The following is a 57,671-nucleotide window of genomic DNA, read 5'->3' on the forward strand; positions in this document are numbered from 1 at the left end:
TCAGCTGCGAATTCGCTATGCTTTTTTAAACGGAGATCAGGCAAATTATGCCGGTATGGCTGGAAGCTACCGCTCCTATCTGGAGACTGCATACGGTATGAAAAAAATACAGGGTGAAGGGGATACGCCGTTTTATCTGGAGCTGATTGGCAGTGTTCCCAAAATGAAAAACATGCTCGGCTTTCCATATGAATCGCTAGTCCCGCTGACCAAGTTAGAGCAAGCGGAAGAGATTGTGGATGAGCTGTACCGAAATCAGATAAAGAACATCCGTGTCAATTACAAAGGCTGGTTTAACAATGGAATAAATCATGAATTTCCTTCCGGAATTGCTATGGACTCCGTCATTGGAAGCAAGGAAGACTGGAGACAGCTTGTAGAGAAATTGCAGAAGAACGGAGGAGGCTTTTATCCGGATACGGCATTCCAGCATGTATATCATCCGTCCGGCGGATTTAGCCCGGGTAAAGATTCGGCACAGTATATATCCCGCCGATACGCCAAAATCCACGAGTTTGACCGTGCTGCATATTTTCGCCATACGGAGCTTTTGCAGTATTACTTATTGTCTCCAAGGAAGCTCCAAGAGACCGTGGACCATTTCATGACCGATTATGCCAAATGGAATCCCGGCTCCTTGTCTCTCCGGGACCTTGGTTCCGAACTATATTCCGACTTCCGACGGAATGGGGAACTGACACGTGAACAATCTAAAGCCCTGATTACCTCTGAACTGGATAAGATATATGAACGTGTGCCGGATTTAATGATGAACGGCGGCAATGCCTATGCTCTTCCTTATGCCTCTCACGTACTGGGTGTACCGGAGAAGAGCAATGAGTATCAGCTAGCTGGCGAGTCAGTTCCGTTTAACCAGATGGTACTACATGGTTATGTGGAATATACGGGTAGCCCGTTCAATATGGCGGATGACCAAGACGTTCGTGTCAGTATCCTTCGCTCGGTTGAGACAGGGGCCAACGTTTATTTCAGCTGGTTCTATGGAGATCCTTCTGCTCTGAAAGATACCCGCTTTAGTTATTTGTACTCTAATCAGTATAAACAGTGGGTTCAGGAGGCTGTCTCAGCGTATGGTGAAGTGAATGCTGTCTTGAAGAAAGTCCGGGGCCAAGCCATTACCGGGCATGAAAAACTGTCTGAACGTGTATACCGGACGACGTATGAGAGCGGGCTGCAAGTGATTGTGAATTATCGGAAGGAAGCCGTCACCGTGGAAGGCAAGACCATTCAAGGTAATGGTTATATCGTTGAGGGGGGCTGAGCATGGCGAGTAAACGTAAGATGAGCTTGGAACGAAAAAAAGCGTGGTTTGGCGTGCTGTTCATCACCCCTTGGCTGCTCGGTTTTATTTTGTTGATGGCGGTTCCGTTTATTCAATCTCTGCAGTTCAGTTTCCATAAATTGAGTCTCACCTCGGAGGGATACGACCTTCAATATGTGGGTTTGGACAATTTTAAACATATTCTCTTTGTTGACGCTTGGTATGTACGCAACTTAACCGAAGCAGTTACAACGATGGCACTAAACGTTCCACTCATCATTTTTTTCAGTCTGTTTACGGCAACCCTGCTCTCCCAAAAATTCCGGGGTAGAATGCTCGCAAGAGCGATTATATTTCTTCCGGTTGTTCTTGCTTCCGGTGTCATTGCCAAGCTGGATAACGGAAATTTTCTTGCTCAAGTGATGGGTACTTCGTCGACCGATCTGGAGAGCAACTATTCCGGATTGAGAAGCTTAGAGCTGCGGCCACTGCTGCTGCAAGCGGGTCTAAGCTTCGATGTTGTCAATTATCTGACAGGAGCGGTCGACCGGATATATCAAATCATCAGTTCGTCGGGCGTGCAGATTCTCATTTTTTTGGCTGGACTTCAGTCCGTATCCTCTTCTCTGTACGAGGCTGCCAAAATGGAGGGAGCCACCGGGTATGAGGCATTTTGGAAAATTACGTTTCCGATGATTTCACCGCTAATTCTGACAAATGTTGTATATACCATCATCGATTCCTTCTACAACAACCGGATGACGGAAATGATTCAAAGTACCGCGTTCGGGGGGCTCAACTTCGGGGTAAGCGCGGCAATGTCGTGGATTTACTTCCTAGTCATATCGATCATCCTGGTGATTTCAACATATTTCATCTCGAAAAAAGTATTCTATCATGATTAGATCGGTCTATGCTCCACAAAACTAAGCTCACGCTTTCGAAGTGAGTTTTGTTGCGAAGTAATACAATGAGGTCTATGCTCCACAAAACTTTTAGGAGGCTCACCCCATGAACCTCAAATCAAACATGAAAAAAGTTAGCGATTCAGCTGCCGGCCCCATTCACGCAATCGGTGGCTGGTATGAACGTTATAATCCGGTTGAAAAAGCGAAACATTGGCTCTGGATCATTACCCGCACAGTGCTATTGTTTGGCATTTGTTTTATAATTCTGTACCCAATCCTTACCAAGGTTTCGATAGCTCTTCGCGACAAACAAGATCTGTTTGACTCCACTGTGGTGTGGATTCCGCGTAATTTGACCCTGGACAATATCAAGACGGTATTTGGGTATCTCAACTACACGGAAGCAGTGCGCAACACGTTTATTTTAAGTATGGTTACCTCGGTGCTTCAGCTCATTTCATGCGCTTTGGCCGGATATGGATTTGCCAGACTTAAATTCCGGGGAAGCGGTATTTTGTTCGGTGTTGTTATCTTTACGATTGTAGTACCGCCACAGACGATTATGGTTCCGACCTATTTGCACTACCGGTTTTTTGATGTGTTCGGTCTGTATCAGCTGTTTACTGGAAAGCATGGTATTAATCTGCTAGAGAGCTTTTGGCCATTTTTCATTTCCTCAGGGCTCGCCATGGGGCTTAAAAATGGTCTGTACATTTTTATATTCCGGCAGTTTTTCCGTTCTTTACCCAAGGATTTGGAGGAGGCGGCTTATGTGGATGGTGCAGGAATTTTGAAGACCTTTGCCCAGGTCATGCTCCCTAATGCTGTGCCTGCCATTGCTACGGTGATGCTGTTCTCCTTCATTTGGCAGTGGAATGACAGCTATTTCGTCAATCTGTTTGCACCGAACTATACACTCTTGTCACGTATGCTCGATTTGCTCCCGGGTACAGTACGCCCTGAATATGTCGGCGGGGTATCTCACATGTCCCTATACTTGAATACCGGTACGCTGCTGGGCATCTTGCCGATTTTTTTCCTCTATCTTTTCGCTCAGAAGTACTTTGTTGAAAGTGTGGAACGAACCGGATTGGTAGGGTAATACTTTATGGAGAAGAATATAAGCGTTGCTTATGATGGCATGATACTGTTTTTGTGAAATTAAGCCCGCCCTATACACAGCATATACAGCATGACAACAAAAACCGTCCTTTGATCTGGACGGTTTTTGTTGTCTTCATGATGATCAGGACGGAAGCTCCACCCATTGATAGGGTGTCTCAGCTGCTTTCAAGCCGTATTCGATGATGGTAATGATGGCAACCGTCTCCGCAGGCTCGACTATCGGCTCGCCACTTTCAAAAAACTGCAGCATTTGAGATATGAATGAGCCGAAATAATTAGACTCAGGTTTTACGATTTTGGCCTGCCCGGACTCATAATTCAAAGTTAGTGTAAAAGGGCATTCCCATCCAAAATGGTTAACTGTTGCCTTACGGCCGTTTCCAAATTCAATCAGCAGTGCAGGTGAATTTGCTGTCCCGATATACATCACACGTTTGACGTCACTGCCCATGAGAGACACAATCGGTTCAATCTGATGAATTGAGTAATTTTCATACCGTCCAGGTCCGACACTGCAAATGGTTTCGATTCCGATGCGTTCGGTCTCCATATATTCGGCTGCAAACCGGAGAGCTGAACTGGAATAGAGTGGGGTACCGTGCTCACGTGCAGTCTCGAACAGGGCGATCGCGGTCTGCCTGTCGGGGGCAAATGTTTTATCAACGTAAGTTGGTTTACCTGATCGGAGCGGAAGCTGCGACAGCTCTTCATGGAATTCGGGGTGATCGGGAGAGAGAACGATCAGATAATCGCTCTCCTCGATGACTTCTTCAATGGAAGAGCGGAGCTGAATGCCCTTGTCCGCACACCACTGAGCATTGCTTCGTCCGGTTGGAGAGTCTATTTTACCGTAGGCGCATGTCACTTTCATCGCGCCGCCCGAAGCGCTCTCAATCCATTCTGGGTATTTTTCTGCATGCCATTCATCAAGAAAATAATCGATGAATCCGATTTTTTTCGTCATTTCTTCACGCTCCTAGCTGGTTAGTCGAAAATAATTTCCTTTTGCTGCTCTGATGAATCATAAATGGCCTGAATCATTTTTGCGGTAACGATAACGGTGTCAATGTGTGATGGCAGCTTTTCGCCTGTATGGATGCATTCCAGAAAGGCGTCGATTTCATTTTGGAAATGGTCACCGGCGTTGAATTTCGGACTGGTTTCCAGCAGGGCGCCGTTTTTTGAGCTGTACATCTTAAAGTCACCGCCGTATTGCAGCCGGATTCCTGCTTTGTCCCCCAGAAAATCAATGTACATTTCTTCTTCGCCGATATTCTGTGCCCAGGCACCATTCATTGTGATGCTGGGGCCTTCTGTACGGATGACGGCTGTGACAAAATCATCGACATCGTAAGTGCCTTCGTATTTAGGAGGGCCAGCCCACATGTTCATATAGGTGTAATTCTTCATATCCCGGCCGAGCTTGGAATAGGTTTGAGCGGTTACCGTCTTTGGTGTTGGATCTCCTGAACAGTACATAACCACATCAAGAAAGTGTACCCCCCAATCGATCATTACACCGCCGCCTGCAATGGCTTTTGTTGTGAAAGCGCCTCCAAGACCAGGGATAGAACGGTGGGCACGGAAGCTGGCATAGACGTGGTAAAGCTCTCCAAGCTCGCCACTTTCGATCAGACTTTTTATAATATTAACACCTTTGTTGAAGCGATTGACCACTCCGATATTGAGCACTTTACCCATTTCATGCTGAACTCTTTGCATTTCCAGGGCTTCGGCATACGTTCGGGCAGCAGGTTTTTCACAGAGAACATTTTTGCCTGCACGTAAAAAATCGATTGAGACGATAGCATGTGCATTGTTCGGCGTACAGACGGAGACAGCCTCAATTTCCGGATCGTCCAAAATGTCACGGTAATCCTGTACTGCTATACCACACCCATACTCTTTCACGAAACGCTCTGCATTTTCCTTGTAATAATCACAGAAATATTTTATTTCCGCGTTTGGGTTATTCAGATATGCAGGAATATGTGCCGATTTGGCTATCGTTCCGCATCCGATGATGGCCACTTTCGTTTTTTCCATCTTAATCCCTCCTGTAAGGTTGGCAATGGTTCTAGTTTCTTTATATTTCTGCACAGGAAGGATCATGCCAAAAAATATGAATCGTTTCTGTTTTATAAATTGACTAGGCCGAACGGTATCGATATTTCCATTCTTGTTTGAGCTCCAGACTCTTTACGTCATTTCATCCTACGCATGAAACGCGAGGATGAAAATTTCAACAAATTAGGTTATATTGATGTACAGTATCTGGCGTGTCCATGGAATTTTTACTGAACATCTAAACAAGGAGGTTGAGCGGAGTGGAAGTCAAACAGGAAGCAGGTAAAACCTTACTGCACATACGAAGTCACTACAATGGTCTTACTAAAACAGAGCAAAAAGCAGCCCAATATATACTGGAGCATGCACCAGAGATCATTTATCAGTCGGTGACCGAATTAGCAAGTAAAGCGGATGTAGGCGAGACAACGGTTCTTCGATTGTGCCGGAAGCTGAAGTTCCAAGGATTTCAAGATTTTAAGCTATCCTTGGCTCAGGATTTAGTTCAGCCTATGGATTATCTACATACGGAAGTTACCGAGGAGGACGACCCTTCCGCACTAACGAACAAAATTATTACAGCACATATTCAGACGTTGGAACAGACACGAGAGCTCGTAAATCCCGAAGAGCTTGGCAAGGCTATAGATGTTCTTCATCATGCGAAGCAGATTCAGTTTTTTGGTGTAGGCTCCTCTGGACTTACAGCAAAGCAGGCAGCACAAAGCTTTCTGCGTATAGGCAAACGGGGAGGCGCCAGTACTGATACTCACTTTCAGGCTGTCGAGGCAGCTCTGCTCTCAGATGATTCGGTCGCTGTAGGCATTTCGATATCCGGCAGCACGAAAGATACGAATGAGAACCTGCTGCTGGCTAAAAAGGCTGGAGCGAAGGTTATCGCGATTACAAGCAATGCCCGTTCTCCAATTACGAAAATAGCCGATATTGTACTCATTATGGTTGCACGTGAAAACCCGCTTTCAAGCAGCTCCCTCGCAGCTAAAATTTCGCAGCTCTCCATTATTGATCTGCTGAATGTCGGCGTATCGCTTCGAATGAAGGATCAAGCGTTGAAGTTCAAGGAGCTTACCGCGAAGGCGACTTCTGACAAGCTGTATTAAATTGTTGTAATGGGCATTAAAAAATGAAGCCCATTTCGGCTTCGACAAGTAAACGTTCAATTTCCCCTCGGTCTGGCTGAAGTATCGGCCAGACCATTCTTTTTGTTCAGCAATCTACGCTACACGTATACGAGAGCACACGACGAATCATGACCGAGTTATGATGTAGGTGTGATGGCTTGCGTCGAACGCCCCTCTATAAGCTTCGGCTGAAAAATAGCTTTTTGCTTAGACATATCGGGTGTACCTGCATGACGCAGTAACAGTTGGATCGTGTGATGTGCCATATCTGTAATGGGCTGCGAAATAGTCGTAAGCCGTGGCTGTACGATCTGCGACAGCAACGTATCATCAAAGCCGATGATAGAGAGGTCACTTGGAACTTGCAGTCCCAGCTCCTGCGCGGCTTGCAGTACACCGACAGCGAGCATGTCGTTGCAGGCAAAGATAGCACTTGGCCGTTCAGATTGCTCTAGCATTTGACGCGCTCCGGTGTAGCCATCTCGAATGGAGGAATGAACGTTTGTGATCCATTCCGAACGGTATGTAATGCCGGCTTCTTTCATCGCTTGCTGTCCACCCTGAATCCGGTGATCGCCACTCGGACCTGTTTCGGCTACGATACCGATATGCTGATGCCCATTGTGAATAAGATGCTCGATCGCCTGATAGCCACCTTTATAATCATCTACCGTTACGGTATGTACGTCTAAGGAAGGAATATCTTTTGAGAAGAGTACGACAGGCATATCGGTTGCCAAATATGGTTGAAGCAGTGACCAGTCCGAGAAGTGACACGCAATGATCATGCCATCGACCTGCTTGCGCTGCAAGAGAGAAAGATAATTCACGCTCCGCTCGTCCTCATTATCGGTACTGCACATTACGATGCTATAGCCCGCCGCTCGTGCTTCATCTTCAAGGGAGCGTGCTGCTTCTGCGAAGAATGGGTTTGCAATATTTGACAGGAGAAGTCCAAAGGTAGATGTTTTCTTCCCTGTCAGTGCGGAAGCGACGACGCTAGGCTGATATTGCAGCTCATCCATAATGCTGAGTACATGTTCGCGTGTCTTTTGACTTATGTTACCAGTTTTGTTCACAACTTTGGATACCGTTGCGATAGAGACACCTGCCGCTTTGGCCACATCGTAAATTGTTGATTTCATAGCTTTCTCCTTCATACGTCATCCTTTAAATCTATTATAAGCAACAAAGGGAGAATGGACTACACCCATTCTCCCTTGTTTAATATTATAACCCTATTGCAGACAGTTCAAATGTATTTATCGAGGAAATAACCACTCATGATCAGGATCGTTATGGAACTTCCACGTCCGAGTCGGGCCTGCCATTACATTCAAATAATACGAATCATACCCTGGAGGCGCAGATACAGGGTGATATCCTTCCGGCACCAGCACGACATTACGGTTAGGCACGACAAGCGTCTCGTTGAGCGAGCGATCATCATTGTATACCCGCTGCATAATGAACCCTTGGCCTGGATTTACTTCATGGTAATACGTTTCCTCCAAGTAGGATTCATGCGGTAAATTATCTTGGTCATGTTTATGCGGTGGGTAACTGGACCAATGTCCACCCGGTGTATATACTTCCACGACGAGCAGGCTATCAGCAGCATTTTGCTCAGGTAAAATGTTTTGAATGTGACGTTCCATGCTCCCCGAACCACGTGTCTCGACACCGACATCTTCTGGTCGGATAAGACGGGCTGGGTATGTGCCGCGCCCTGGTGCCGCGCATACTGCAAGTTCAAGATCAGTATCTGCTATGACTGTGTACTGATCGTCGTTAGGGACGTAGACAGAATACGGAGGAATGCGTTCGAACACACTCATACGTTGTCCAATAACTCCGAATTGTTCTTCTTTTGTGCTCACATTTGCTTTTCCACTCAAGAGTACTAGGCAAACTTCCTGATCGTTCGTATTTTGCTGCAGAGTCTCGCCGGACTTCAAGGAGTATACCTCGAATCCAACATATTTCCAGCCCGCACTCTCAGGTGTGACGCGAACAATATTTCCTTCCGCATCGCGTGTATGCGGAGAGACGATAAGCTTAGACATAGGGATTTGCCTCCTTTGTGCTGTTTATAAACTTTTTCGATCTAACACAGTCACATGATTAAGCTTGACCGGACGACCCGTAAGAAGGGATTCCTTGGCTGCTTGCGCGAGTCGTTCCGCCTGCAAACCGTCATTGCCATCGCATACGATAGGGAACTCTCCTTGAATTGAACGGAAAAAGTCTTCAATCTCCTGCACATACGCCTGTGTATAGCGCTCCAGGAAGAAATAAAGCGGCTTATCCATCATAACCCCGTCACTTGTCGAAATGACTGCGGTTGAAGGGCGATCATTTTCCGTAGAAATACAGCCCTTGGAGCCGAATGCCTCGATACGCTGATCGTAGCCGTAAACAGCTTTACGGCTGTTTTCGATAATTCCGATCGCGCCGTTCGCAAAGGTAAGCATAACGACAGCTGTATCAACATCGTTCAGCTCGCCAATTTTCGGATCGATCAAATTTGCGCCTTGTGCATATACCTCCACAACCTCACTCTGCACGACATACCGAGCCATATCGAAGTCATGAATCATCATATCCATGAACAGACCGCCGGATTTCGCTACATACTCAGCTGGAGGCGGCTCAGGATCACGCGATGTAATTCGTAAAAGATGCGGTTCGCCAATGACACCGCCTTGTACGGTATCGCGAACTTTCTTGAAGTTATGGTCGAAGCGGCGATTGAATCCGACTTGCAGCATCACATTCGCTTCGTACACAGCTTGCAGTGCCAGTTCTGTAGTTTCTACCGAGAAGCTCACAGGCTTTTCGCAAAATATATGCTTGCCGGCACGTGCTGCTTCTTGAATGATCGTCGCATGTGTACTCGTTGGCGAGCAGATGAATATTGCATCAATATCAGGGTCATTTAACAAGTCTTGATAGTTGTCAGTTACTACCGGAATATGAAGGCTGGATGCCCAAGTATCCAAACCTTGCATATTGACGTCAGATACGGCACGGACGCGTGCCATCGATGTGCGTTGAATATGTTCAGCGTGAAGTTTGCCGATTCGTCCGGCGCCAATTATACCTACTTGAAACATAATATCTCCTGCTTTCTCTGATATAGAATGATTATTTAGGGAAAGCGCTTAACTCATGCCCCTAGCATACGTGACAACGTTTTCTTTTTCAAGTTGTGAATTTAATAACGTAGTTAAACAACATTTTTCTCTTGTTGTAAGGCTGTTTTTTTATAAAGGTAATAAATAGGGATTGTGAAATAAAGAACTTAAAAACCTTATGAAAAAGCGTTTACATTGGCGAAATTGTATGTTTATAATGAGCCGTAAGGTAAGCGCTTAACTCAAACTCATAACATCACAGCACGACATGAACATGACAGGATTCAAGACAGATCGTTTAGTCGATCACAGCACAATGTGTCACATGAAGGAAAGGGTATAGCTGAGAAGCAACACATACGGTATCTGACCATATGGAGGTGCGAACTGAAATGAATACGATTCAATTTCCAGCGGAGCGACAGCTCGACTTTATCTCGCTGGGCCGACTGTGTATCGATTTAAATGCAAATGAAATCAACCGTCCGATGGAACAGACACGGACATTCACGAAATATGTAGGAGGATCTCCGGCTAATATCGCCATTGGTGTAGCACGACTCGGGCTGAAGAGCGGGTTCATAGGCAAAATTGCGGATGATCAAATGGGAAGATTTATCAAGCAGTATTTAGAGGAGCAGGGCATCGATGCGACTCAGTTAACCGTTGATCATACAGGAGCGGTGACAGGGTTGGCGTTCACAGAGATTAAAAGTCCCGAAGATTGCAGCATTTTGATGTACCGTGACAATGTCGCAGACCTGTTGCTGCGTCCTGAGGAAGTTTCCGAAGATTACATCAAGAAGGCGAAGGCACTGCTAATTTCCGGGACTGCACTAGCTGCAAGCCCGTCTCGGGAAGCGGTATTTGTCGCTCTATCCTACGCCCGCAAGCACGGTGTGTTCGTGTTCTTCGACTTGGACTACCGACCATACACGTGGAAGGATACATCAGAAACAGCGGTTTATTATAAGCTGGCGGCGCAGTACTGCGACTTCATCATCGGAACACGTGAGGAGTTCGACATGATGGAATCGTTCGATGGCCAGCAGGCAGATGACAAACTAACTGCTCAGACTTGGTTCGACCATTATGCGCAGGTTGTTATTATCAAACATGGCGGTGCGGGATCGATTGCTTATACGAAGGAAGGGCAGTCTTTCAAGGGCGGTATTTTCAAAACGAAAGTACTTAAGACGTTCGGAGCAGGTGACTCCTACGCTTCAGCTATGATCTATGCATTGATGCAAGGGTATGACGTGGCAACGGCGATGGATTATGGCAGTGCTTCTGCTGCAATTGTTATTTCGAGCCACAGCTGCTCAGAAGCGATGCCAACAGCAGAAGAGCTGCGGACCTTCATGGAGACAACAGAGCGTATTCAACTATAACGAATTTGAAAAAGCCTTATTGATTTTAGAAAAGACCAGTGAAAAAGTCCACGAAGAGGCGAGATCATTCTGGAGAAGCGTATGCGGTAAAAGCTTTCCAAAGGAAAGCTCGCATCGAAAGCATATGTGCTCCTTTGTCCCCGAAATTCAACCGCTAGAGCGGATATATTCAAGAATTTTTGGGACAACAGCGATTGGAAGAATGGCTCGACAGCGCAGTGGCTACTAAATCACCAGACTTATATAGATAATGCTTATCCAATCCAGTACGCGAAAGGGGAAACAATAATCATGACAGCAGAAATGACCGTTCGCAACTTTATCGGAGGAGAATGGAAATCCTCTTCATCCACTCATAGTGAACCTGTGTACAACCCAGCAACAGGAGAAGTGATTGCACATGTGCCGCTCTCCACAACAGAAGAAGTAAATGAAGCAGTGCAAGCTGCAGCCGAGGCGTTCAAGACATGGTCCCGCACACCTGTTCCGCGCCGCTCGCGCATTCTGTTCCGTTATCAGCAGCTGTTGGTAGAGCATTGGGACGAGTTGGCGAAGCTGATTACGCAGGAGAACGGCAAAAACTTCAAGGAAGCATATGGCGAAGTTCAGCGCGGGATTGAGTGTGTTGAGTTCGCAGCAGGTGCGCCTACATTAATGATGGGAAAGCAGCTTCCAGATATCGCAACGAACATCGAATCGGGTATGTATCGCTATCCGATCGGTGTTGTCGGTGGTATTACTCCATTCAACTTCCCGATGATGGTACCTTCTTGGATGTTTCCGCTTGCGATTGCTTGTGGCAACACGTTCGTGCTGAAGCCATCTGAACGCACACCGCTATTGGCGATTCGTCTCGTTGAGTTGTTCATAGAAGCAGGCTTACCTAAAGGTGTCTTGAATATTGTGCATGGTGCGCACGATGTAGTGAACGGGCTCTTGGATCATAAACTTGTAAAAGCAATTTCCTTCGTTGGCTCGCAGCCAGTAGGGGAGTATGTGTACAAGCGTGGTACGGCGAACTTGAAGCGCGTCCAAGCTTTGACTGGGGCGAAAAATCACTCCATCGTTATGGAAGATGCGGATCTGGATGTGACAACGAACCAAATCGTTAATGCGGCATTCGGCTCTGCTGGCGAACGTTGTATGGCTTGCTCCGTTGTACTCGTACACGAAGCGGTGGCAGATGAACTCGTATCCCGACTTGTAAAAGCTTCTGATGAGATGAACATTGGTAACGGGTTAGAAGAAGACGTATTTTTAGGTCCGGTTATTCGTGAAGCACACAAGGAACGCACTCTCAGCTATATTGAGGCTGGTGTTGAAGAAGGAGCACGTCTCGTGCGCGACGGTCGTAATGATGCTCAGGCGTCTAATGAAGGCTACTTCGTAGGCCCGACGATCTTTGATGAAGTGACGCAGGAGATGAAGATATGGAAGGATGAAATATTCGCTCCAGTGCTGTCCGTCGTACGAGTAAAGAGTCTTGATGAAGCGATTGCGTGGGCGAATGAGTCCCGATTTGCGAACGGTGCTTGTCTCTTCACAGGTAGCGGTGCTTATATGCGCCAGTTCCGTGAAAATATCGATGCAGGTATGCTTGGCGTAAACGTCGGCGTTCCGGCTCCAATGGCCTTCTTCCCGTTCTCAGGATGGAAAGATTCGTTCTACGGCGACTTGCATGCAAACGGCACGGACGGAGTGGAGTTCTATACACGCAAGAAGATGGTAACGACTCGGTGGTAATCCCACACCTGTAACGGTGATCGAAAGGTGGTTGGTTCTAACGATGACGACGATTCGATTGACGACAGCCCAAGCGCTGGTTCGGTTCTTGAATCAACAATATATAGAGTTTGATGGACAGCAGAAGAGATTTGTAAAAGGGATCTTTACGATATTCGGGCATGGCAACGTGCTCGGTCTAGGCCAGGCGCTGGAAGAGGCGCCTGGGGAGCTTGAAGTATATCAAGGCCGGAATGAGCAAGGCATGGCACATGCTGCTGTTGCTTTTGCGAAGCAGAAGCGTCGCAGACAAATCTGCGCTTGCACCTCGTCTGTCGGGCCAGGTGCAGCGAACATGATAACAGCTGCCGCAACGGCGACAGCGAATCAGATCCCGGTGCTGCTGCTGCCGGGTGACACATTCGCTTCCCGTCAGCCAGATCCGGTGCTTCAGCAGATCGAGCAGACGTATGACATGACGATCTCGACGAACGATGCATTCCGCCCAGTTAGTAAGTACTGGGATCGCATATCTCGTCCTGAGCAGTTGATGTCAGCGATGATTCAAGCGATGCGCGTGCTGACGGACCCGGCGGATACCGGAGCAGTCACGATCGCACTTCCGCAGGATGTGCAGGCGGAAGCGTACGATTATCCGCTGTCTTTCTTTCAGCGCCGAGTACATCGCATCGAGCGCCGCCCTGCGAGCGAAGAGGCGCTTAAGGCGGCAGAAGATCTTATCCGCGAGAGACGGAAGCCGATTCTCGTGTACGGCGGAGGTGTTCGCTACTCCGAGGCAGGAGAAGCCTTGATAGCGTTCGCGGAAGCGTTCCGCATCCCGATCGTCGAGACGCAGGCTGGAAAAAGCGCGATCCCTGCATCCCATCCGTGGAATGTAGGCGGGATTGGGGTTACGGGTAATGAAGCGGCTAACAAGCTTGCACGCGAAGCCGATCTTATTATCGGTGTCGGCACACGGTTCACCGACTTCACTACGGGTTCGAAGGAGTTGTTCGGGCACCCTGATAAGGCGGTGTTGACGATTAATGCCTCGCCATTCCATGCTGGTAAGCTTGATGCGGTCAGTGTCGTAGCGGATGCCCGCACCGCACTTCTTACTTTGCATGAGCGCCTTGTGCAGGTTGGCTATAAGTCGTCCTACAAGACTGAGGTTGAAGCAGCGAAGAAATCGTGGACGGCAGAGTGGAACAGGCTGGCACAGATCGAATATGACACAAGCAACTTCAAGCCAGAGATTGAAGGTCATCTCAATGAGGCCTTGCCGGAATATGTGCAGGTGCTGAACAGCCATCTTACGCAGACGCAGGTGCTGGGCATATTGAATGATCTACTTGGTGAAGAGGCGGTCATCGTTGGTGCAGCAGGTAGTCTGCCGGGAGATCTGCAACGGATGTGGAGGTCGGAGAAACCGAACACGTATCACATGGAATACGGTTATTCTTGTATGGGCTATGAAATCTCGGGAGCTCTCGGTGTAAAGATCGCGGAACCCGAGCGCGAAGTGTACGCATTTTGCGGGGATGGCAGCTATATGATGTTGCATTCCGAGCTGGTCACAAGCTTACAGGAAAGGCAAAAAGTGAACGTATTGCTCTTCGACAACATCGGCTTCGGCTGTATTAATAACTTGCAGATGGGTCATGGCATGGGAAGCTTTGGTACAGAATTCCGAGCACGCAACTTGTCGACAGGTAAGTTGGACGGGGAGTTACTGCTGATCGACTTTGCCAAAAGTGCTGCTGGATATGGTGTCGCAACTCGTACCGTACGTACGAAGGGCGAGCTCGCTGAAGCGATTGAGTGGGCGAAAGAACAGACGACATCAACGCTCTTGGACATTAAGGTACTACCAAAGACAATGACAGATGGTTATGGCGCTTGGTGGAATGTAGGTGTTGCTCAAGTGTCAGATCAGGCTGGAATTAAGCAGGCGTCGGTGGACCGAGAGCACCATTTGAAACAGGCAAGACCTTACTAATGGAACACTGATACTCGGGGAACTGGTATGCAGTTCAGTGAATAGCGGAAGAAGGAAAGGTGATCAAGCTTTTACAAGATCAAAAGGAGATCACCTTAACCCTCCGCCTTCTTTAAAGGGATTAAAAAGATAGCCACTTAAGCTGGGAGGAATGGACATGTTTGCAGCAGGTACCGTAAAGCTTGGAATTGCCCCTATCGGTTGGACGAATGATGACATGCCTGAATTGGGCGGCAGCAATACGTTTGAACAGTGTGTTAGTGAGATGGCTCTGGCAGGATTCACAGGCACGGAGATCGGTAATAAGTACCCCAAAAATGTAAGCGCTTTACATAAGGCGTTAAACTTAAGAAACTTAGAAGTGGCAAGTGCGTGGTTCAGCGCATATTTGACCGTTCAGGACTATAAAGAGACGGCTAGACTGTTCATCGAACATCGTGATTTCCTGCATGCAATGGGTGCGAAGGTGATCGTTGTTTCAGAGCAAGGTCACAGCATCCAAGGTCAAATGGAGACGCCGTTATTCGCAAACAAGCCTGTATTTACAGATGAACAATGGAATCGTCTCGTAGAAGGGTTGCACGGGCTCGGGGAATTGGCTCGGGAGAAGGGGATGCATCTCGTCTACCACCATCATATGGGGACAGTCGTACAGACGACAGAAGAGATCGATCGTCTCATGGAGAGCACAGACCCAGCTCTTGTGTCCTTGCTGTATGACACCGGTCATCTCGTGTTCTCGGGCGAAAACCACTTGGATGTGCTGAAGCGTCACATGAGTCGCATTAAGCATGTGCATTTGAAAGATGTGCGGGCAGACGTAGCGCATCAAGTTCGTACGGAGCAGCTGAGCTTCCTGCAAGCCGTGAAGTCCGGTGTGTTCACAGTTCCAGGAGATGGATGCATCGATTTTACACCTGTATTCGAGGAATTATCGGGCGCTTCGTATGAAGGATGGCTGCTCGTAGAGGCAGAACAGGACCCGGCGAAGGCGAATCCGTTGGAATACGCGATAAAGGCGAGAGGATATATTCGGGACAAAGCAGGAGTATAGGTGGGGGAAAAGAGATTGCTCTTCTGACATTCGAAGCAATTGCGCGTATAAGCCAGCAGAGCAAGTGTAACCGAGGAAAAGGGAGTGGGAGCATGCAATTGAACGACAACAAGCGCATATCGGTTGGCTTAGTCGGCTTAGGCCGATTAGGAAGACAGCATGCAGAGAATTTGGCATTCCGTATACCGCACTGTACATTGACAGCCGTATGCAGTGTGAAGGAGGAGGAAGTGGAAGCTGCTAAGCGTGATCTTGGTGTTCCGTACGGATATACAGATTACGAAGAAATGCTGCGCAATAATGAGCTTGATGCGATCTTCATCGCTTCTCCATCTGGCTTCCACTGCAAGCAGATCGAACAGGCCTTGGCAGCGGGCTTTCACGTCTTCTCCGAGAAGCCGCTTGGCTTGTATATCGAAGAAGCGCTGCGTGTGCAGGAAGCTGTAATACGTCATCCTAATCAAGTGTTCATGCTCGGATTCATGAGACGTTATGACCGTTCTTACGCTTATGCTAAGCAGCAGATTGAAGCGGGAGCAATTGGCGAGCCTGTGCTTGTCCGCTGTTATGGACTCGATCCTGCTCAGGCGATGCCTAGCTTCTTGCAGTTCGCTAAGAGCAACTACAGTGGTGGATTGTTCCTCGACATGGCGATTCATGATCTCGATCTAGCACGTTGGTATCTTGGCGCTGAAGCGGAAACGGTATGGGCAATTGGCGGTTCGCATCGTTATCCAGAGCTTGAACAGCTGGAGGATGCAGAGACAGGAGCGGCTCTCGTGCAGTTCGAGGGTAAGAAGATGGGGATATTCGTGGCAAGTCGGAACTGTGCCCATGGTTATCATATCGAGACAGAAATTATTGGGACACATGGTTCTTTGCGTATCGGTACGATACCAGAGAAGAATCAAGTTGCGCTAATGGATGATCGCGGAATCGTACGCGAGTGTGCGAGCGGGTTCCTGGAGCGGTTCGAACAGGCTTATGTGGATGAAGTGATTGAATTCATCCGCTGTATCCGTGAAGATCGGAAGCCGGAAGTAACGGTGGCGGATGGTGTTCAGTCGACGATTTTAGGATATGCGTGCAAGCAATCGTTTGAGACGGGCCAGTTGGTCGCTGTGCACCACAGAAAATAGAAACGAAAATCGCAAGTTGCAAGCAGAAAGGCTACTATCGTTACTCGATGAGCGGAAGGGGAATAAAGGCATGCTGTACATCACGGTCATTACCTTTTTACTGTATACGTGCTTCATAGCGTGGTATTCGTGGCATAAGACGAAAGCGGTAGATTTGAACAGTTCAGATGGCTATTTCTTAGGCGGACGCAGTTTGACGGGGATCGTCATTGCGGGCTCTCTACTCCTGACGAACTTATCCACCGAGCAAATGGTGGGCTTGAATGGACAGAGCTATGGCTCATCCATGGTCGTTATGGCGTGGGAGGTTACTTCGCCAATCGCGTTAATTTTCATGGCGTTTGTCTTCCTGCCCCGTTATTTGAAAGCAGGTATTACAACGATTCCAGACTTCCTGGAGCAGCGCTATGACATGCGTACACGTCAAATTATTTCGATCTTGTTCTTGCTCGGTTATGCGATGGCGTATCTTCCAACAGTTCTTTACTCAGGTGCGCTTGTGTTAGATACGATTTTTAACTTGTCCTCTATTTTTGGCTTCGGTGACTTTGGAATGGTACTCGTCGTTTCATTGGTGATTGGTATTGTCGGTATCCTGTATGTTGTTCTCGGTGGTCTGCGGGCCTGTGCCTTGTCAGATACGTTGAATGGGGTAGGTCTCATTGTAGGCGGACTGTTAATTACGGTTCTTGGTCTAGTTGCACTAGGGGGAGGGGACCTTGTCGATGGTGTCAACACATTGCTGCAAAAGGAACCTGAAAAGCTGAATTCTATCGGTGACAGCAGTTCACCTGTTCCATTTATTACGATTTTCTTCGGTCTACTATTCAACAACTTGTTCTACTGGTGTACAAATCAGGCGATCGTGCAGCGTACATTAGGTGCGAAGAACTTGAAGGAAGGCCAGAAGGGCGTTCTGTATGCAGGTATGTTCAAAATAATTGGACCTTTCTATCTTGTTATTCCAGGTATCATTGCGTACCACTTGTTCAATAACTCATTATCAAATGCGGATATGGCGTATCCTTCGCTCGTTATCGAAGTATTGCCAACATTGTTATCCGGATTCTTCGCGGCTGTATTGTTCGGTGCAATCCTAAGCTCTTTCAACGGAGCGTTGAACAGCTCTTTGACGTTGTTTACGTTGGATATTTACAAGCCGATGTTCAAACCGCAAGCAACAGAGAAGCAATTGGTGAAAGCTGGCCGTATATTTGCTATCGTGCTCGGCCTCGTATCGGTAGCGATAGCACCGCTTATTCTATTCGCACCATCAGGCTTGTACTATTATTTGCAAGAAATGTTCGGATTCTATAATGTGCCGATTATCGCGGCGGTTGTGGTCGGATTCTTCACGAAGCGAGTACCGGCGATTGCACCGAAAATTGCGCTGTGTGCGCACATTGTACTCTATGCGTTGTCCAAGTTCTTCTTAGGTGAGATTAACTTCTTGTATATTTTAAGTGTGCTGTTCCCTGTGTGTGTGCTTGTTATGCTTATTGTCGGCAAGTTTGCGCCGCGAGATGAAGATTTCGAACTGTACAACTCAGGCAAGGTAGACTTGACACCATGGAAACATGCGAGAGTATTTACGGTTGTCATGGTCATATTGATGATCGCAATGTATGTGCTGTTCTCCCCGCTTGGGATTGCGGCTTGAGGATAAGTCTAATATAGAAGCAGACATTATTAGAATGTTTGAAACCGCTTACTAGTTAAGTGTAAATAGAGGAGGGTGTCTGTCTGGAGAGACGGACGCCCTCTTGTGCGTTTGGCACGCAATCGACTAATGAGTGAAAGTCTCTAGGACACCCTCTTTTGTATTTTCATATGATATAGTAGGATTGAAATTTTATGGAAAACGGGGTGAGCCATTCTGAGAAAGTGGAGTATCAGAAAAGTGACCGTATCTATACTGATGGGCCTGTTGATTGCTTTGGCTGGCGTCATTTGGTATATGGTTCCGAAGTCTATTCATCATACAGTAGAAGGGGTGAAGTATAGGCTAGGGATAGAGAACAAGGACTTCGAAGAGTCTGTCACCGTCAACATCAATGGTAAGATGAAGCGGAATTTCAAAGGGGAAAGAATTTTTACGGGGACCATCCATATTGAAAATGAAGAGCCTCCCGTACCTGTCAATCAGAGAGAGCTCGTTATAAAATTTTTCGGAGATAACAGTCCCGCGTTAATTGCTTACAGAGGTTATAGTGATAACAGCTTATATGCTTATAACTACGGAACAATGTACACAAATACAGATATGAGCGAGTTTACAATAGAGGTGTTTGAGGAATCCGGTTCAGGTGGGCGTGGCTGGAACGGGGGAGATGGACTGATGATTTCAGCACCGGCCAGCGACCGCACGGAAGCCCTCGAAATATCTAATCGATATTTTATGACACGCTGGAAAGATCAGGTTAAACCGCTAGAATAAATGGAGGGAAGTACAATGACACAGAAGTGGCTTGAGTGGGCGAAGGAGATTCAGGCGATCAGCCAGGCGGGCCTTGCCTATTCCAAGGATGTTTATGATAAAGAACGATTTGAACAGCTGCGAGAACTAAGCGTTTCTATTTTACATGAATACACCGATATGGAGCATGAGAAGATTCGAACATTATTTGCGAGTGACAGCGGATACCCGACACCGAAGGTGGATGTGCGCGGGGTTGTTTTTCAAGAAGAGAAAATTCTACTAGTCAAGGAAAGGCTAGATGGAGCATGGGCACTTCCGGGCGGATGGGCGGACATTGGGCTATCGGCAAAAGAGGTTGCCGTAAAAGAGATCAAGGAAGAGTCCGGTTATGATGCTCGGCCTGTCAGACTACTGGCAGTGCTGGATAAGAAATTCCATAATCATCCGCCTGCATCTCAGCATGTATATAAGATGTTTATCCAATGCGAACTAACTGGGGGAGAAGCGGCAGGTGGAGTAGAGACCTCAGAGGTTGGTTTCTTTAGCGAAAATAACTTGCCGGAATTATCGCTGGAACGTAACACCAAGGAACAGCTTCAGCAGATGTTCGAGTATCTTCGGAATCCGGCGAAAGATGTGTGGTTTGACTAGCATTGCACTTGATGAGTGTAATGGCATTTCCGGTTAAAGCCATTTGATGTATACTATTAACAGCAGATAACACCTAAGATAAGATTTATATTAGACACCAAGCTTAATCGTGCTTGGTGTCTTTTTTGCTAGATAAGGAATGATAGGTTGATGATGAATGGCTGAACACAGAAGAGAATTTCTGGTACAACAAACTGGCTAACTATTATTTCATGTGGTTTCATGTGTTCGAGGATGAGATAAACCACCGGGGACAGATCCGAATGATCCGAAAAAGATTGAAGCATTGAAAAAGTTAGTAGGCGCTGTTGGGACTAACATCATAATGTAAAAGGAGTGAGCCATTTGAGGCTGTGTGATATCAGATACGGAAGTTATACTTCATATTATTAATGATGCCGCGCAGGCATACAAAGATGTTATACCTGAGGATCGATATCATGAGCCTTATATGACACACGAAGAATTGGTACGGCAATTCCGTTTTATATTAAAAATGGTTTCACTCTCGTATCGGAGGAACAGAAGAATACATTGCTTCAAACGTACTGGAATATTCCTGAGAGACAAGTTGAAACATCTGTCGTGTTAAGCAGCAGAGAGAATACATAAAGGTGGGTAAATCTTTTGATTAAGATTGCAACAGAAATTGGAATCATGGCACCTATTCACATTTGTTTTGATTTTGCCAGGGATATCGATCTTCATACACAGACTGTGTGGCCTCATACAAAAGAACGTGCGGTTGAGGGAGTCACGAGCGGCATGATCGGACAAGAAGAGTTTGTCACTTTTGAAGCGACCCACTTTTTGATCCGGCAGAGGCTGTCTTCACAAATTACGGAGTACAAAAGGCCGTATCTTTTTGTAGATACGATGAGCCGTGGAGCATTCAAAAGCCTGAAGCATGAGCATCATTTCATCGATTTAGGGATTACGACGATCATGCAGGATGTTCTTTATCTGGAGGCGCCGTTGGGCCCCCTCGGATGGATTGCTGAAAGAGTTGTGCTGAAATCGTATATGCGTCAGTTTTTAATATACCGAAATCGAGAGTTAAAGAGCAGAATCGAGGAGTACAGCCGGGAATACTACTAACTGGGGGATAGAATACATGCAAAAAATTCGCGTTGGTATCATTGGAGGTGGGTTTGGGGCGTCAGTACACGCTCCTATATTTCAAATGCATGAGGGTTTTGAAGTGGAGTGTATTGCCAGTGTTCATCGAGGTCTCAGTGAAAAGGATATGCCCAACATTAAACAATACACCGATTGGAATAAGATGCTTGAAGCGGAGGAACTGGATTTAGTATCTGTTGTTTCTGCTCCAGTACATCATTGTTCAATGACAATGGAAGCACTGAAGAACGGATTGCATGTATTATGTGAGAAACCACTAGGAATGAACTCGGATCAGACTCGGTTAATGATGAATGAAATCATCGGAACCAAGTGCAAAGGGTTTGTAAATTTCCAATGGAGATTAACGCCTGTCAGACAAAGGATCAAACAAATTTTGAAGAATCGTGAACTTGGCAGTATACATCATATGAAGTACCAGGGGATTTTTTCTGGATATGAAGCGTTAGCGACTCAACCTAGAGGATGGGAAGGGCAAAAAGAGTCTGGTGGAGGACATTTATTTGCTGTAGGCTCGCATATGCTGGATTCAATGATGTGGTGGATGGAAGAAGAAATCGACCATGTATACGCTAGTATGAGAACGGTTGTCCCTAGCTTTTCAGGAGCTACTGAAATAGAAAATAGGAACACAGATGATGCATTTTCAATCATCGGTAGCTTTAGTAATGGTACTTCTTTTACGTCTGATGTCTTTTATCCCGGTATTAGAGGTACGGGTTGGACTCTCGAGATTTACGGCAGCAAGGGAACTTTGATCATGAGGAATGACCAGTCTATTGAATTAAGTTTTGGTGGGGATTTTAAAGAGCTCAAGATCAACCAAATGGAACCGCCATATGAATTAAAAGCTCCACTTAAACATTACTATAGTGTGTTTTATCCAATGGTAGATTTAATACATAAATCGATAAACGGTGATGATGGACTAGTCGATTTACCAACTTTCGATGATGGACATAAAGTTCAATCTGTACTTGATGCAATCATAGCATCCGCGAACACACAGTCAAGAATCCAAGTGAGCTATAGTCGCTAGAACATAAAGGAGGACTTAATATGAAAGCACAAAAGCTCAAGTCAGGTGATGAGATCCGTATCCTGTCACCCTCACGGAGTATGTCTATTATTGCAAAAGAACAACGGAAACTTTCCGAGCAACAACTGCGTGAGATGGGGCTCACTGTAGCATACTCCAAGCATTGTGAGGAAAGTGACGCGTTTAGTTCATCGTCCATCGAATCCAGAGTTCAAGATTTACACGAAGCGTTTCTGGACCCAAATGTTTCGGGCATTCTCACAACGATTGGCGGTTACAACTGCAATCAGATACTGAGTTATATTGATTATGATATTATCGCTTCGAATCCGAAAAGATTGTGCGGATATTCCGATATTACGGTACTAAGCAGCGCTATTTATGCTAAGACAGGGTTGATTACGTATTCGGGTCCGCATTATTCAACCTTTGGCATGCTTCACGGGATTGAATATACGACCGAATATTTTTACAAAATGATGTTCCAAGAGGGGGCAGTATCAGTACTTCCTTCAGCAGAATGGAGTGATGATGCCTGGTATATGGATCAGGAGAACCGGACGTTTATCCAGAACGATGGCCCTTATGTCATTAATGAAGGAAAAGCGGAGGGTGTAATCATCGGTGGTAATCTGTGTACACTCAACCTGCTGCATGGGACAGAGTTTATGCCGAGTTTAGAGGGCGCCATCTTGTTTCTTGAAGATGACTTGGAATCGCAGCCACCGACGTTCGATCGTGATTTGCAATCACTCATTCATCAGCCTGGGTTTAATGATGTTAAAGGAATAGTTATCGGACGGTTCCAACCGTCATCACAGATGAACAGACAACTCCTGCATGATATTATCAAATCCAAGAAAGAACTGGAACACCTGCCTGTAGTAGCCGACGTTAACTTTGGACATACATCACCGCAAATTACGATTCCTGTCGGTGGAGAAGCAACCCTTGAAGCATTCGGGAAAGAAGTGAAGCTAAGTATTACAGAGTAAATGGCGATGGAGGAATAGAAAATGAGACGTCTTCAGATAGGGATGTGGCATCAATTCACGCTGAATCGATGGAACGATATATCGAATGATTTCATTAGCGGAATGGAGATTTCGAAGTATCTGAGTAAAGAAGCTGTTGAAGAGGTAAGCCGATTCTGCATGAACGAAAACCTCAAGTTTGGTGTTCACGGTCCTATTCTCGGTACATATGGCTACACGCTGCCTACTCTGAATTCTCCCGATCCGGAGCAATATAGAGAGGCATTAGAACGAATAGCGACAGAAGTTAAGCTTGCGGCAGAGTGTGGGGCAGATTATATTTTGTTCCACTATCCATTCTATCCGACTTATCAGCAGCCTTATGTCCCTTATCTGAAACTTCCGGATTCATTGAATCGATATGAGTATGATCAATTAAGTAAGTCCAAATTTCGGGACATTTCCGAACGGCTGTTTGAGAGGTTATCCGAGCTGCAGCAGCAGTACAGACAACGTATTGTGCTGGAGCATGATTTTTTCGGGAATTACGAAGATGTATTTATTCAATCGTTTTTAAATAATCCCGACATCGGTCTGGTTATCGACACGGCAAGGCTGGATATCGCACGCCGAGCGTTTGAGGGTTTTGATCCGTATAACTTTATGGAGACTTTGGCTTCTCAGGTTTATTTGGTGCATTACAGCAATGTCGTTTACTCGGATGATACTTTTAAACATCATTTGCCAGTGCTGCCTGAGCATGACGAGGATGAAAGCTACGGAGATTCTCATCGATATCTTGAATATTTGTCTGACCGGAATCAAGAGTTTCACCTTACTTTCGAGCACAACCATGAACTGATCAGTAAGGATCAATTGTTTGAAGAATATGAGAGAACTGCACGGCTGCTCGGACTAACATCAGTGTCATATCGACACTTATAGGAGGTACGGCGATGACCATTGATTTCCATGACGGGAAAAATAAACATACCTACGCTGCAAGAACAGCCGATCACGAGTGGATTGAACTTTTGCGACCATATGTCGGTAACAATCCTGGGGTTGCACTCGATATCGGATGTGCTGGCGGGATATACAGCAAGGCATTGGCAGATTTGGGAGCGAGCCGTGTCATAGGTATGGATTTCTCCAGATCCAATCTGGATGGGGCAAGGGATAACTGCAGCTCTTACGATAATATAACTTTTATGCAGAGGGATGCGCTTGATACCGGTTTGCCAGAGCAGAGCGTGGATTTGATCTTGGAGCGGGCTCTTATTCATCACATTACGGATCTAGATGCCTGCTTCAGGGAAGCTTCTCGTGTGCTAAAGCAGGGCGGATTGATCATTGTGCAGGACAGGACCCAGGCAGATTGTCTTCTTCCTGGAAGTGTGAACCACATTCGCGGATATTTTTTCGAGAAATACCCTAGATTGATTCAGAAGGAAACGGAGCGGAGACATACGAGTCTTGCCGTGGTACAAAGCCTTTCTGCGAATCAATTTGAACAGATTGAAGAGATTTCCTTCTGGGAAACGCGTAGAACCTATCATGATATAGCCGAACTGGAGCAAGACCTGCTGAATCGAACAGGCCGATCTATTCTTCATGACCTGAATGATCATGAACTTGGGGAGCTCGTTGCCTATATACTTGAAAAATTGCAAGATAGGCAAGACGATGAAATAAAGGAACAAGACCGATGGACCCTATGGATTGCCAAACGGAAGAGCTGTTAAATCCATGTGGAACAACGTTAGATAAACTCTGATACGGATTTATATCAAACTGCTGGAGGACACTATGGATTTTATCATTAGAGAAGCGAAGCAGGATGATTATAAAGGTAGTTTTATGAAGAGCATTGATCTAAATGACGATCAGCTGATGCAGATTCAGGCTTCGACATTGTATGTTTTGGATGAAACAGGGCGGATGATTAGAATAAACGAACCGGGCGAGACAGATTCACCTGCGCTTTTTATTGGGAAAACACATAATTCCATGCATACGTATATAAGTGATCGCTTACCCGAGGCGATTGCAGAAGAGCTAAATGATCATATCAAATCATCTATAAATATCGTAATGCTATGTGAAATCATCGGAAAATATAGTGCAGTGAAAAATGTATGGATTGGTCCAGCTTACGCATACCTTCACAGCATCCCACCGTCTATGGAAGATGAACAGGTAATGGTGATCAATGAAAATAATGCTCATATGCTTAGCAGACATTTTGATCATTTAACGCTTAAGCTCACAGAACATCTGCCGATAGTCGGTTACGTATGGGACGGTCAAGTGGTCTCACTATGTTGCTCCGCCCGAATCTCAGACCGAGCTACTGAAGCAAGCCTTTCAACCGTAGAAGATTTCAGGGGGAGAGGACTGGCTGCAAAGGTAACTGCAAAATGGATTGGCGAAGTATTAAAGCAAGGTCGCATACCGCTCTACAGTACGTCCTGGGACAATTTGAATTCTCAACGAGTAGCTCAAAAGTTAGGGCTTCATCCGTATGGGATGGATTTTAATATTACGGTGGAGTGAGAGGAGTGCCTACTTTCATGGAAGTGAATGGAAGTTATAAGGAGCTTGAAAGTGACTTTATTCATTGGGTTGACACGGTCGATGATATCAGAGCCGCAGTAATTGTTGGATCCAGAGCTAGATTAGATCATCCAGCAGATGAATGGTCTGACTTGGATATCGTCATATTCACGTCTCGATCGGATTTTTATATTGGCAACGATGCCTGGTTGAAAGAGATAGGTAATCCTTGGACCAGTTTTGTATCCACCACTTCAGGTGGAGATGTTGAACGGTTAGTGTTATTTTCAGGCGGGTTGCAAGCTGACTTTGTAATTAAATCGGATACCGAACTTATCAAGATACAAGAAGGAAGCATACCCGAAGGTTTTAACAGAGGATTCCGGATTATTGTAGATAAGGATTCTTGTCTAGCTCAGATTACTGATGGAAAGACAGAGGTATTATCTATTAATCCTAAACCTGTTCACAATGAGGAGTTTCTTCAAGTGGTGAATATGTTCTGGTTCGCTTCCATGTATGTCGCGAAGCAGATACTGCGCAACGAATTATGGATCGCCAAAACCAGAGATACAGATATGAAACAGTTGCTCTTGAAAATGATGGAATGGCATGCAGTAGCTGTGCACCATAAGCAGGATATATGGCATGCCGGTAAATTTATGCGTGAATGGGTCGAAGCTGACGTAATGGATCAGCTTGATCGTGTCTTTGGTCGTTTCAATCAGGAGGACAGCTGGACAGCATTGATCTCAACCATGAATCTGTTCCGCGACCTTTCTCTGGAAACGGCAGAGAAGTTGAATATAGACTACCCGGATGAGCTTGATTTAAGGGTCACAACATGGATTACCGGGGTGCAAGAACAACAATGATATGAAACGAAATCTTTGGATTAACTTATACAGGTAAGGCCTGAAGAAACTCTAATGTCCTCTAAATGGGAGAGGAGTACCTCGTATGCTGAACAGTCTCATAATCGTATTTGTTCTGACGATGGTCATCCACACGGCGGAAACATTGTCCTATTCCGCCCGGTATGCCGGCGTAAAGTTGAACAAAATTGCTGTCGCCTTGTCTCTGACGGGCATTATTGTGCTTGTATCGAGAACCTCCAACCTGATTCAGGCTCCGCTGACAGCTAAATTTGTAGACTATGCCCGAATAGATTCTTCCTTTGATGTACTCCATTATTTTCGATTTATCCTGCTTGCAGCATCTGTTGGCACCTTGATTGCCATAGCGCTGTTTCCCACGTTCGTGAACCTATTCGCCCGAGTTATAGCGAAGCTGGAAGTGGCTGGATCGATCCCCAAACTCATTTCCAGCGTAACGATAGGTCAGCTCAAAAATACGAAGCATTATTTTAGAAAACCAGCACTTAAGATCAGCCAGTTCCGATATTTGGGCATTCCCAATCGGTTTATTTTTCTTAACATCGTGGTAACGGCTTTTTATACCGTAGGTGTGCTGTCTTCTTTATATGCGGCACATATCGTGCCTGAGTTAAGCACAACGGCTTCACAAGCCTCGGGTATCATTAATGGTATAGCCACCATTATATTAACGATATTTATCGATCCCCAGCTTGGCCTCATTACAGACAAAGCAACACATCAATCGGAAACGAGAGATCAGCTCGGCAAGGTATTTACACTGTTAATGGTCACACGCTTTTTTGGAACGATGCTTGCACAGCTAGTTATCGTACCTGCTGCTTATTTGATCAGTATGGCTGTTACTTTACTATAGGGGGGGATCTCGATGATTAATTTTCGTTTTTTACAGGAGCAGGATCAGGAATCTGTGAAAAAATTAATGAAGGAGTATCCTCTTCAGTTCCCGGATTTTGTGACTGAGATGTATCCAGAACGTTGGGCCATTTACCTATCTGATCGTGATTTGACAAAGTCGCAGTACGTTGTGGCTACAGATGAGAGGGAGCAAATGGTAGGTCATGCAGGATACATTCATAACGATGACCTAAGGCTGTATGAATTCGTTGGTGTAGTCGTGTCTCCTAAACATCATAGACAGGGAATCGGAAAGGACTTGCTGAAATCGCTATCCCTATTGTTAAAGGCACAAGGAATTAGCAGGGTCATGTTATCTACGTTAGGTCACCCGGGAAATGAGGAGACATTGGCCTTCTATCGTTCTTTGGGTTATCAGGAACTGAAGTACGAAACGGATTATTATACGAAAGGGTTCTCACGTGTGACCTTTATTAAAGATTTATAGCAGGTTTGGGGATGAATATGAGCAAAAAAAGGATTGTGATTGAATCCGTAGTGTTTAGTACTGTCATTTGTTTCGGCTATATTCTGTTTATGGTCATTCAAGGTTATATACTCACGAAAAATGATGTGCCTGATATTATAAACAGCTACAACAATGTTGAATATTTACAGCAAAAGGTTGCTTTCGGTGTAATCAACAGGGGTGGTGGATGGATTTATGCCATCGGAGCTTTTATCTTGCTTGCTCTTACATACGGTACGATAAGATGGAGACTAAAGAGAAAGCTGTGATCAGAAGCATAATAAGTTGTTTATCCATTATGAAATTAGCGGTCAACATGACTAAATCAATAAAATGAACATAAATATGATACACAGAAGGAGGTTTAACATATGTTTGTCCAAGAAGTGCTGAAACAGATGAACACCCAACTGGCGCGAATTGAAGTTTGCCTTAACCGTCTCTCGGATGAACAGATCTGGGAGCGAGTAAACGGAGAAATGCTAAGCATCGGAAATTTGTGCATTCATCTGGCCGGTAACGAATACCAGCATTTCGTGAGCGGAATCGGTAACAAGCCGTTTATCCGGGAACGTTCTAATGAATTCTCGATGAACGGTGGAATGAATGTTAGTGCGATTCTTACCCGGATGAAAGATGTCCGTCAGCAATCGGAATCTGTATTGGATGAGTTGCTAGATCAGGATTTACAACGTGAAGTACAGATATGGTACGACCCTGAGGATTGGAAGCGAATGAGAGTTGGAAATACGGAAAGCTCAGATTCTTATTATGTACGCCCGATTCAAAGCCATCTGTTCTATGTGGCTGAGCATTACGGATATCATACCGGACAAATTGTTTATTTGACAAAGCTTTTGGCTGAAGGGAAAGGCCCGATTACAGATACGAGACATTAGAATATACCAGCAGAATAACTACCACTAAATGCGGCCAGCCTTCTTAGAGGTAAGTAGATAGATTTTTTTCTTCCCATGATGCTCATCACATTTCAACTCGGTCCGGTTATCCGTTTCAGGTGAAATTTTGAGGAAAAGGGGTTTGTGAAAAAATGGCCAAGTCTAAAAGAGGACACTCCCTATGGCATTTGCCTGCCCGCGGTCGGGGCACTTGCCCAGTATGCCGCAGTACCCGCATTAAACTGCTGTATCCACGAACCAAATCCGACGGCACGTCTTTAAAAGTATGCAAGCGGTGCGACAAAGCATCGCAGACCAGGATTGATGCGGCGATTTAACAGGGTACCTGCATAAGGTCGAGAACACAATAAATTTTTTGCATATCGATGGGAAGGACCATCGGTAATTTTGCACTATAGAACCGCCAGCGCTCGTTCATCGAGCAGCTGGCGGTTTTCTTAATTTGGCCAATCTAAATGTAAAAACAATTTGACATACAGAGACGATGTATTATAATTATGAGTGTAAAAAGTTTTTTACATTTCTTAAGAAGAAATATGAAACTCTCTCAGGAAGAACTCGCAAATATATGTGGCGTTACATTATTTATTTATGAGGAGGAAGTCAAATGAAATTACGAAAAGCTGATGAAATGGAGAAATATCAGAGTGACCAATCTGCAAAATATGGATTTATCTTTTATACCTTAGCATTATTGATTTGGTCACTTTATGGTTTTTTCATTAAGGGTGATTCTGGTTGGCAGATGACAATCTTATTGATAGGATGTGCTGTTTACTTTTGGTCAAGAGTTGTTTACAACCGAAAGATGAATAATTGATTACTAAAAGACCTTCGCAATTTGAGGGTCTCTTTTTCACTATAAAAACAACAATATATTTTAACAGACCTTAAATTTATTAATTGCTCTAGTGCTACGACATTTTATGTCGTAGCACATGTAATATAATAAAATTGCTTCCCATATTAAGGAAGACGTTCTAAGATGAGATTAGATGAAAAGAGGTTAGCAAAGAATGTCCAAACCTAAAAGAGGGCGCTCCCTCTGGAACTTACCTTCACGTGGCAGAGGTACATGCCCCGTCTGTCATAGCACCAGAATCAAGCTGCTATATCCTCGGACGAAAACAGATGGAACAGCCGTAAAAGTGTGTAAACGGTGTGATAAGGCACCGCAGTCGAAGGTAGATGCTATTTCAGCCAGCTGATTTAGCTGGCTGAGTCGGAAGGAGCGCGCCCGTTCCCTATATAGGGAGCGGGCGTTTTATGTTGGTTACAATGGCAAAGGGGAGTTGGCACCGTTATGAGCAATATGCACCGGATACACTGGTTCGATCAGCAGATTCGGGAAGGAAAATACCCGAATAGTCGTTTATTGGCTGAGGAGTTTGAGATATCTACGCGCCAGGCGCAACGTGATATTGAATATATGGAAATCTCGTTACGGGCCCCACTGAATTACGTTGCCAAAAAAAGAGGCTATTGCTATGAGGATAAAACGTATCTTCTCCCCCTTCTTTATATGACCGAAGAAGAAAAGAGAGTACTTAACTACCTTGCCCATCGTTATAGAAGCTATGATTATGAGAATTCGTCTTCCGTCCGAAGGGTTGCGCATTTGCTTGGACGTTTTACGGACGAGCAGCAGTTGGAAAGTACCCGTCTTCCGGTATTTAGCGTTAGCCCGCAAGTGTTGCGATTTTTTGAGCTGCTGACTCATGCCGTTCGGGATTCACTTATTGTGCAAATATTGTATAGAGGAGAAGAGGGCGAAATATTTATTATAGGATGCCCGCTTCAGCTTTTATCTAAATATAGTGCAGATTATGTTCGTATAAACTGCATTGAACAACATACAGACGTTGAATTGCGTCTGGACCGGATCAAGCATTTGAAAGTGACTGAGGAGAAGGTCGAAATGATCACGCCCAGTCATTTGTATGGAAACGTAGATGCCCTGCGTACAAGATCAAAACCTTTTCAGGCACAGATGGTGTTCAGACAGCCGATTGTCTGCAATACGTGGTATGGGTATCCTGCTCATGAAATCGAAAATCGTACATATCGAATTGATTTTTATGAAGTAGAGCTGTTTATGCAGGATCTGATGATTCATATGACCGAATGGCAGGAGTTGTCCTCACCCAAATGGCTAAGAACTAAACTTAGGAGCCGCTGCGAGTCCATAGTGGAACAATTGGATTTAACGAATGCACATTCAACTGACACATTAAAGGAGTAATGTGGGTGTTATGAGCGGGATATATTTGGATCATCTCGATATGAAAAGAGAGTCGAAATCGTTTACAGACAGTCTTTATGCTGTACTGACATCGAGGGGTCTTTTTCAGGGACCGAAGTATATGTTGTCAGGTCTTACAGGAATGGCCTTTAAGTTTACTGTGCATGAGAGATTGCTGCCGATGTCTGTGTCGGCCTATGGACAGTTGGGGACAGAGCATTTGCCGGCTATAGACAACCTTGGAATTTATACCGTAAGCGATGGAGGCTATACAAGACATCCGACATTTCAGCGCTATCAGCAAGAAGCTGTACAATGGGTAAAAGAAAGCTTGAGCCAAGGCATAGGTGTCATTTACTGGCTTCCGGAATTCGGCGTGATTCGTGGATATGATGATGAAGATGAGGTCTTTTTTATACAAGACGGTTATTCTTTCGAAGATCAGATTGTACTCTACGACAATTTTGGATTGAATAGCACAGATTTCTGGTATATTCAGTTGCTGGGAGAAAAAGTAGACGTCCCGCTAAAAGATATGATACTGGAATCTTTGAGGCTTGCTATACAAGATTGGGATATCCCTCATAAAACACTTCCTTCGAAGGATATCGCTTCAGGCAAACTGGCTTATCATTTTCTTGTGCATGGATTGGAGAGCGGCACGTATGACGAATTTGGTGCAGTCTATATTTTGGACACCTACATAGACTCCAGAATTGAGATCAGAAATTATTTGCGTGAAGCAGTCGTGCTGTGGCCTGATCTTCAGTCAGCTTATGAACTGTATTCACAGCTGACACAAGTCATAGGAGAGCTGGCGAATTACCTAACGGACTCGCAAAACGGAAGACAGATAAACAGGGCGTACATCCCGGTACTCATTGAAGCTCTGCTTGCGGCTAAAGATATAGAAGATCAGGCCGTCAATCAATTCAGAGATATTTCCAGACGTTACCCCGACCCTAAGCGAAGCACGATTCCAAGGTGGGGCGCACATATGGTTCGATAACGAAAGGAGTGCTAAATGATGGAACGGATCATTTTATCCGATTTACATATGAGACGAGAATCCCTTTCCTACATCGACGCTCTTTATGCTATTTTGATGCATAGAGGTTCAGTGAACTGCTCAAAGCCTGTTTTGTCGGGCATGACGGCGATGGCTTTCCGCTTTACGGTAAACCGCCGATTAACCGTTGACTCCGCCACAGCCTACAATTGGATGGCTGAGCATTTTGTAGCTGCTGATCTTCTGGGGCTAACGACAACACAACATGCAGGTTTTCATTTTCAACCTACTTTTCCGCTGTATCAAAAGGCTGCTGTACAAGAAATCAAACAATCGATTGCCTGGGGAACGGGAGCACTGATTTGGAAGGATTCATTTGTTGTCGTTACGGGTTATGATGATGAACAACAAACATTTTTGTATTGTGATGGTACGAGAAATGAGTTTCAAACGATGGGCTATGACGACTTCGGGTGCAACCAGTCTCCATATTGGTACTATCAATTGTATGATGATCAAATTACCATGGACATCTATGAGATCTATAAGGAGTCGCTGATGCAGGCGGTAAGCAAGTGGGAGACACATGACATTATGCTGCCACCAAGTGAGTATGCCTGCGGCAGGCAGGCGTATGCTGCTATTGCAGAAGCTCTTGAAAGCGGAGATTATGATCAGGAAGGCGCTTCGGATACCTTTCGTTGTTATGGAGTTGCCAAGCAGGATACCGCCCAGTATATGTCCTCGCTGAAAAATATCTGGCCTTTGTGCAGTAAGGCAGCTGAGCTGTACGGCAGGGTAGCTGAACTATTTGATGATATTGTTCAACAGATCACCCGAGCTGGTTCTGGCCTTTCGGAGAATCGAACGAGAGCCAAACAGCTTATTCCTTTATTTATGGAGGCTCAGCAGCGGGAAGAGGAGGCAGTACAAGAATTGAGTCTATTTTTAAGTGAGAACATACATAACCGGTTTGAGGATATTGGATTGAGATAAGTAATTTATTGGAATATAATAATAAACAGTTCTGATTAGTATAAAGGCCGTTTCTGGATGAGAACGGTCTATTTTGTTTCTATAAGGGGGCACAGGATGAAAAATTCTAATGTAACGATCAAGATGGGTGATGTTACTTTTGATTTAAGGGAAGTCCATAACTTCGAGTGGATTCAGGATGAGGGACGTGTCTTTCAGGTGTTTTCCCAGCAGGATTCCGGAAATATCAGCTTTGGTGTGGAATCAGCGGATGGAACGCGAAAGTTTATAAAATATGCAGGGGCACGAACGTTGGAGTTTAATGGAGAACCGGGCGATGCTGTAAACCGTTTAAAGAAAGGAATTCACCTGTATGAGGAGCTGAGTCATCTTTCCCTGATTAAGCTGCTGAACCATTATCCTGTCGGATCGGGATATGCTGCCGTATTTGAATGGTTTGCAGGAGAAAATCTGCATCCGCATGAAACATATCCACCTCCGGCAAAATACACCCATCCAGATTCCCCCTACTTCCGTTTTAGACAGCTGCCGGTCGAGTTAAGGCTGCAATCTTTGAATGATATTTTTGATTTTCATGTCTTTGTGGAACAGAATAACGTTGTTGCCGTCGATTTTTATGATGGTAGTATTTTATATGATTTCATCCACCACAAGGTCCGCGTATGCGACATAGACATGTATCAGCGGAAACCATTTTATAATTCGATGGGAAGACTCTGGGGCTCGTCCAGGTTTATGTCACCTGAAGAGTTTGAACGCGGTGCGGTAATTGATAGCGTGACCAATGTGTTTAATATGGGCGCGATTGCCTTTGGATTACTCGGCGGTGAGCTGGACCGTTCGGTGGACAGATGGGATGCCGGGGAGGCCTTACATAAAATTGCGGTTAAAGCTGTCAGCCCGAACAGAGACGAGCGATATAAGAGTGTTGCCGAGTTTGTTTCATTTTGGAGAGAGGCATGTCATATGAGTGAGGGAAACATATGCTGAACATACGCTTCTATGAGGAGAAAGATCTTGAAGATCTGGCGGCCTTAATGGCCGATCTGGGATACCCGACAGACCGTGAGCAGATGGGCAGGCGGATGAAGAGGATTATGGAAGAGTCTTCTTATTTTACTTTCGTAGCTGTTAAAGATAACCGGGTGGTCGGGATGATCGGCTGCCGGGAAGCGGTTGGATACGAATTTGATGATTGTTCCGTACAGATTAATGCGCTGGTTACCAAGCAGGAGGTTCAAGGACAGGGGATCGGTCGGGCGTTGTTACAAAATGTGGAACAGTGGGCAAAGGAGAGAGGAGCGAAAGGGCTCTTCTTAACGAGCGGAAACAAACCTGAACGAAAGTATGCTCATGAATTCTATCAGCAGTTAGGGTTTATAATTACAGTATTTCCTGAACGGGAAAGCCCACTTCTTTAGGTGTGGGATGAAAGTGAGGTCGGATACGGAGTGCCACTAGCCGAAAGGTTTGTGGTGCTTCAAGTATCCGAAAAGTCTATGCCCTTTCTCTGTTGCAGTATATCTGTTCAATTGATACTATATAGACATGAACGAATACAGAAGAACCAACACAACCGTATCTCTACTGAATTATCATTTTGTTTTCTGCCCACGATACAGAAGAAAGATTTTTCTCAAAGCAGAGGTAGAGCAACGCTTCAAAGAATTAGTACATGAAGTGTGTGCGGAACTAAAAATTGAGATTGTCGCCCTTGAGTGCGATAAAGACCACACTCACATGTTCCTTAGTGCACTACCAACATTAAGTCCTGCCGATATTATGGCGAAAGTGAAAGGACGCACCTCTAGAAAGCTACGTAAAGAGTTTCCACACCTCTTGCATTTGCCGAGTTTATGGACACGTTCATATTTTGTTTCTACTGCTGGAAATGTATCAAACGAGATGATTAAGCGTTATGTTGAAGAACAAAAGACAAGGGGGTGACGTATATGGCACAGACCATAACAGTTAAGGTAAAGCTACTTCCCACAACAGAACAAATCCAACGATTGAAACAAAGTAGTAACGAGTACATACAAGTCATAAATATGCTCGTAGCTGAGATGGTTGAAGAAAAGAAAAGCACGAAAAAGACGACGAAAAACGTTCCTGCTAATCTACCCAGTGCGGTAAAAAATCAAGCGATTAAAGATGCGAAAAGTGTATTTTCCACCAAAGTAAAGAAAAGTAAATACACAATCGTTCCGATTCTAAAGAAACCAGTTTGTGTATGGAACAACCAAAACTATTCTTTTGATTTCACGCACATTTCTATTCCACTTATGGTAGAAGGTAAATCCAATCGTGTTAAAATTCGTGCATTGTTTATCGACAAAGATAATCGGAATTTTGATTTATTAAAGCATAAACTTGGTACGCTCCGTATCACACAAAACTCAGGTAAGTGGGTAGCGCAAATATCTGTCACGATTCCGACAACTGAAAAAACGGGTACAAGAGTTTTAGGCGTTGATTTAGGACTGAAAGTCCCTGCGGTAGCTATCACAGAAGATGATAAAGTTCGTTTTTTTGGTAACGGACGAGAAAACAAATATAGGAAACGGAAGTTTCGTAATGTTCGTAAAATGCTTGGGAAACAAAAGAAAGTGAATGCTATTCGCAATTTAGACGATAAAGAACAACGATGGATGAAAGACAAAGACCACAAGATCAGTCGCGAAATCGTAAATTTTGCAGTTGAGAATAAGATTTCTGTCATTCGCTTAGAGCAACTAACGAAGATAAGGCAGACGACAAGAACAAGTCGTAAAAACGAAAAGAATCAACATACATGGTCTTTCTATCGTCTATCGACCTTCATAGAATACAAAGCAAACTTGGTGGGAATCAAAGTAGAGTACGTTAATCCTGCAAATACGAGTCAATCATGTCCAAAATGTCCGGAAAGAAACAAGGCACAAGATAGAAGATACAAGTGCCCATGTGGATTCGAGAATCATCGTGATATCGTTGGGGCGATGAATATTCGCTACGCAACTGTGGTTGGCGGTAACAGTCAATCAGCCTAAGATGCTATACGCACTGTCTTAGGAGGGGCGATGACACGCCCTAAACTTAAGAGTTGTCCAAAACAGAAATGGATTGAGGACGTTAACTACTCAAGAATCCCAACTGCGTCAGCAGACTTGCCCCTTTAGGGGTGGGAGTGTCAAAGGCTCTAGGTTTGTGAAAAAAATTAGCGTCACAGTTGAACTGCTGGATTATAGGGATCTGCAAGTGTTAGACTTAGGCTGCGGTGTGGGGAGAACCAGCATTCCGATTGAGAAATTTTAAAGATGAACTGGATTCATAGAAAACTAAAGAACAGAAGAAACAGATTTTTAAGTAAAAGGTTGTGAGTTCAGTGGAAAAATATACGCATCTCGGTGTTTATGGGGTTCTGATTAAGGATGGTCGTATACTGTTGATACGTAAAGCGAGAGGACCTTATTTAGGCAAGTGGGATTTGCCTGGCGGCTCGATTGAGTTCGGAGAAGAACCTGAACAGACATTGAAGCGTGAATTTCACGAAGAAACTGGACTGACAGCAATTCGTGGAATCATGAAAACCGCTGTTTCCTGCACGATCATTTATCAGCGGACCGAAGATGAGCTGGAGGAGATGCATCATATCGGTATTATATATCAGGTGGAGTTAGAGGATGACAAAGCCCCGATCAAACGAGAAGGTGATCAGCAGGACTCACTCGGTGCGGAGTGGATACCATTGGAAAAACTGAAGTTTATCCCGATTACTCCATTTGTTGAAATGATGATGGAGCAGTTGTTCACTGAGGGAGATCATGAACAATGAATCTCGCAATCAGCAAGCTCAACCCGATTCAAACAAGCTCAGTGGTTTAAATATTGTTATGAAATATTTCCGGGGAAATGGGTGACTTGGATTCGTTGCTGAAGGATATCTCTCAAAAATAAAGAAAAAGCAAGCCGCTCGAGGATTCTATTCATCCTTAGGTGGCTTGCTTGTTTTGTTGTCCCTGTTGATTTCGGATTGTCCAACGAGTAGCTTTTGGGACACCCTCATAACATTAAACTCTTTTAAAATTTGAAGACATTGATCGTCTTTTGGAGCTGGAATACAGCATCATTCATAGCTTCCGCTTCTTCCGCCATTTTCTTGATGGATACGATTCCTTCGTTCATGGAGGCGGATACCTGCTCGGTGCCGGCAGCTGACTCCTGAGTAATGGCTGATATGTTCTGTATCGCAGCAGATATACTTTGAGCGCTTTCCAGCATCGATTCGCTTTCTTTGGAAAAGGCGGAGATCTGCTCAGCTATGTACTGCACACTTGTAACGATATCCAAAAAGACTTGTTCCGCTTCATGAATCATTTCAGTCTGTTGACGAACCACTTCTTCATTAATTTTAATGTTCTGTTCGGCAAGATTAATGTCATGCTCAATGCTGCGTACAAGATTAAACACTTCACGTGTGGAAGAAGTCGATTCTTCCGCGAGCTTGCGAACCTCATGAGCGACAACTGCAAACCCGGCGCCATGCTCCCCAGCCCGTGCAGCTTCAATCGAGGCGTTTAACGACAGCAGGTTAGTCTGCTCAGCGAGTTCCGAGATTGTTTCGGTGATTTTGGTGATCCCTTTAGCATTTTTGGAGAGGGCATCAATTGATTCCGATACTTTTTCGGTGGCTTCAATATTTTTCTGCATTCCGGCAGATTGTTTCGAAACAGATACGCGTCCTTTTTCCACTAAGCTGAGTGTTTCTGTGGAACGCTGGTTCATCTCTTTTGTGGAATCTGTATAATTGCTGACCATCTGTTCAATCTCACGGATTGACTCACTCATCTCGGACACATCTTCCGATATTTCATTCGCTCCTACAGCCAGCTCGTTAGAAGAAAGGGACACTTGGTTCATAACTTCGATCAGGTTATGGTTCTTGTCTGATATATCACGACTGGATTTCATGACTTTACGAGTGATATCCGAAGTTTCCTGCAAAATTTTTCGAAGTCTCTCAACCATACTGTTAAAAGTTCGGCTCAGATCTGACATGCCTCCGATTTCTTCCACTTTAAAAGTGAAATCGCCTTTGGCAATTTTGGATGAAACATTTGAAATATCAGCGAAAGATCCTGTAAGCGTTTTCTGTATTATCTGTGAGAGCGGGTATGTAAGAAGGGAAAGTATTGCTACAAGCAGAATTCCTATTACGGTTTTGCCGAGAACGATTAGGGTTAGCAGCATTGGAACTGCAAATAGAACAGCTATCGCATAACAAGCAGCTGTTATTTTACTGGAGATCGGTAGCTTGTTGAACCACGACATGAGAAAGAGTTCCTCCTTTAAGCATAGGATATATTTACCACGATTATAACATTGTTCGACATAAGTAGATATAACGAATTACATTGTATGGATTTTAAATAATGAAAAATAGTTCAAATAGTCTATCTAGTAAAGGACAGAGGGGAAAAAAGGTGGGCTTACCATGATTTCCCCCTCGGATATGAACATCAAATTATCACTTTACAGCTTTGAACAAGGCGGAAGCCAAAAAATCCGTATTGTCCAATATCATCCGGTCATGTTGAAATAATGTTTCCCATAGGGACAGATCAAACAGTGCGCCTTCATCCCGGCGTTCAAGCGTATCCAGGTGTCTGGTTTGTTCCTGTTTCATTTGATCTGTAAAGTGGTTGTATTCCAAAGCTTCCTCAAAGGAAAATCCACTCTCCATGAGATGACTGCGCCATTCTTCACGATTCATGAGACGAGGGATGCCAAAAAATTGTTCTAGTTCTTTCTGCTTTTCAGACGGCATCGGTTTGTCCATCAGCAATTCACGGTCGTACAGCGTGCCTCCCTTGGTTAATACCCGGCAGTACTCGGATAACGATTCGGTTGCATTGGTGAATACCGTGACTGACTCTGCAATCACGTAATTAAACTGCTCATCCTCAAATGGTAAAGAGCACACATCAGCCTGAAGGAAGTTAATATCCAGACCCATGGCTTCAGCACGCATTCGGGCTTTATTCAGCATGTTCTCATGCAGATCAACAGCGGTAACGCTATATCCTTGCTCGGTCAGGTGACATGCAGTTCTACCGGTCCCACAGCCTACTTCTAAAATACGGCTGCCTTGAGGAATTGGTTCTTTCCGAAACAACCTTAGGGTCGCTTCAAATCCTCCCGGATGAGCGCTTCCCATTCCTAATTTGGATAGCATGTTGATATAGTTCATGCTCTTGAGTCCCCCAATTCTTCCTTTATTCGGTGTAAAGTGTATTCGTCTATTTACCATATGTTTAAGGTACCTTTGGGGTTTTAGCTGAATTTAATAATTTGAGCCCGTTTTTCTCGGCTGAGGAGATATTTATCAAACAATGGGGGAACGTATCGTGAAAACTGAGCCGTTTGAGGCAGCCAAACAACTGATATCTCGGGACTATCCGAATTGCTTGATAGCTGTATTAGGAGGAAGTGCAGGCAGAGGAGAGCACAACGAGCAATCTGATCTCGATATTGTGCTTATAGATGACAGTGTGGAAGACTTCAATCGAAAAACGATTGAATCATTCGGCTGGGTCGTGGAACTGTTCTTCCTGACAACGTCAGGATACCGGGAGCAGTTTGATGCGGGTGTAATGGCCGGAAATCCAACTCTGCAGCGGATACTTGCAGAAGGGAGAGTAATTCATTCCCGCCCGGAAGGGGAGAAGATTCGGGAAGAAGCCCAAAACGATCTGGATTATGGCCCGTTGCCCTATACTTCCTTTGATATAGATGTAGCGCGTTATGCTGTAACCGAATTTATGATGGATTTAAAAGGCTCAGACAAACGTGTAGAAATGTGGTTTATCGCTCAAAAACTGACCACGCTGCTTTGCGAGTTTATTCTTAGAGCAAATCAACATTGGACAGGTGAAGGAAAGACATTATACCGTTTGGTGTCGGCATTTAATTCCAGCATCGCAGCGGATTTGGAGGATGCGCTCGAAAGGCTGTATCTTTACGATGATCGGGAAGCGTTAATCGAATTGGTGCCAAGACTACTGGAGCCTTATGGAGGACCTCATTTAATCGGGTATGAAGAATAAACACAGGTAAGGGGCTCTTGCCGTTACTGAATCGCTCCCATCTCAATACACTAATATTGTGATTAGATCACACGAAACTTAAACTCAGGAGGGATCAACATGGGTGATGTTTGCGGTGGAGGATATTTCGGTAGTACAGTAGGCGTGGTTTTGGTTCTTTTCATTCTGCTGGTTATCATCCTTGCTGCATGGGTATAAGCAACTAAGCAGAACAAAAGAAACAAGGCTCGGCCTGCAATCAGGCCGAGCTCATCTTTGTTTTGTGTGATAGTATCATGTGCTAGATTTCTTTTGGTGAAGGGCTATTGGCCGATACTACAGCTGTCATAACCAGATGGCTTCGGTCAGTTTGAATTGCATGCATAAAGGCATCTTCGAGCGTGTCGAACACCCTTGATACTGTGCCGTCCAGTCGGCTGGCATAGTGGATGCCTTGTGTTAAAGTCCCTTTTGATTTTGCTCGCTCAACCTCTTGGTATATGATGTCCATATAATTTTCTGTGCCGAGTGGATAGAGCGAGAAATGACAGGCAGTTTCAATATTAGCGGAACCCGCAAGGCTTTCGTTCATACGTGTATCATCTTCAGACATATACACATCACCTTTGCTGTCGCCTGGACATCCAATGGAGAATGTTCCATTAAATACGGTATGTACGCCAGTGGCCGCTGAATGCGCGAATATCGCACGGGTTACGTCAAATACATGTTCAGCTCTGCCTCTAATGCAAGTACATAAATCATCGGTATACATCCATACTTTGTCCGTGTTTACGGACGCCAATGCTTCTGTAATGACCTGAACGAACCTGTCTGTCATCGGAAATACAGAGAAACGGCAGCCTACGATCCTGCTGGTCCCGCATGCTGGATTACTCATACATAATAACCTCCTAATAAGATATAAAAAGACTGCACCCTGTGAAGGAGTGCAGTTTTATGCTTATAGCAAAATAAACATAAAGCTCCACTTCCCCACGCTAGTATGACCTAGATCGGGTAGTAAGGGTTGACGAACAATTCGTCTCTCAGCACGAGGCACCCCTAGTTCAGCTTGAAAATGAGTCAGTAAGTTGAGTGAAGCGAACTTCAATGAATTGAAGATAAAATCGTTATAGCGATATTGTACTCGCCGTGACCAGGATATATCAATATGTATAAGATACTATAAATAATGAAAGAAAGCACCGACTATAATCGGTGCTTTCTTGACTAAGTTACTTATTTAAACAGCTTTACGCGATCTTCAAGAGGTTGGAATTCTTTCTCGCTAGGCTCGGCTGTAGGTTTGCCGAAAGGCATTTGAGCTATAAGCTTCCAGCTTTCAGGCAGGTTCCATTCGTTTCTTACTTTCTCATCAATCAGTGGGTTATAGTGCTGCAAGGAAGCACCAAGACCTTCTGCTTCAAGTGCTGTCCATACTACGAACTGAAGCATTCCTGAAGACTGCTGAGACCAGATTGGGAAGTTATCCGCATAAAGAGCAAAGTTTTCTTGCAGGTGTGAAATAACGCTACTGTCTTCAAAGAAGAGAACAGTGCCGTAACCACCACGGAAAGCAGCCATTTTTTGAGCGGTAGGTGCAAACTGCTCCTCACTTCCGCCTACAACTTCTTTAAGAATACCTTCTGTCATGTTCCACAGCTTATCGTGTTGTTCTCCTAAAAGTACAACCACACGGGCACTTTGGGAGTTAAAAGAAGACGGAGTATGTTTTACAGCTTCATTTACGATTTCCTGGATACGCTCATCCGAAATAACGGAATCTTTGCTGATTGCATAGTGGGAGCGGCGATTCTTAAGGGCAGTGCTGAAATCTGTTGACATAAAATAAAATCCTCCTAAAATTATCATTTTTGCATTTCCACCTGATATAAGCATTTCCTTGATATACCTGTGATTATGCATCTTGGTTTCTAAATACTCGGATCAATCATATAGAGTTCTCACAACGTTCATTAACTTACGTTTTGTAAGAAATGATTGATACGTAAGTATCTTAGTATAATACAGAATGTTTTGTCAAGATTTTATTAATCACTTTTTTTGAAGTTCAAACAAATAATTGAACCAAGCGATTTAAACAAGTGATCTTATCATGAAAAAAATTTAACATTATGAACAAATGATGAACAAATGTGCAAATAATTTAAAATATAATTGAGTTTGATTCTCAATTATACTTGTCGGGTTGAGAATGTGATGATATAATTCACTTTAGATCGCAAATGATAATCAATCTCATTGAGAGTGATGTCGACATCCAGCCGGATCATACCGGAACTGCATCCCGCATAGAAGGAAGAGCTATGAATAAAAGATACTTGATCGCAGCAGTAGTGGTGTTATCCATTATTTCCTTATTCATAGGAGTAAAGGACATTTCACCGCTTGACCTGTTCCGAATGACGGAACAACAACAGCATATTATGCTAGTCAGTCGTATACCGAGGCTTGTCAGTCTAATTCTGGCGGGAGTCAGTATGAGTATTTGCGGCTTGATCATGCAGCAGCTCAGCAGGAACAAATTCGTATCTCCAACAACGGCAGGGACTATGGATTCCGCAAGGCTGGGTATTCTGGTAGCGATGCTGGTGTTCTCAACCACGGGTCCTCTGATCAAAATGCTGGTTGCATTCCTGTTTGCATTTGCAGGTACGATGATCTTTATGAAGATCCTCGACAAGATCAAATTCAAGGATGCCGTATTTATCCCGTTGGTTGGATTGATGTTCGGGAATATTATTAGCTCGATCGCTACATTTTTCGCCTATAAATATGATCTTATTCAGAACATGTCTGCTTGGCTGCAGGGTGACTTCTCCATGATCATTAAGGGGCAGTACGAGCTGATGTACATAAGTGTTCCTCTGGTCATTCTGGCTTACTTGTTCGCTAATAAGTTTACAGTGGCGGGCATGGGAGAGGAGTTCGCAACAAATCTGGGACTTCGTTACCGGAGAGTTGTGAACATCGGTTTGATCATTGTGGCTCTGGTGACAGCTTCAGTAGTTCTGACTGTAGGTATGATACCTTTCCTGGGGTTGATTGTACCAAACATCGTGAGTCTTTACTTGGGGGATCATTTGAAAAAAAGCCTTTCGCATACCGCACTGCTCGGGGCCGCATTTGTTCTCTTCTGCGACATCATCGGCCGAATTATCATTTATCCCTATGAAATTCCGATCAGCTTAACCGTGGGTGTAATCGGAAGCGGTATATTCATTTACTTATTGATGAGGAGAAAGGCATATGACATATAAAGCCAAAACCGGTCTGCTGGCCGCGGTGGCACTCATCCTGATAGGCCTCTTCTTGTTCATTGATATTGGAGGTAACTGGGATTACGCGCTGCCGAGAAGAATCAAGAAGGTGTTGGCGATTGTTCTAACAGGCGGCTCAATTGCGCTGTCTACCACGGTGTTTCAAACGGTCACTAATAATCGAATATTGACGCCAAGCGTCATGGGACTGGACTCTTTATACGTCTTAATACAGACATTTGTTATATTCGCTTTCGGTTCTTTTAAGCTGTATGAGTTGGGTAACATAAACTTTCTGATCAATGTTGGCGGCATGATTCTTTTTTCGGGAGTCTTGTACAAAATTTTGTTCCGAAGGGAAGGAAATAATATATATTTTCTTCTATTAATCGGGATGATCTTCGGATCGTTATTCTCAAGCTTATCTTCCTTTATGGAAGTGTTGATCGATCCGAATGAATTCCAGTTTGTCTCAGACAAAATGTTTGCCAGTTTCAATAATGTAAAAACAGAGTTGTTAGTCATCGCTTTCATAGTAGTGGCGATTATCCTGATTTATTTCGCTAGGTATTTCAAGTATCTCAATGTACTGGCGCTAGGACGTGAACATGCGATCAACCTGGGTGTGAATTACGATTATGTTGTCAAAAGAATGCTTATTATCGTGGCAGTTCTGATTTCGGTGGCAACAGCCCTTGTCGGTCCAATCACATTCCTGGGACTCCTTGTTGTTAACGTGGCGTATGAATTTATGAAAACTTATCGTCATTCCTACTTAATTACAGGTTCCATCTTGATCAGCATTATAGCTCTGGTCGGAGGTCAGTTAATTGTTGAACGAGTGTTTACATTCTCAACAACGCTGAGTGTCATCATTAACTTTATCGGCGGCATCTATTTCATATATCTGCTATTAAAGGAGAGTAAATCATGATCCAGGTAACTAACGTATCTAAAGCTTACAGCGGCAAAAAAGTCGTGGATAATGTATCGGTTTCGATACCTAAAGGTAAGATTACGTCATTTATCGGACCGAACGGTGCCGGTAAAAGTAGCCTCTTGTCCATGATCAGCAGACTGGTTACGAAAGACAGTGGAGAGATCATGATTGAAGGTAAGGAAGTTAGCCAATGGAAGAGTGGAGACCTTGCCAAGAAGATCTCGATCTTGAAGCAGTCGAATCATATCAGTCTTCGGTTGACCGTTAGAGAACTGGTATCCTTCGGGCGTTTCCCTTACTCTCAGGGCAGATTAACGAATGAGGACAAGAAATATATCGATGAAGCCATTCGTTACATGGAGCTGGAAGACATGCAGGATAAATATCTGCATCAGCTGAGCGGCGGTCAAACTCAACGTGCTTATATCGCCATGGTAATCGCTCAGAATACAGATTATATTTTGCTTGATGAGCCGCTGAACAACTTGGATATGAAGCATTCCGTCCAAATCATGAAAATCCTCAGAAAATTGGTGACGGATTTGGATAAGACGATTGTGATTGTCATTCACGATATCAACTTTGCGTCCTGCTACTCGGATTATATCGTAGCTCTAAAAGACGGCAAAATTGAGAATGAGGGCAGAACAGATAAGATTATCCAGAGCAATGTGCTTAGAGGAATCTATGATATGGACATTGAGATTGAAGAGATTAACGATAACAAGATTTGTGTTTACTACGCATAAGCGTTAGTTGGGACAATGTTAAAAAGGAATAAGATATGCGAATGAGCTTATTCCTTCATAAATTAAAAGGGGTCTGCTTGGCAAAGCGGAGGGATCTCTTATGGCAATAAGATGTAAAATTTAACCTTATTTTCTAATATTTACATTAAATATAGAAACTAATAAAACAGGGGTGTTAAGAAATGAAGAAAATGTTGATGTTGTTCATGGTATCCTTACTTACACTGGCTCTTGCCGCATGTGGTTCTGATGAGAAGAGAACGGGTGCAAGCGGTAATAAGGAAGAGGCTACAGGCGATAAAATGACCATTAAGCATGAACTTGGAGAAACTCCAATTACGAAAAATCCTCAGAAAATTGTAGTATTTGATTTTGGTGTATTGGACTCACTGGATAAGCTGGGCGTAGAGGTTACAGGTGTTCCTCAAAAGAATGTTCCTCCTTATATGTCCAAGTATAGTGAAGGTAAATATGAAAACGTGGGTGGCTTAAAAGAACCGGATTTTGAAAAAATTAACAAAATTGCTCCAGATCTCATTATTATTTCCGGCAGACAGAGCGATGCATACAAAGAGCTTTCTGAAATTGCGCCAACGATTTACATGGGCGTGGACACAACTAGATATATGGATTCTTTCAAAGAAAATATGAATACTCTCGGCCAAATTTTCGGTAAAGAAAGCCAGGTTAAAGAAGAATTGGCAGCCATTGATAAAGACATTGAAGCACTGAACGATAAGGTTAAAGCATCTGGAAAGAACGCTCTAATTATTTTGGCGAACGAAGGAAAGATCAGTGCTTATGGTCCTGGATCCCGTTTTGGCATCCTGCATGACGTATTCGGATTTACAGCTGTTGACCCTGGTATTGAAATCAGTACACACGGTAAGGATATTTCCAGCGAATATATCGTAGAGAAAAATCCGGACTATCTGTTCGTTGTTGACCGTGGAGCTGTCGTAACTACAGGCGGTGAAGCTTCTGGTGCAAAAGATGTGGTAGAGAACGAACTTGTGAAGACAACAAAAGCATACAAAGAAGGCAATATTGTTTACCTGGATCCGAACTATTGGTACCTTTCCGGCGGTGGACTGACATCTGTAGCGGAAATGGTTAAAGAAGTAAACGCAGGTGTGAAATAACAACTGTTCATAAGATACACCGGTGTCTGTCCTCAGGCATCGGTGTTTTCGTTGTTTTGCTTGTTTGAAAGCCGATTACGATTAGAGGATAATGAAGACTCAGGACAGAAGAGGAGGTTTATAGCATGTATCCTAACGGAATGTACATTGGCGGGCAGTGGGTGACCGCTTCCGGACAAATTGATGTAGTGAATCCGGCTACTGGTGAAATTATAGGAACGGTGTCTAAGGGCGGACGGGCAGAAGCTGAATTGGCGGTAGATGCAGCTTTCGATGCGTTCCCGGTCTGGTCGGGGTTAACAGCCGATGAGCGAGGAAAGCTGCTGCGAAGCTGGTATGAACAGATCGCAGAGCATACGGATGAACTGGCGAAGATTATGACCCTTGAACAGGGCAAACCACTGAAAGAAGCTGCAGGAGAAATTAATTATGCCAACAGCTTTATTGGCTGGTATGCAGAAGAAGGGAAACGAATCTACGGCGAGACCATTCCGTCTTCCTCTCCCAATAAACGAATCATTGTAACAAAGCAGCCTGTTGGTGTCGTCGCTGCAATTACACCATGGAATTTTCCAGCTTCTATGATAACCCGAAAGGCAGCACCTGCACTGGCCGCCGGTTGTACGATCGTCATTAAACCTTCAGAGGAGACGCCATATACTGCGCTCAAGCTGGTGGAGCTGGCAGAAAAAGCGGGAATACCTGCTGGTGTCATAAATGTTGTAATAGGTGAGGCGAGCGAGATTGCTGAGGCATGGCAGCAGGATAGTCGGGTCAGAAAGCTGTCGTTCACAGGTTCAACCGCTGTAGGAAAAAAACTGATGGCTGGGGCAGCAGGTAATGTTAAGAAGCTGTCACTGGAACTGGGCGGACATGCTCCGTTTATCGTCACAGCGAGAGCAGATCTGGACAAAGCTGCAGAAGGGGTCATCTTGTCCAAATTCCGGAATGCCGGACAAACATGTGTGTGTACCAACCGTGTTTATGTGGAGGAGTCTGTTGCGTCCGTGTTTGCTGAGAAGGTGGCTGAACGAACCAAGACACTTCAGGTTGGAAACGGGATGGATGAAGGGATAGATATTGGGCCACTTATCAACGCAAAAGCAGCAGAGAAAGTTAGAAGTCAGATCAAAGATGCGACAGAAAAAGGCGGAGTTATTTTGACCGGAAATGATTCTTCTGCTAGAAGTCACGGCCAGTACGTTCATCCTACGGTCATTATGAACGCGACAGATGACATGTTGTGTATGAATGAAGAGACATTCGGTCCAGTTGCTCCCATTGCTGTATTTTCTACCGTTGAGGAAGTAGTGAGACGGGCGAACAACAGCCCATATGGCCTTGCAGCTTATGTGTTTACCGAACATCTGGGAGAAGCTGTACGGATCGCTGAATCGCTGGAATATGGCATTGTCGGCATAAATGATCCTCTCCCATCCACGGCACAGGCACCATTCGGTGGTTTCAAAGAAAGTGGGCTTGGCCGAGAAGGTGGACACTATGGAATTGAGGAGTTTCTTGAAACCAAGTACATTTCACTTGGTTTATAGCTGATTGAATTAAAGAACAAACACAGAAGCCGTTCAGGGCAGGCCCAACACGGCTTCTTTGTAATATTTATACACTAAGCAGGACAGGCCTGCTTTAATCATTTCCTTATTACTCCTGAGGGGGATTTGGGCTGCCGATAATAATATCAAGTTGCCGGGAGGTGTCATATGCCATCTGGAAAGGATCTGCAGCATAAGGACTGAGCTCTGCAGTCAATGTATCGTTATAACTAATTTCATGCAGTGCCCTGCGAACTTCACGCCAGTTCACATTTCCTGAAAGTAAAGGTACAAACCCGGCGCCATTGCCGATATTCGTGTTGAAATCTTTAACATGAACCTTCTTGATGCGGTGTCCGAGAATCCGGATCCACTGTTCGGGATAGCCATACTGCAGGATATTGCCCACATCGAAATAGACAGCAGCCATTGGAGAATCCAGCTCGTCAATGTAACGATTCATTTCCAGTGGAGAGAGCAGGAACTTATTCCACACGTTCTCGATACCTATGTACACACCATGCTGTTCAGCGATAGGAAGCAGTTTCCTGATTTCGTCCTGACTCTGGTTGTAGCATTCATCATAAGGATTGTCAGCGTTTACAACACCGGGGACGACTAAAATCGTGTCCAGACCGAGCAGAGAAGCCAGTTCTATTTGCTTCGTTACAATAGCAGCACCTTCAGCCCTGACTGCCGGATCTGTTGCTGATAAAGGTGCACGCCACAGCAAGCTGGTAGACAAGCTCCGAAGTTTAATTCCATGCTTCGTGGCAAGTGCAAGAATTGCTTCTGCTTCATCTGGTGTGCTTTCCATCGTCAGCCCAATTCCACCGAATGGATTAAGGTTAAGCTCCACCGCATCGTATCCGGCTAATTTGGCATGATGAAACAGTTCATCCAAGGAAGTCCCCTCGGGAAATCCCCACTGATTGATACCTTTCAGCATGATCATACCCCTCCTTGTATCCGATTATGATAAGCACATTTCGTTCAGAGGATTGATAAGCAGCGAGCGCAATTTCCAAGGCCTCAACTTCTGGTTGGTAGCAGAGACAATGTCTGTACAATATATACATGCAGTTACCCATTAATTCCGTTCATCGCGATTCTTTCAATGAAATAGTTATAGCAATGCTGCTCACACACTGACGATAACGATGGTGAAAAGTGCAAACTGTTCGTCAAGAAGCAAAAATAATAGAATAAAGAGAGTTTCTTGTTATTTCGATTGAGAGGAGTGGAGCACATGAGCTTTTGCGGACAGAAAATACTTCCCGCTGCAAAACAGATGAAGCAGCTGGATAAAATTTTGGAGAGCACATACCAATACGGTGTCCTGTTGGATACGCACGTCGCCCGTCTGGGCCATATGTATCGGCTAATTCGCGAAGCAAGGAAACGCATGTTTCTTCATGCTGACCTGATCCAGGGACTGAAAAGTGACGAATATGCTGCAGAATATTTGTGCCAAGAAATTCGTCCGGACGGGCTGATTTCCACACGATCTAGCGTTATATTGAAGGCAAAGCAGAAAGGTATTGTTGCGATTCAGAGAGTGTTTTTGCTGGATACGCTAGCCCTGGAGAAGAACTACGCCTTGCTTGAGAAGACCCAGTCCGACTATATTGAAGTGTTGCCTGGAGCAATGCCGCATATGATTGAAGAGGTACACCAGCGTACCGGAATCCCGATTTTTGCTGGAGGTTTGATCCGGACTCCAACGCAGGTGGAGGAAGCCATTTCGGCAGGAGCTACGGCTGTTACAACATCGAGCAAAGAGTTGTTTGAGCATTATTACCCTGGCCGCTAGTTCCTACTTTGTCATCTTGAAAGATGGGTTTGAGAAATTGCAATGACTTATTTGACATCGCTTACATGAAACCTTAATCTTTTATGTGACGATTTGCAAAGGGGGAGACCATGATGGAACGATACATATTGGCGCTGGACCAAGGCACAACCAGTTCCCGCGCGATTTTGTTTGATCAGGAAGGAAGTATGGTGTATTCAGCTCAGAAAGAGTTTCCTCAGTATTTTCCCAAACCCGGTTGGGTTGAGCAAAATGCAAATGAAATATGGGGCTCCATCCTGGCTGTTATTGCAACCTGTTTATCTGAAGCCGGAGTGAAGACCGAGCAGATTGCCGGCATTGGCATTACCAACCAGCGGGAGACCACCGTTATATGGGATCGTAAATCGGGAGTTCCGGTTTATCATGCAATTGTATGGCAGTCGCGCCAGACGGCGGATATTTGTGAGCAGCTGATTGCGGACGGGTATGATCAAAAAGTTCGTGACAAAACCGGGCTGCTGGTTGACCCGTATTTTTCCGGAACAAAAATCAAATGGATTCTAGATCATGTTGATGGGGTACGGGAACGGGCCGAGCGGGGAGAGCTTCTGTTCGGTACGATAGATACTTGGCTTATCTGGAAGATGTCCGGCGGAGCGGCGCATGTTACAGATTACTCCAATGCATCACGCACGATGCTGTTTAACATTCATGACTTGAAGTGGGATGATGAGCTACTGGAGATGCTGGATATTCCTAAAATCATGCTTCCGGAAGTCAGACCATCCTCCGAGGTATACGCCACAACGGCTACCTATCATTTCTTCGGCCGGGAAGTGCCGATTGCCGGTGCGGCAGGTGACCAGCAGGCTGCATTGTTCGGCCAGACCTGTTTTAAAGAAGGAATGGTAAAGACAACGTACGGCACAGGCAGTTTTATGCTGATGAACACCGGCGATAAACCGGTGAAATCCGAGCATGGACTGATTACGACAATTGCCTGGGGGCTAGACGGAAAAGTTCAATATGCGCTCGAAGGCAGCGTTTTTGTAGCCGGATCTGCGATACAGTGGCTTAGAGACGGACTGCGTATGTTCCGGGAAGCTAAGGATAGCGAGCCTTATGCTAGACGGGTTGAATCTGCAGAAGGCGTGTATGTGGTTCCTGCCTTTGTCGGACTAGGAAGCCCTTATTGGAATAGTGAAGTCCGCGGGGCAGTGTTCGGATTGACAAGAGGGACGACTAAAGAGCATTTCATCCGGGCAACGCTGGAATCACTTGCATATCAAACAAGGGATGTTCTGTCCGTCATGGAAGAGGATTCGGGATACAAGATTGAAGCGCTGCGTGTAGATGGCGGTGCGGTAGCCAATACGTTTATTATGGAATTTCAAAGTGATATATTAAACGTGCCTGTGGAACGCCCTGTCATTAGTGAAACGACAGCTCTGGGAGCCGCGTATCTAGCAGGGTTGGCTGTAGGTTACTGGAAGGACCAAGACGAGATCTGCAATAAGTGGAGTGTAGAGCAGAGATTTAACCCTGGCATGAGTGAAGAGACGCGGGAGCAGCTTTACAAAGGTTGGAAAAAGGCTATTTTTGCAGCTATGGCTTTTCATTAAAATTTTATGTGTTATAATAATCCATAAGTTAATACACGTCTGGAGACTAGGAGAGACCACATGTCGCGGACGCCGTTTATTCTGGCGTTTCCGCGTACTTCGTGGTCTCTTTTTTTTGCAGTCTTTTGCGGAAATAAATGAGGTTTGTTCGGGGAGGACATACAAAAATGAAGCAGTCGAAGTCTTTTTCAAGTATGGATCGGAAACAGAAATTTGAGGATATGGCAGGCAGCACCTATGATTTGATTGTCATTGGCGGCGGTATAACCGGGGCTGGGATCGCTTTGGATGCGGTGACTCGCGGCATAAGTATTCTATTGCTGGAGATGCAAGATTTTGCAGCAGGAACGAGCAGTCGCTCGACCAAGCTTGTTCATGGAGGGCTACGCTACCTGAAACAGTTTGAGGTGGGTATGGTAGCAGAAGTCGGCAAGGAGCGGGCTGTGGTTTATGAGAATGGGCCGCATGTCACGACTCCGGAGTGGATGCTTCTGCCTATTCACCAAGGAGGGACATTCGGTAAATTCAGCACGTCTATCGGACTGAAGGTTTATGATTTCTTGGCTGGCGTTAAGCGGGGCGAGCGACGTACTATGCTGTCCCCATCTGAAACCTTAAACAGAGAGCCGCTCCTGAAACAGGATGGGTTAAAAGGTGGCGGTTATTATGTCGAATACCGGACTGACGACGCCCGTCTCACGCTTGAAGTGCTCAAAGAAGCAGCAGCACACGGTGCTGAGTTGATCAATTATGCGAAAGCAGAGTCCTTGAATTATGACGCAAGCGGACGGATTACGGGAATCACCGTGAAAGATATGCTGAGCGGCAAGGTTCACAAGGTGTCTGGCCATAAAATAGTGAACGCCACCGGACCGTGGGTGGATCGGGTACGTGAAATGGATGGATCTAAAAAGGGGAAAACGCTCCAACTGACCAAAGGGGTACATCTTGTTATCGATCAGTCAAAGTTTCCTTTAAGGCAGGCTGTGTATTTCGATACGCCTGATGGACGTATGGTTTTTGCCATTCCGCGGGACGGAAAAACCTATGTAGGAACAACCGATACGGTTTACAAAAATGATCCCGGACATCCATTCATGACCGTCCAAGACCGGGACTATATTCTAAAAGCGGTAAACTATATGTTTCCAAGTGTGAAGTTAATTGGATCAGACGTTGAGTCTGCATGGGCAGGAGTTAGACCTCTTATTCTGGAAGAAGGCAAGGACCCGTCCGAAATATCGCGTAAGGATGAAATATGGGAATCACCATCTGGATTGATCACCATTGCTGGAGGGAAGCTGACAGGCTACCGGAAAATGGCTGATACCGTTGTTAATCTGGTTGCTAAGCGAATTCAAGAAGGGGGCGGTCAGGCGTTTGGCCCTTGCAAAACGAAAAATCTCCCGATCTCCGGCGGTAATGTGGGGGGGGCTGCTAATTTCCCTGCTTTTATTCGCGAAAAGACACAGTTGGGCGTAAGTCAAGGATTGGATTCCAAGCTTGCCGAAAGTTGGGTAAGGACGTATGGTACCAATGCCGAGAAGCTGTTCCAGCTGGCGCATGAGATCGGTAATAACAGAGAGGAAAATGATCTTCCCTTGTCGGTAATTGTTCCGCTTGTATATGCGATTCAGCATGAAATGGCTGTCAAACCTGTAGATTTCTTCATCCGCCGAACTGGTTCACTGCTGTTTAAAATCGAATGGACATTGAAGTGGAAGGAACCGGTGATTCAGTACATGGCTTCGGTAATGGGTTGGACCCCAGAGCAGAAAGAAACGTTTGCAGGGGACCTGGAAAGAGAACTCGCAGAAGTTACAAGACCGGCACGGACGGAGTAACGTTCATATACATGAAACTCACCCTCGGTCATTTCTGACCAGGGTGACCGATTCATGTGACATATAGAATCTTGACCGGAAGGTAGGGTATGGTAATCTATATATGTCACATTGAGAGGAGAGATCAACCGATGAACCACAAGGCGTTCGAAGGACCATATCAGGGAGAGAAAGCCGTATGGCTGCAGTTCGGTCCATATGAGGCCGTTATTTTGCCGGAAATTGGAGGAAACCTGATTGCTTTTCGCGATAAGGAAAGCGGTTACCGATTCCTACGGGAGCCTGCTGAGTCAGAGATGGGACAATTCAAGGATAATCCAGGAGTACATGGTATACCTGTGCTGTTCCCGCCGAACCGTTATGAGGACGGTAAGTTTCCGTGGAACGGACAAACATATCAATTCCCGGTAAATGAAGAGGCTACGGGTAATCACCTGCACGGTTTTTTACATACCATTCCTTGGACTGTGGAGGAGTTTGGAACGACCCCATCAGAAAGTTATGTTGCTGTGAGTGTGAAGATCGATGAAGAGCATCCGGTGTTTACGATGCTGCCACATAAGTTTACCTTTCGGCTCCGCTACTCCTTGAGTGCTGCCGGATTATCACAGCAGGTATTCATCCTCAATAATGGAGATAACGTGATGCCTTGCCTTTTGGCCTTCCATACGACAGTGAACGCACCATTTGCGGAAGGAAGTACTTCCGATGACTGTAAGGTGAAATTTACGATTGGCCAGCGCTGGGAATTGAATGAACGCATGCTGCCGACAGGCAAGTATCAAGCTTTGACGGTAGAAGAGGAGCAGATGCGTGGAGAAGGGGTTAGTCCTTATTTCGAAGAGATGGACAATCACTACACAGCGGTTCCGCAAAACGGCCGAAACCGTATGGAGCTGACGGATTCCAAGATCGGAAAGACCTTGGTTTACGATGTCGGCACTTCATATAAGCAGTGGATGATTTGGAACAACAAAGCTTGTAAACAGTATTTCTGTCCGGAGCCTCAGGTTAATTTAGTCAATGCACCGCATGTGGATCTCCCAAGTGATGAAATTGGTCTGTTCAGTCTCGCACCAGGTGAAATATGGGAAGAGACATCCCGGTTTTATGTAAAGTAGAATCACGCTCAATTATAAAAGCGTATGAAATCTTCGCGTCTTAAGCGGAGATCCCATACGCTTTTTTGTTGTTACACAGAACGTTCCAGCGACTTGGTATGGTTGGCTCGGCTTTTTCTTAAGCGGTCCGGTATGGCAAAGAACAGGGTAAACATTACAATAAACAGTGTTAGTGCGAACAATTCTTCCACAAGGATATAGATGGGATGCGGCCCTAGCAAATCCAGAATAGATGGCGTAGATGGCTTGCTCATCAGATACATGTAATTGGAACCTAATGCAAAATTGATTAGTCCCACAACAAGTGCGGCAACATTCAGGAACACCATAGTCCAGCCAATGGACTTCCAGCTGGGGCGATATCCTCGAATCCACGTCATATATAAGGGTGCAATAATGATTGCTAGATGGCACACAAAGAAATGGAAAAAACGGAAATGTGGAAAAGGATAATCAAGGCTTGGCGTGAGTACCGCCTGAAGTGCACCACCAATGCCGGCAAAGTATACCAGAGGATATAATTTACGGCCGCCAGTCATCAGCATGATTGCGGAAAGAAGCATCGTGAGGCTGCACAGCTCCAGCGGCAGGGATGTGGTGCGGTTCCATATGCCGCTCGATACATACCATAATTGAAGGCTAATTTCAGGCAACAGCAGCGCTGCAATGAGGACCCATTTCAGGGTGGATCGAACGGCAGGTCTTGACGAGATTACTCTCCGGCAAAAGAATAGAGTCAAGATCAGCACAAGCAGTAAGGCAAGAATAATCCAATGTTCTGTAGAGAAAGCCTTGAAAGCATGTGGATAATTTGGATCAAATAACGATTTGATGGAGAGACCTCCCTTGCGATGCAGATGTTGGACTTTTTTTCTATATATGAATATTATCATGAACAGAAAAGATTGAGCTTAAAAATTTTAAATTTATAAATAGTGTTTCAATTGCTTAATTTTGGCTTAAATGAAATTTTACTTCTAAACTCAACGTCTCAATGTACATTCGAATTAATGCCAGTTGAAGCGTTGTGCGTATGGAGCTCCAGAATGTTCCGGATAACGTACTCGGCTAGCAGGAATAGAGTGGCGATCGTAGCGAAAATACCGACGGTATAGCTGTCTACATAGGGGACACCGAACCCGTAATGTAAAATTGAAGTGTACAAATGGATGAACATATTCGTAAAGCAGAACGCAAAGCTTCGAACGGCCCATTTTTGATGACGAACGATCTGTTTCTTCTTGATTTTCACGATCGCTGCGATCGTCATCGCCAGCCAGACCATGCTTAATAGATTAAACGCGATGCTCGTTATTCTTCCTCCGGTCGAGTACGGCGCCATGTAACCGGAGGTTACGGCGACAACGACGACGCACAATAAATACAGGTAGCCGTTTATGCGATGCCACGTTCGAAATTTCCGGAGAAATCGTTTGGAAAAGTTAACGATTCCAAGTACCATGGCGATACAGGCGAGAATGGCATGGACTCGCATGACTTTTAACCAGGCCTCGACGTCGGGCGGACGCCTCGTATCGGTTTTGGTGCTTAGAAACGCGGATGCATTCGGGTCGCGAAAAAAATACATGTACACGATGTAAAAAATAAACACAAATGCGGCAATAGCCACGACCCCGTACAGCTTCTTATTCTTGTTCATCCTTCGCTAACCTCTTTCTAATTGAGTTTGATTTAAAAAACCGTACCGTTCGGTTTCTTTTTTCGATCATATACCGATTCGTGCTATAATTTATTCGTCAAATGTTACAAAATAAGGACGAGTTTCTGACGAGTTACGGCAAAGGGGGACGTTCCATGCGCAAAGGAGAAAAAACGCGACTCCATATCATCCGGAAGTCCGCGGAGCTTTTTAACCAAAAGGGAGTCTCGGGATCGTCGATACAAGATATCATCGAAACGACAGGCGTTACCAAAGGAGGAATTTACCGAAGCTTTTCCGGAAAAGACGAGATTGCTTTGGAGGCATTTGCTTATGCGGGCGAGTTAGTATGGCGTCACTTTAATCAGGCAATCGAGAGAGTTCCTACCGCAGCGGGCAAAATCCTCGCTTTCTGCAACGTCTACAACGATCCTGTTCACAATCCTCCGTTAAAAGGTGGCTGCCCGTTCCTGATCAGCGCAGTGGAGAGCGACCATTCAACCCCGGTTCTTCGGGAGCTTACGGTCGCTTCTTTCGATCGCATGCTTGCGTTCATTCGCGAAATTTTGCAAATGGGGGTAGAGTGCGGAGAATTTCGATCGGATCTGGATACCGAATCGGTCGCTTCTTTCATTTTTTCCGCGATGCAAGGCGAAATTATGATCAGCAGATTGACAAAGGAGAATAAGCATGCTTTATATACAATCCGTCATATCGAGCAACTCTTAATGGCATACAGCACGAAAAAATCGGATAACGAAGCCTAATCAAGCACTGCAGACATTCGGATGCGGCCTTCGTATTATCAGTGCAGCCAGGGTTTTAAGATGGCGATTGCCGGGAGAACGTGAGCTTCTTAAGGGGATAAACCCCATAACGCATAGGAGGGCATGTATGGCTAGCGATTTCATTAGTCGGAAAAAATCTCTAAAGAAAAGCAGACGCTGCGAGTTCTTCTTATGCTGGTAATCATTCTGTTCATATACGTCATGTACACAGCCTATTCTATCTGGTCCTTTGGACAGAAGACAAACCTTGTTCAAGCCGATGCAGCTATAGTCCTGGGTGCAGGCATTGTTAACGGAGAGCCTTCGCCTGTCTTGAAGGGGAGAATTGACCATGCTATTAAGCTGTACGATACTGGAAATGTGAAGAAGTTGATTTTCACGGGAGGCAGTGGAGGAGAAGGCGAGATTAGCGAGGCGGAAGCCGCGCAAGCATATGCACTTCGTCATGGAGTGAAGACCGAGGATATCTTAATTGAGACAACCTCTACTATTACCGAAGAAAATTTACATAATGCTAAAATCGTTGCAGAACGTGAAAGAATCACCTCTTTCATGATCGTCAGCGACCCGCTTCATATGAAACGAGCAATGGTTATGGCGGACGACCTGAATTTGGTTGCTTATTCATCACCTGCTGTCAACAGTGCTTATAAGAGCTGGAGCACCAAGCTGCCATTCTTGCTTAGGGAAGTATTTTTCTATATCGGTTATCAAGCGGTTTCGCCGTTTCGTTAACATAAGAACTATGCGAAAGACAAAGGGGGCGTCCCAGGTCAATGGACCTTTTGGGACACCCCCTTCATCTAGCAGGGACTATGTAACAGGCTGTTTGACCCCCGCCATGAGTCGTTTGAGCGGTTCTTGCTTTCTTCTTGGAATACGAAGAATTTTTGAGGACGGTGCCTTTTCACCAAAAAAAACAATTCCTTGTTCGA

60 protein-coding genes, 1 pseudogene and 1 riboswitch (2 of these 62 running past the window's edge) are annotated in these 57,671 nt (G+C 45.0%); of the genes and pseudogenes, 48 read left to right on the forward strand and 13 right to left on the reverse strand.

Annotated elements, in window-relative coordinates:
• From B9N86_RS09060 to B9N86_RS09070, 3 genes are all read left to right on the forward strand, one after another.
• Positions 1-1,282, forward strand: the 3' end of a protein-coding gene (locus B9N86_RS09060; protein WP_208918727.1) for a DUF5696 domain-containing protein. The gene continues 1,292 nt to the left of window position 1, outside the view; the window shows 1,282 of its 2,574 coding nt (coding positions 1,293-2,574); its start codon lies beyond the left edge, outside the window; its stop codon occupies positions 1,280-1,282.
• A 2-nt stretch (positions 1,283-1,284) separates the two neighbouring features.
• The gene (locus B9N86_RS09065; RefSeq protein WP_208918728.1) at positions 1,285-2,187 is read left to right on the forward strand and encodes a carbohydrate ABC transporter permease; all 903 of its coding nucleotides are present in this window, start codon (positions 1,285-1,287) and stop codon (positions 2,185-2,187) included.
• A 106-nt stretch (positions 2,188-2,293) separates the two neighbouring features.
• On the forward strand, positions 2,294-3,292 hold the full coding sequence (locus B9N86_RS09070) for a carbohydrate ABC transporter permease (RefSeq protein ID WP_244563018.1): 999 nt from the start codon (positions 2,294-2,296) through the stop codon (positions 3,290-3,292).
• Between the two features lie 144 nt (positions 3,293-3,436).
• Here the strand turns inward: B9N86_RS09070 and B9N86_RS09075 are convergent, their stop codons facing one another.
• Positions 3,437-4,279, reverse strand: a complete 843-nt coding sequence (locus B9N86_RS09075) for a Gfo/Idh/MocA family protein (protein WP_208918729.1) — start codon at positions 4,277-4,279, stop codon at positions 3,437-3,439.
• Positions 4,280-4,299: 20 nt separating this feature from the next.
• Entirely contained in the window at positions 4,300-5,361 is a 1,062-nt protein-coding gene (locus tag B9N86_RS09080; protein ID WP_208918730.1) for a Gfo/Idh/MocA family protein, read from the reverse strand.
• Positions 5,362-5,642: 281 nt separating this feature from the next.
• Here B9N86_RS09080 and B9N86_RS09085 point away from each other — a divergent pair, with 281 nt between their 5' ends.
• On the forward strand, positions 5,643-6,503 hold the full coding sequence (locus B9N86_RS09085; protein WP_208918731.1) for a MurR/RpiR family transcriptional regulator: 861 nt from the start codon (positions 5,643-5,645) through the stop codon (positions 6,501-6,503).
• Between the two features lie 158 nt (positions 6,504-6,661).
• Here the strand turns inward: B9N86_RS09085 and B9N86_RS09090 are convergent, their stop codons facing one another.
• The 3 genes from B9N86_RS09090 to iolG form a co-directional block, all read right to left on the reverse strand.
• Positions 6,662-7,669 carry a LacI family DNA-binding transcriptional regulator gene (locus B9N86_RS09090; protein WP_208918732.1) on the reverse strand — a complete coding sequence of 336 codons (1,008 nt, stop codon included), beginning with the start codon at positions 7,667-7,669 and terminating at the stop codon, positions 6,662-6,664.
• Between the two features lie 117 nt (positions 7,670-7,786).
• Complete coding sequence (iolB, locus tag B9N86_RS09095) at positions 7,787-8,590, reverse strand: 5-deoxy-glucuronate isomerase (RefSeq protein WP_208918733.1); 804 nt, start codon at positions 8,588-8,590, stop codon at positions 7,787-7,789.
• A gap of 24 nt (positions 8,591-8,614) precedes the next feature.
• Complete coding sequence (gene iolG / locus B9N86_RS09100) at positions 8,615-9,640, reverse strand: inositol 2-dehydrogenase (protein ID WP_208918734.1); 1,026 nt, start codon at positions 9,638-9,640, stop codon at positions 8,615-8,617.
• 413 nt (positions 9,641-10,053) lie between these two features.
• Between iolG and iolC the strand changes: the two genes are divergently transcribed.
• The 31 genes and pseudogenes from iolC (at position 10,054) to B9N86_RS09240 (ending at position 36,991) form a co-directional block, all read left to right on the forward strand.
• Complete coding sequence (gene iolC, locus B9N86_RS09105; protein WP_208918735.1) at positions 10,054-11,052, forward strand: 5-dehydro-2-deoxygluconokinase; 999 nt, start codon at positions 10,054-10,056, stop codon at positions 11,050-11,052.
• A 291-nt stretch (positions 11,053-11,343) separates the two neighbouring features.
• The gene (locus B9N86_RS09110) at positions 11,344-12,795 is read left to right on the forward strand and encodes a CoA-acylating methylmalonate-semialdehyde dehydrogenase (protein WP_208918736.1); all 1,452 of its coding nucleotides are present in this window, start codon (positions 11,344-11,346) and stop codon (positions 12,793-12,795) included.
• Between the two features lie 43 nt (positions 12,796-12,838).
• Positions 12,839-14,773, forward strand: coding sequence for a 3D-(3,5/4)-trihydroxycyclohexane-1,2-dione acylhydrolase (decyclizing) (iolD, locus tag B9N86_RS09115; RefSeq protein ID WP_208918737.1), 1,935 nt, complete (start codon positions 12,839-12,841; stop codon positions 14,771-14,773).
• Between the two features lie 157 nt (positions 14,774-14,930).
• Positions 14,931-15,827 carry a myo-inosose-2 dehydratase gene (gene iolE, locus B9N86_RS09120; protein ID WP_208918738.1) on the forward strand — a complete coding sequence of 299 codons (897 nt, stop codon included), beginning with the start codon at positions 14,931-14,933 and terminating at the stop codon, positions 15,825-15,827.
• A gap of 92 nt (positions 15,828-15,919) precedes the next feature.
• Positions 15,920-16,966: a Gfo/Idh/MocA family protein gene (locus tag B9N86_RS09125; RefSeq protein WP_208918739.1), complete on the forward strand. Its 1,047-nt coding sequence runs from the start codon at positions 15,920-15,922 to the stop codon at positions 16,964-16,966.
• Positions 16,967-17,036: 70 nt separating this feature from the next.
• A complete protein-coding gene (locus B9N86_RS09130) occupies positions 17,037-18,626 on the forward strand; it encodes a solute:sodium symporter family transporter (RefSeq protein WP_208918740.1) in 1,590 nt (529 codons plus the stop codon).
• A gap of 240 nt (positions 18,627-18,866) precedes the next feature.
• Positions 18,867-19,403, forward strand: coding sequence for a hypothetical protein (locus B9N86_RS09135; RefSeq protein WP_208918741.1), 537 nt, complete (start codon positions 18,867-18,869; stop codon positions 19,401-19,403).
• Between the two features lie 15 nt (positions 19,404-19,418).
• Positions 19,419-20,036, forward strand: coding sequence for an NUDIX hydrolase (locus tag B9N86_RS09140; RefSeq protein ID WP_208918742.1), 618 nt, complete (start codon positions 19,419-19,421; stop codon positions 20,034-20,036).
• Positions 20,037-20,188: 152 nt separating this feature from the next.
• Positions 20,189-20,326: pseudogene (locus tag B9N86_RS30210) on the forward strand (DinB family protein); the annotation flags it as partial.
• A 337-nt stretch (positions 20,327-20,663) separates the two neighbouring features.
• Positions 20,664-21,134, forward strand: coding sequence for an SRPBCC family protein (locus tag B9N86_RS09145; protein ID WP_208918743.1), 471 nt, complete (start codon positions 20,664-20,666; stop codon positions 21,132-21,134).
• Positions 21,135-21,150: 16 nt separating this feature from the next.
• A complete protein-coding gene (locus B9N86_RS09150; RefSeq protein ID WP_208918744.1) occupies positions 21,151-22,215 on the forward strand; it encodes a Gfo/Idh/MocA family protein in 1,065 nt (354 codons plus the stop codon).
• A 20-nt stretch (positions 22,216-22,235) separates the two neighbouring features.
• A complete protein-coding gene (locus tag B9N86_RS09155) occupies positions 22,236-23,210 on the forward strand; it encodes a S66 family peptidase (protein ID WP_208918745.1) in 975 nt (324 codons plus the stop codon).
• A 21-nt stretch (positions 23,211-23,231) separates the two neighbouring features.
• Entirely contained in the window at positions 23,232-24,134 is a 903-nt protein-coding gene (locus tag B9N86_RS09160; RefSeq protein WP_208918746.1) for a TIM barrel protein, read from the forward strand.
• Positions 24,135-24,145: 11 nt separating this feature from the next.
• Positions 24,146-24,934 carry a class I SAM-dependent methyltransferase gene (locus B9N86_RS09165; protein WP_208918747.1) on the forward strand — a complete coding sequence of 263 codons (789 nt, stop codon included), beginning with the start codon at positions 24,146-24,148 and terminating at the stop codon, positions 24,932-24,934.
• A gap of 64 nt (positions 24,935-24,998) precedes the next feature.
• Complete coding sequence (locus B9N86_RS09170) at positions 24,999-25,745, forward strand: GNAT family N-acetyltransferase (RefSeq protein ID WP_208918748.1); 747 nt, start codon at positions 24,999-25,001, stop codon at positions 25,743-25,745.
• A gap of 17 nt (positions 25,746-25,762) precedes the next feature.
• Positions 25,763-26,620: an aminoglycoside 6-adenylyltransferase gene (locus B9N86_RS09175; RefSeq protein ID WP_208918749.1), complete on the forward strand. Its 858-nt coding sequence runs from the start codon at positions 25,763-25,765 to the stop codon at positions 26,618-26,620.
• Between the two features lie 85 nt (positions 26,621-26,705).
• Positions 26,706-27,497 (forward strand): lipid II flippase Amj family protein, encoded by a 792-nt coding sequence (locus B9N86_RS09180; protein ID WP_208918750.1) that lies wholly within the window; start codon positions 26,706-26,708, stop codon positions 27,495-27,497.
• 12 nt (positions 27,498-27,509) lie between these two features.
• Positions 27,510-27,986, forward strand: coding sequence for a GNAT family N-acetyltransferase (locus B9N86_RS09185; RefSeq protein ID WP_208918751.1), 477 nt, complete (start codon positions 27,510-27,512; stop codon positions 27,984-27,986).
• 17 nt (positions 27,987-28,003) lie between these two features.
• Positions 28,004-28,276, forward strand: a complete 273-nt coding sequence (locus B9N86_RS09190; RefSeq protein ID WP_208920179.1) for a hypothetical protein — start codon at positions 28,004-28,006, stop codon at positions 28,274-28,276.
• A gap of 102 nt (positions 28,277-28,378) precedes the next feature.
• Positions 28,379-28,906 carry a DinB family protein gene (locus tag B9N86_RS09195; RefSeq protein ID WP_208918752.1) on the forward strand — a complete coding sequence of 176 codons (528 nt, stop codon included), beginning with the start codon at positions 28,379-28,381 and terminating at the stop codon, positions 28,904-28,906.
• Positions 28,907-29,058: 152 nt separating this feature from the next.
• Entirely contained in the window at positions 29,059-29,244 is a 186-nt protein-coding gene (locus B9N86_RS30215; RefSeq protein WP_241929856.1) for a hypothetical protein, read from the forward strand.
• Between the two features lie 290 nt (positions 29,245-29,534).
• Positions 29,535-29,747, forward strand: coding sequence for a hypothetical protein (locus B9N86_RS09200; RefSeq protein WP_208918753.1), 213 nt, complete (start codon positions 29,535-29,537; stop codon positions 29,745-29,747).
• Positions 29,748-29,943: 196 nt separating this feature from the next.
• Positions 29,944-30,135, forward strand: a complete 192-nt coding sequence (locus B9N86_RS30220; RefSeq protein ID WP_244563019.1) for a hypothetical protein — start codon at positions 29,944-29,946, stop codon at positions 30,133-30,135.
• Between the two features lie 95 nt (positions 30,136-30,230).
• A complete protein-coding gene (locus B9N86_RS09205; protein ID WP_208918754.1) occupies positions 30,231-31,169 on the forward strand; it encodes a helix-turn-helix transcriptional regulator in 939 nt (312 codons plus the stop codon).
• A 10-nt stretch (positions 31,170-31,179) separates the two neighbouring features.
• A complete protein-coding gene (locus tag B9N86_RS09210) occupies positions 31,180-32,178 on the forward strand; it encodes a hypothetical protein (RefSeq protein ID WP_208918755.1) in 999 nt (332 codons plus the stop codon).
• 15 nt (positions 32,179-32,193) lie between these two features.
• The gene (locus B9N86_RS09215) at positions 32,194-33,174 is read left to right on the forward strand and encodes a hypothetical protein (RefSeq protein ID WP_208918756.1); all 981 of its coding nucleotides are present in this window, start codon (positions 32,194-32,196) and stop codon (positions 33,172-33,174) included.
• Between the two features lie 96 nt (positions 33,175-33,270).
• Positions 33,271-34,164 (forward strand): serine/threonine protein kinase, encoded by an 894-nt coding sequence (locus B9N86_RS09220; protein WP_208918757.1) that lies wholly within the window; start codon positions 33,271-33,273, stop codon positions 34,162-34,164.
• Positions 34,158-34,595 carry a GNAT family N-acetyltransferase gene (locus tag B9N86_RS09225; RefSeq protein WP_208918758.1) on the forward strand — a complete coding sequence of 146 codons (438 nt, stop codon included), beginning with the start codon at positions 34,158-34,160 and terminating at the stop codon, positions 34,593-34,595. The genes B9N86_RS09220 and B9N86_RS09225 overlap by 7 nt, the downstream gene beginning before the upstream one ends.
• Positions 34,596-34,722: 127 nt before the next feature.
• Complete coding sequence (gene tnpA / locus B9N86_RS09230) at positions 34,723-35,121, forward strand: IS200/IS605 family transposase (RefSeq protein ID WP_208918759.1); 399 nt, start codon at positions 34,723-34,725, stop codon at positions 35,119-35,121.
• Positions 35,122-35,126: 5 nt separating this feature from the next.
• Positions 35,127-36,206, forward strand: a complete 1,080-nt coding sequence (locus B9N86_RS09235) for an RNA-guided endonuclease TnpB family protein (protein ID WP_208918760.1) — start codon at positions 35,127-35,129, stop codon at positions 36,204-36,206.
• 326 nt (positions 36,207-36,532) lie between these two features.
• Positions 36,533-36,991 carry an NUDIX hydrolase gene (locus B9N86_RS09240; RefSeq protein WP_244563020.1) on the forward strand — a complete coding sequence of 153 codons (459 nt, stop codon included), beginning with the start codon at positions 36,533-36,535 and terminating at the stop codon, positions 36,989-36,991.
• Positions 36,992-37,236: 245 nt separating this feature from the next.
• On the opposite strand, the gene B9N86_RS09245 is transcribed toward B9N86_RS09240, so the two are convergent.
• Complete coding sequence (locus B9N86_RS09245; protein WP_208918761.1) at positions 37,237-38,487, reverse strand: methyl-accepting chemotaxis protein; 1,251 nt, start codon at positions 38,485-38,487, stop codon at positions 37,237-37,239.
• Between the two features lie 196 nt (positions 38,488-38,683).
• The gene (locus B9N86_RS09250; protein WP_208918762.1) at positions 38,684-39,406 is read right to left on the reverse strand and encodes a class I SAM-dependent methyltransferase; all 723 of its coding nucleotides are present in this window, start codon (positions 39,404-39,406) and stop codon (positions 38,684-38,686) included.
• Positions 39,407-39,563: 157 nt separating this feature from the next.
• Between B9N86_RS09250 and B9N86_RS09255 the strand changes: the two genes are divergently transcribed.
• Positions 39,564-40,262 carry a nucleotidyltransferase domain-containing protein gene (locus B9N86_RS09255; protein WP_208918763.1) on the forward strand — a complete coding sequence of 233 codons (699 nt, stop codon included), beginning with the start codon at positions 39,564-39,566 and terminating at the stop codon, positions 40,260-40,262.
• A gap of 99 nt (positions 40,263-40,361) precedes the next feature.
• A complete protein-coding gene (locus tag B9N86_RS09260) occupies positions 40,362-40,460 on the forward strand; it encodes a YjcZ family sporulation protein (RefSeq protein ID WP_208918764.1) in 99 nt (32 codons plus the stop codon).
• A gap of 82 nt (positions 40,461-40,542) precedes the next feature.
• Here the strand turns inward: B9N86_RS09260 and B9N86_RS09265 are convergent, their stop codons facing one another.
• Both B9N86_RS09265 and B9N86_RS09270 read right to left on the reverse strand, forming a co-directional pair.
• Positions 40,543-41,142 (reverse strand): YkoF family thiamine/hydroxymethylpyrimidine-binding protein, encoded by a 600-nt coding sequence (locus B9N86_RS09265; protein ID WP_208918765.1) that lies wholly within the window; start codon positions 41,140-41,142, stop codon positions 40,543-40,545.
• 75 nt (positions 41,143-41,217) lie between these two features.
• Positions 41,218-41,318, reverse strand: a riboswitch (TPP riboswitch).
• A 165-nt stretch (positions 41,319-41,483) separates the two neighbouring features.
• On the reverse strand, positions 41,484-42,089 hold the full coding sequence (locus tag B9N86_RS09270; protein ID WP_208918766.1) for a nitroreductase family protein: 606 nt from the start codon (positions 42,087-42,089) through the stop codon (positions 41,484-41,486).
• A gap of 482 nt (positions 42,090-42,571) precedes the next feature.
• On the opposite strand from B9N86_RS09270, the gene B9N86_RS09275 reads away from it, so the two are divergent.
• From B9N86_RS09275 to B9N86_RS09295, 5 genes are all read left to right on the forward strand, one after another.
• A complete protein-coding gene (locus tag B9N86_RS09275; RefSeq protein WP_208920181.1) occupies positions 42,572-43,525 on the forward strand; it encodes an ABC transporter permease in 954 nt (317 codons plus the stop codon).
• The gene (locus B9N86_RS09280; RefSeq protein WP_208918767.1) at positions 43,515-44,459 is read left to right on the forward strand and encodes an iron chelate uptake ABC transporter family permease subunit; all 945 of its coding nucleotides are present in this window, start codon (positions 43,515-43,517) and stop codon (positions 44,457-44,459) included. The genes B9N86_RS09275 and B9N86_RS09280 overlap by 11 nt, the downstream gene beginning before the upstream one ends.
• Entirely contained in the window at positions 44,456-45,214 is a 759-nt protein-coding gene (locus tag B9N86_RS09285; protein WP_208918768.1) for an iron ABC transporter ATP-binding protein, read from the forward strand. The genes B9N86_RS09280 and B9N86_RS09285 overlap by 4 nt, the downstream gene beginning before the upstream one ends.
• 182 nt (positions 45,215-45,396) lie before the next feature.
• Positions 45,397-46,356, forward strand: coding sequence for a siderophore ABC transporter substrate-binding protein (locus B9N86_RS09290; protein WP_208918769.1), 960 nt, complete (start codon positions 45,397-45,399; stop codon positions 46,354-46,356).
• 125 nt (positions 46,357-46,481) lie between these two features.
• On the forward strand, positions 46,482-47,906 hold the full coding sequence (locus B9N86_RS09295) for an NAD-dependent succinate-semialdehyde dehydrogenase (protein ID WP_208918770.1): 1,425 nt from the start codon (positions 46,482-46,484) through the stop codon (positions 47,904-47,906).
• A 109-nt stretch (positions 47,907-48,015) separates the two neighbouring features.
• Here B9N86_RS09295 and B9N86_RS09300 read toward each other — a convergent pair whose 3' ends face one another.
• The gene (locus B9N86_RS09300; protein ID WP_208918771.1) at positions 48,016-48,855 is read right to left on the reverse strand and encodes a sugar phosphate isomerase/epimerase family protein; all 840 of its coding nucleotides are present in this window, start codon (positions 48,853-48,855) and stop codon (positions 48,016-48,018) included.
• Between the two features lie 300 nt (positions 48,856-49,155).
• Here B9N86_RS09300 and B9N86_RS09305 point away from each other — a divergent pair, with 300 nt between their 5' ends.
• The 4 genes from B9N86_RS09305 (at position 49,156) to B9N86_RS09320 (ending at position 54,288) form a co-directional block, all read left to right on the forward strand.
• Complete coding sequence (locus B9N86_RS09305; RefSeq protein ID WP_208918772.1) at positions 49,156-49,719, forward strand: glycerol-3-phosphate responsive antiterminator; 564 nt, start codon at positions 49,156-49,158, stop codon at positions 49,717-49,719.
• A 113-nt stretch (positions 49,720-49,832) separates the two neighbouring features.
• Positions 49,833-51,323, forward strand: coding sequence for a glycerol kinase GlpK (gene glpK / locus B9N86_RS09310; protein ID WP_208920182.1), 1,491 nt, complete (start codon positions 49,833-49,835; stop codon positions 51,321-51,323).
• A 167-nt stretch (positions 51,324-51,490) separates the two neighbouring features.
• Positions 51,491-53,167 (forward strand): glycerol-3-phosphate dehydrogenase/oxidase, encoded by a 1,677-nt coding sequence (locus tag B9N86_RS09315; protein ID WP_208918773.1) that lies wholly within the window; start codon positions 51,491-51,493, stop codon positions 53,165-53,167.
• A gap of 131 nt (positions 53,168-53,298) precedes the next feature.
• The gene (locus B9N86_RS09320; RefSeq protein ID WP_208918774.1) at positions 53,299-54,288 is read left to right on the forward strand and encodes an aldose 1-epimerase; all 990 of its coding nucleotides are present in this window, start codon (positions 53,299-53,301) and stop codon (positions 54,286-54,288) included.
• A 71-nt stretch (positions 54,289-54,359) separates the two neighbouring features.
• Here the strand turns inward: B9N86_RS09320 and B9N86_RS09325 are convergent, their stop codons facing one another.
• Both B9N86_RS09325 and B9N86_RS09330 read right to left on the reverse strand, forming a co-directional pair.
• Positions 54,360-55,181 carry a YwaF family protein gene (locus tag B9N86_RS09325; protein ID WP_208918775.1) on the reverse strand — a complete coding sequence of 274 codons (822 nt, stop codon included), beginning with the start codon at positions 55,179-55,181 and terminating at the stop codon, positions 54,360-54,362.
• A gap of 98 nt (positions 55,182-55,279) precedes the next feature.
• Positions 55,280-55,948: a DUF2306 domain-containing protein gene (locus B9N86_RS09330; RefSeq protein WP_208918776.1), complete on the reverse strand. Its 669-nt coding sequence runs from the start codon at positions 55,946-55,948 to the stop codon at positions 55,280-55,282.
• 155 nt (positions 55,949-56,103) lie between these two features.
• On the opposite strand from B9N86_RS09330, the gene B9N86_RS09335 reads away from it, so the two are divergent.
• Entirely contained in the window at positions 56,104-56,715 is a 612-nt protein-coding gene (locus tag B9N86_RS09335; protein ID WP_208918777.1) for a TetR/AcrR family transcriptional regulator, read from the forward strand.
• A 192-nt stretch (positions 56,716-56,907) separates the two neighbouring features.
• Positions 56,908-57,471, forward strand: a complete 564-nt coding sequence (locus tag B9N86_RS09340) for a YdcF family protein (RefSeq protein WP_208918778.1) — start codon at positions 56,908-56,910, stop codon at positions 57,469-57,471.
• Between the two features lie 78 nt (positions 57,472-57,549).
• Here B9N86_RS09340 and B9N86_RS09345 read toward each other — a convergent pair whose 3' ends face one another.
• Positions 57,550-57,671: the final stretch of a LytTR family DNA-binding domain-containing protein gene (locus B9N86_RS09345; protein ID WP_208918779.1), read on the reverse strand. 226 nt of this gene lie beyond the right edge of the window; only the last 122 of its 348 coding nucleotides appear in the window; the start codon falls outside the window, past its right edge; the stop codon is at positions 57,550-57,552.

Source organism: Paenibacillus uliginis N3/975, from assembly GCF_900177425.1.
GTDB classification, from domain to species: Bacteria; Bacillota; Bacilli; order Paenibacillales; family Paenibacillaceae; genus Paenibacillus_AQ; species Paenibacillus_AQ uliginis.

Coding starts and splice junctions, on each gene's coding strand:
- B9N86_RS09185 (WP_208918751.1), top strand. CDS start 27,510: ATGATTAATTTTCGTTTTTTACAGGAGCAGGATCAGGAATCTGTGAAA.
- B9N86_RS09210 (WP_208918755.1), top strand. CDS start 31,180: ATGAGCGGGATATATTTGGATCATCTCGATATGAAAAGAGAGTCGAAA.
- B9N86_RS09170 (WP_208918748.1), top strand. CDS start 24,999: ATGGATTTTATCATTAGAGAAGCGAAGCAGGATGATTATAAAGGTAGT.
- B9N86_RS09165 (WP_208918747.1), top strand. CDS start 24,146: ATGACCATTGATTTCCATGACGGGAAAAATAAACATACCTACGCTGCA.
- B9N86_RS09275 (WP_208920181.1), top strand. CDS start 42,572: ATGAATAAAAGATACTTGATCGCAGCAGTAGTGGTGTTATCCATTATT.
- B9N86_RS09335 (WP_208918777.1), top strand. CDS start 56,104: ATGCGCAAAGGAGAAAAAACGCGACTCCATATCATCCGGAAGTCCGCG.
- B9N86_RS09265 (WP_208918765.1), bottom strand. CDS start 41,142: ATGAGTAATCCAGCATGCGGGACCAGCAGGATCGTAGGCTGCCGTTTC.
- B9N86_RS09140 (WP_208918742.1), top strand. CDS start 19,419: ATGACACAGAAGTGGCTTGAGTGGGCGAAGGAGATTCAGGCGATCAGC.
- B9N86_RS09235 (WP_208918760.1), top strand. CDS start 35,127: ATGGCACAGACCATAACAGTTAAGGTAAAGCTACTTCCCACAACAGAA.
- B9N86_RS09200 (WP_208918753.1), top strand. CDS start 29,535: ATGAAATTACGAAAAGCTGATGAAATGGAGAAATATCAGAGTGACCAA.
- B9N86_RS09090 (WP_208918732.1), bottom strand. CDS start 7,669: ATGAAATCAACAATTTACGATGTGGCCAAAGCGGCAGGTGTCTCTATC.
- B9N86_RS09150 (WP_208918744.1), top strand. CDS start 21,151: ATGCAAAAAATTCGCGTTGGTATCATTGGAGGTGGGTTTGGGGCGTCA.
- B9N86_RS09205 (WP_208918754.1), top strand. CDS start 30,231: ATGAGCAATATGCACCGGATACACTGGTTCGATCAGCAGATTCGGGAA.
- B9N86_RS30215 (WP_241929856.1), top strand. CDS start 29,059: ATGGCCAAGTCTAAAAGAGGACACTCCCTATGGCATTTGCCTGCCCGC.
- B9N86_RS09300 (WP_208918771.1), bottom strand. CDS start 48,855: ATGCTGAAAGGTATCAATCAGTGGGGATTTCCCGAGGGGACTTCCTTG.
- B9N86_RS09250 (WP_208918762.1), bottom strand. CDS start 39,406: ATGAACTATATCAACATGCTATCCAAATTAGGAATGGGAAGCGCTCAT.
- B9N86_RS09220 (WP_208918757.1), top strand. CDS start 33,271: ATGAAAAATTCTAATGTAACGATCAAGATGGGTGATGTTACTTTTGAT.
- iolE (WP_208918738.1), top strand. CDS start 14,931: ATGTTTGCAGCAGGTACCGTAAAGCTTGGAATTGCCCCTATCGGTTGG.
- B9N86_RS09065 (WP_208918728.1), top strand. CDS start 1,285: ATGGCGAGTAAACGTAAGATGAGCTTGGAACGAAAAAAAGCGTGGTTT.
- iolD (WP_208918737.1), top strand. CDS start 12,839: ATGACGACGATTCGATTGACGACAGCCCAAGCGCTGGTTCGGTTCTTG.
- iolG (WP_208918734.1), bottom strand. CDS start 9,640: ATGTTTCAAGTAGGTATAATTGGCGCCGGACGAATCGGCAAACTTCAC.
- iolB (WP_208918733.1), bottom strand. CDS start 8,590: ATGTCTAAGCTTATCGTCTCTCCGCATACACGCGATGCGGAAGGAAAT.
- B9N86_RS09175 (WP_208918749.1), top strand. CDS start 25,763: ATGGAAGTGAATGGAAGTTATAAGGAGCTTGAAAGTGACTTTATTCAT.
- B9N86_RS09180 (WP_208918750.1), top strand. CDS start 26,706: ATGCTGAACAGTCTCATAATCGTATTTGTTCTGACGATGGTCATCCAC.
- B9N86_RS09290 (WP_208918769.1), top strand. CDS start 45,397: ATGAAGAAAATGTTGATGTTGTTCATGGTATCCTTACTTACACTGGCT.
- B9N86_RS09130 (WP_208918740.1), top strand. CDS start 17,037: ATGCTGTACATCACGGTCATTACCTTTTTACTGTATACGTGCTTCATA.
- B9N86_RS09160 (WP_208918746.1), top strand. CDS start 23,232: ATGAGACGTCTTCAGATAGGGATGTGGCATCAATTCACGCTGAATCGA.
- B9N86_RS09070 (WP_244563018.1), top strand. CDS start 2,294: ATGAACCTCAAATCAAACATGAAAAAAGTTAGCGATTCAGCTGCCGGC.
- B9N86_RS09195 (WP_208918752.1), top strand. CDS start 28,379: ATGTTTGTCCAAGAAGTGCTGAAACAGATGAACACCCAACTGGCGCGA.
- B9N86_RS30220 (WP_244563019.1), top strand. CDS start 29,944: ATGTCCAAACCTAAAAGAGGGCGCTCCCTCTGGAACTTACCTTCACGT.
- iolC (WP_208918735.1), top strand. CDS start 10,054: ATGAATACGATTCAATTTCCAGCGGAGCGACAGCTCGACTTTATCTCG.
- B9N86_RS09080 (WP_208918730.1), bottom strand. CDS start 5,361: ATGGAAAAAACGAAAGTGGCCATCATCGGATGCGGAACGATAGCCAAA.
- B9N86_RS09285 (WP_208918768.1), top strand. CDS start 44,456: ATGATCCAGGTAACTAACGTATCTAAAGCTTACAGCGGCAAAAAAGTC.
- B9N86_RS09325 (WP_208918775.1), bottom strand. CDS start 55,181: ATGATAATATTCATATATAGAAAAAAAGTCCAACATCTGCATCGCAAG.
- B9N86_RS09330 (WP_208918776.1), bottom strand. CDS start 55,948: ATGAACAAGAATAAGAAGCTGTACGGGGTCGTGGCTATTGCCGCATTT.
- B9N86_RS09075 (WP_208918729.1), bottom strand. CDS start 4,279: ATGACGAAAAAAATCGGATTCATCGATTATTTTCTTGATGAATGGCAT.
- B9N86_RS09280 (WP_208918767.1), top strand. CDS start 43,515: ATGACATATAAAGCCAAAACCGGTCTGCTGGCCGCGGTGGCACTCATC.
- B9N86_RS09110 (WP_208918736.1), top strand. CDS start 11,344: ATGACAGCAGAAATGACCGTTCGCAACTTTATCGGAGGAGAATGGAAA.
- B9N86_RS09190 (WP_208920179.1), top strand. CDS start 28,004: ATGAGCAAAAAAAGGATTGTGATTGAATCCGTAGTGTTTAGTACTGTC.
- B9N86_RS09125 (WP_208918739.1), top strand. CDS start 15,920: ATGCAATTGAACGACAACAAGCGCATATCGGTTGGCTTAGTCGGCTTA.
- tnpA (WP_208918759.1), top strand. CDS start 34,723: ATGAACGAATACAGAAGAACCAACACAACCGTATCTCTACTGAATTAT.
- B9N86_RS09320 (WP_208918774.1), top strand. CDS start 53,299: ATGAACCACAAGGCGTTCGAAGGACCATATCAGGGAGAGAAAGCCGTA.
- B9N86_RS09340 (WP_208918778.1), top strand. CDS start 56,908: ATGCTGGTAATCATTCTGTTCATATACGTCATGTACACAGCCTATTCT.
- B9N86_RS09245 (WP_208918761.1), bottom strand. CDS start 38,487: ATGTCGTGGTTCAACAAGCTACCGATCTCCAGTAAAATAACAGCTGCT.
- B9N86_RS09270 (WP_208918766.1), bottom strand. CDS start 42,089: ATGTCAACAGATTTCAGCACTGCCCTTAAGAATCGCCGCTCCCACTAT.
- B9N86_RS09215 (WP_208918756.1), top strand. CDS start 32,194: ATGATGGAACGGATCATTTTATCCGATTTACATATGAGACGAGAATCC.
- B9N86_RS09295 (WP_208918770.1), top strand. CDS start 46,482: ATGTATCCTAACGGAATGTACATTGGCGGGCAGTGGGTGACCGCTTCC.
- B9N86_RS09305 (WP_208918772.1), top strand. CDS start 49,156: ATGAGCTTTTGCGGACAGAAAATACTTCCCGCTGCAAAACAGATGAAG.
- B9N86_RS09260 (WP_208918764.1), top strand. CDS start 40,362: ATGGGTGATGTTTGCGGTGGAGGATATTTCGGTAGTACAGTAGGCGTG.
- B9N86_RS09315 (WP_208918773.1), top strand. CDS start 51,491: ATGAAGCAGTCGAAGTCTTTTTCAAGTATGGATCGGAAACAGAAATTT.
- glpK (WP_208920182.1), top strand. CDS start 49,833: ATGGAACGATACATATTGGCGCTGGACCAAGGCACAACCAGTTCCCGC.
- B9N86_RS09225 (WP_208918758.1), top strand. CDS start 34,158: ATGCTGAACATACGCTTCTATGAGGAGAAAGATCTTGAAGATCTGGCG.
- B9N86_RS09155 (WP_208918745.1), top strand. CDS start 22,236: ATGAAAGCACAAAAGCTCAAGTCAGGTGATGAGATCCGTATCCTGTCA.